Origin of the sequence: Halobacillus shinanisalinarum (genome assembly GCF_022919835.1) — a bacterium.
In the GTDB taxonomy this organism is placed as follows: Bacteria; Bacillota; Bacilli; order Bacillales; family Halobacillaceae; genus Halobacillus_A; species Halobacillus_A shinanisalinarum.
Genome location: NZ_CP095074.1, coordinates 691,492 through 749,162, shown reverse-complemented (window position 1 = coordinate 749,162; position 57,671 = coordinate 691,492). Strand labels below are relative to the sequence as shown.

Below are 57,671 nucleotides of genomic sequence, written 5' to 3'. Positions count from 1 at the left end.
TTGATTTGGACCATGCTGTCCAGGTGCGTAAGGGCGCTTGTCTAGTTCCTTACCAGTTCCGCTTAAAGAAATGCCATAACGACGTGATTTTTTCCAGGTTGATCCTGTATAACGTGCCATTGGTATTTCCTCCTTTTTTATTTTATTTTGCATAAAATAAAAACAGTGTGTGTTCCTCATAACGCTGCACATTTTGTTTTCATGCACCATCGCTCCAGCAGCAGAGAGTTACGCGATGCACCTCATCAGTCGAGGAACAAAATGAAATCAGGCGCCGGATTCACATAGGCTGCCGTTTATTTTACACAAAGGCTATTATAGTTTTTAAAAAGGCATAAGTCAAGGGGAAATATTGTTATGAGTGAAGGTTGTAACGTTCATTTAATGGAAATAGCTAACTTAAACGTGGATAGGTATAAATAGTGGACCAGCTCACTTAGCTGTCTGTCCCATTCGAGAAATATGGAAGAACCGCTCCTGAAATAAGAGGCCACTGAAAAAATGCCCTGCTTTTGGCAAGGCATTTGTTTTAATGAGGTATTTGCGTATTTAACGCGTTTTATGCACGAATTAAAGCCATATATGCGTATTTACAAATTTCCCGTTCATTTATGCCTATATCTTGAAGCTCATGGGGTGATTCATACTCTGGGTTAACTTAAAGTGGCTTCGAACCTAGGGTATCTAAAATCGGAAGCCACTTTAATTGCCCCATCGACCATATATTGAATTTCAGTAGCCTCTGAAATAAAGAGCGTTTCTTCCTATATTCTATTCCGTTTTTTGTCTTATCAAAGGAAGATTATCAAATATGCTTCTCAAGGGTTTTAACAAATAAGTTTAGGTACTCTTCGTCTTTCTCATCAAACCTACCGACCGAAGGACTGTCAATGTCAAGGACCCCATATATTTGGTCATCTTTGAAAATGGGAACGACGACTTCCGATTGGCTAGCTGAATCACAAGCAATGTGGCCAGGAAAGGCATTCACATCATGGACTCGCTGGGAAGTACCCTCGGAAACGGCTGTTCCGCAGACGCCTCTACCAGCAGGAATACGTACGCAGGCGGGAAGCCCCTGGAAAGGGCCTAAAACAAGCTCGCTTTCCCTCCATACATAAAAACCAACCCAATTGACATTATCGAGAAATTGATTTAATAGTGCAGATGCATTTGAGAGATTTGCTATTTCGTCAGGCTCCCCATCAAGCAGAGCATCGAGTTGTTTGATAAGCATGTGATATTGATCCTCTTTTGTTCCTTTATACTGTGTGGATTGAAACATAATAAAGCCTCCTTAAAAATATTGTTCGACAGGATTCCTGCCGTCATGTCGGTAATTGATGTACGATTTTTAGAGGGAATTCATCGTTTATAGGGAATTCCTCTAAGTAAGGAGGAATCCAATGATGAACCGTCAAAATGCAACAAGACAAAAGGTGTTAGATGTCGCATGCCAATTATTTTACAGTCAGGGGTTCAGCGGGACATCCGTTCGAGATATTGCCAATCGTGCAAAGGTAAACGTGTCATTGATTCATTACTATTTTAAAAGCAAGCAAGGGCTGTTTGAATCACTAGCTATTCATTATTTTGAACCATATCTTGAAATGATTGAACAAGAAGTTAATACGAATTTGGAACAAAATTTAGAATCATTAGTGAAAAGAATTTTACATTATAAGCAGGAGCATTATCAACTTTCTTGTCTGGTCAATCGAGAATTAACATTGAATACAGTATTTGCTAGAGAAATGCTGGTAACCTATTTAGCTAAAGAAAACCATTTGCTCACACAGCTTTTATTTAATAAAACGAACAAGCTTGAGATCACATATAGAGAAAAATTGTGCTTAGTCCAGCTTAAGGGGTTGCTAAATGCTCCTTTCGTTATGCCACTCGAATTTCAAGAGTCGCTACACTCTGACACGTCGATATCCCATTTTATTGATGTGTACAGTTCCCTTATGATGGATCGTAAAGCGTTAAAGGCAAAACGTGTCTTTAGCGTATAATAGAAGGATCAAGTGCATGATAGCCTTGTGTGATTGCAAAGCTGTTGTGTGCATCTGATCCGTATATAAGAGGAATCCCCTTTGCAGAAGCCTTTCTAGCAATGTTTGTTGGTGGATAGGCTTCTTTGCAATGTTCTTTGTTAATCCCTGCCCCATTATAATCTAGCGTCATCGAACCTTCTTTCGCACAGTCTAGAAAAAAGGTGGCCATCTGCTCCCATTCTGCAGGCGGTTCATAAAGCTGCTGGAACTTTTTAATTAGTGTCATGTGACCAATTCTGTCAGGCTTATAGACTCCAAGGTCAGCCGAGACAGATTGAACTAATGTATCAAAATATAACTGATATAAGTTATTTATATTGCCGCTTGCTGCTATAGCTTCTTTATACACAGATGAACTGTAATCAATGCAGTACCAATTATTCTTTATAGGTAAAAAATGAACAGATAGAATGCTGTCATCGAGAAAACGTCCGTATTGATTTAAGAAATGCTTCGTTTCTTCATCAAAACCAGAAATATAGTCAACCTCTAGTCCAACTTTAACCTCAATGTCAGATTCATAAATTTTCTTCACTTTACTTACATCATTTATATATGCCTCAAGAAGCCGGGGATTCATCCCACTATCCCTGGTCGGTACAGGATCATTAAAAGATGGAGGCAAGGGAGCATGCTCAGTAAAAGTCATTGATGTGTAGCCACTTTTAATTGCTTGTTCCACGTAAGATTCAAGGGTGTCAGAAGTCCCGTGCGGACAGTAAGGCGAATGAATATGGCCGTCAATCATATAGTTGCTCCTTCTTTCTTTGCATTAATTGTCAATATGTTAATAAATTTGAAATATTTTAGCCAAAATGATTATATCCATGGTATCATAATAGATAACTAATTTTAATAAAACGTAATGATCCGTGAACGTGTATTTTGTAAGGAGGCTGTTTATGAGGTACTTCATTGGGGGCATATTAGTACTGATTGCACTGATCATCCTCGGATTGATCTGGCGAAAGAAAGTATATGATGAAGTCGACCGTTTAGAGGGATGGAAGATGGACATCATGAATCGTAATGTAACAGAAGAATTATCCCGTGTAAAAGCATTGAATCTCTCTGGTCAAACTCAGGAGCGTTTTGAAACGTGGCGCAGTCGCTGGGACCAGATCTTAACTAGAGAACTTCCAGATCTAGAAGAAGACCTGTTTGATGCTGAAGAAGCAGCAGACCGTTATCGGATGAAACGTGTGAAAAAAGTGCTGAACAACACGGAGAAAAAGCTGCAAGATATTGAGCAGGATATAGAAGAAATGTTTAATGAGTTAGAAGTGCTGTTAGATTCGGAGAAAAGCAGTCGCTTAGAAATCGAAGCTTTGGCTCCAGATTTAAAAGATCTAAAGAAAAAGCTGATACATAACCGGCATCAATATGGTAAGGCTGTGCGATTGTTTGAATCTAGAGTTGAAGAGCTGGAAGGTGATTTGAATAAGTACGAGGAGAAAGTGGAGCAAGGGAATTACTTGGAAGCAAATGATCTTGTTCAATCGGTCCGCGATAAGCTTGTTCTTTTGTCTGAAGAAGTAGCATCCTTCCCTGAGCTTTTAAAGAAGACCCAAACGGAACTCCCTGAACAGTTATCAGAGTTACTGGCTGGTATGCAAGATATGGGCGAGGAAGGCTACCGGGTTTCGCACCTCGGCTTTATACCAGAAGTAGAGGATTATCAAGAACAACTAAATAAGAGTGTGGAAGCTCTTGAAAAGGGTGACCAGGAAGGCATTCATTCTTTAATAGAGGAAATTGATACACGAATTCAGGAAATTTATCAAACACTAGAGCAAGAAGCTCTTGCTAACACGTTTGTTGAGAAACAGCGCCCCACCTTCCAAGCATCTCTTGAAGAGTTGGATACGTTGTTACAAGAAACAAACCAGGAGTTAGACGATTTGCAAGTAACCTATCAAATGGAGTCTGAGGATCTAGAAACCCATCGTACAATAGATCAATCCATGACACTTTTAAAGAAAAAATACCTGAACTTCGAAAAGAAACGTGAGGATGGGAAGACTTCTTTTTCGGAGCTTCGAGTTGAGCTTGAGGACTTTAAAGAACAGTTGGATGAGCTTAATGCTAAGCATAAGAGTTTTAGCGAACGGGTGCAGACCCTTCGTAAAGATGAACTGGAAGCTAAAAATAAGTTAGCTGAAATGGAACAGCTGATCCTTGACACACATCGACGATTGAAACGAAGTAACTTACCTGGCATTCCTGTCTATTTTTTTGAAGAAATGCAAAAGGCCGGGGAAGATATTGATCATGTGTTTCAAAGTCTCGAATTACAGCCGTTAGACATGGCGCAAGTGAATGATAAGCTTGAAGTAGCAATCGAACATACACAAGCGGTTAACCAAGATGCTGGAATACTTATTAAGAAAGCCCATTTAGTTGAACGTCTGATCCAATATGGAAACCGCTATCGTAGTAAATATCCTTTATTAGCTGCAGAGTTGCTTGAAGCTGAAAATGACTTCAGATCTTACCGCTACGAGGAAGCTTTAGAAAAAGCTAGTTCAGCAATAAAGGAAGTTGACCCTGATGCTTTTAGCCGTATTGAGGAAGGAGAGCAAGTACCTGTTTAGGATGTGTTAACAGTGAGGAAATGGCTGATCATTATTCTAGGCTCTGTAACAGTTACTGTTTGGTCATTAGTCATAGTTGTATTTCCTCCCCAACCTGTGGATAAGCTGGAAAGCAAGAGTCATAGTCAGGCTGTCATCCCAGTTTTTACCGAGCGTGCATTAAGCGACCATCAGTTGGTGTCATTAACCGGAGGAGCAGGGAAGACAAATGGCCTGGCAGAGGATCTAGTAATCGAGACGAACATGATAACGAAAAATTGGGTTGAAGGTTTAAGTGAAGATGGAAAGATAAGCATTGACATTCTCCTTCATGCGCTTAATCTAAACTAGATTAGACACCAAAGCTAGCATCCAAGTGGATGCTAGCTTTGTTTATAAATGCAACTATTTATTTTCATGGCGTGTTATGATATTATAATGGACTGCCAACATAGAAAAGGGGTGCCACTGAATTGATTTATTTAGATAATAGTGCGACAACGAAACCTTTGCCAGAAGTCCTGGAAAGTTATATGAAGGCTGCGGAGACCTATTATGCTAACCCTTCTTCTATTCATCGCTTAGGAAGTGAAGCAGAAAGATTGCTTACAAAATCCCGGAACATGGTGGCTGCTATAACAGGGGTCAAAGCTAATGAAGTCTTGTTTACTTCTGGAGGTACGGAAGCTAACAACTTGGCTATCAAAGGAATTGCTCTTCAGCATATAAATAGAGGAAAGCACATGATTACAACACAAATCGAGCATCCATCAGTACTAGAAGCTTTCCGTAGTCTTGAGAGTCTTGGGTTTGAGGTGACGTATCTTGGAGTAGATCAAGAAGGTTATGTCGACCCTGTCGATATTGAAAATGCAATACGTGAGGATACTATCTTATTGAGCATCATGTCAGTTAATAATGAACTTGGAACGATCCAGCCCGTTCAGGAAATTGGAAAGATCGCTCAAAAATTCCCGAAGTTGTTTTTTCACGTTGATCATGTTCAAGGGCTTGGAAAAGTACCGATGAATGTTAGGCAGTCAGGCGCTGATTTGTGCTCAGTTTCTGGACATAAAATTCACGGATTAAAAGGCACAGGTGCTTTATTTGTGCGGGACAATGTTAGTTTGTTTCCGTTGCTGCATGGAGGCAGTCAAGAGAATAGAAAACGAGCTGGAACGGAGAATTTGCCAGGGATTGCGGCCTTTGCTAAGGCACTGCGGTTAATCATGGATAAAGAGCAAAATCACTTGCCTGAGTTAATAAGCCTTCAAAAATATATAAGGCACCAGCTTAGTCAAATAGATTCATTGCTCATAAATTCTCCAGTCAATAGTGCTCCACACATCATAAATGTTTCACTACCTGGATTTAAGCCAGAACTGATCATCCATACATTAGCCCAAGAAGAGATTTATATTTCTACAAAATCAGCTTGCTCATCTAAGCAACCAGATGTAAGTTCAGTTTTGAAGGCTTGTCAGTTAGATTCTTCCCGAACGACTTCATCGTTAAGAATTAGCTTGTCCTATCAAAATACAGTGCCAGAAGTTGATCAATTCATCCAAGCACTTAAAGAAGCAATTATTCATTTAGAAACATCGATGGGGAGGTAACTATGGAATTTGATCACATTTTAATTCGCTACGGTGAATTGTTTATAAAAGGGAAAAACAGAAAGTATTTTGAACGTAAACTGCAGAGTAACTTAATAAAAAAGTTGAAGGAATTCAACAATGTTCGTGTTTCTAAAAAAAGGGATCGAATGTATGTGCTTCTGAATGGTGAAGATCCCTATCAAGTAATGAATAAGTGTCAGCAAGTCTTTGGAATCCATACGTTAAGTTTTGCAATAAAAGTGGAGAAAGATGCAGATGCAATAAAGCAGGCAGCCTTAGCTGCGTTACAAGATTCACCTGAGGCGCGAACATTTAAAGTGTCAGCTAAGCGAGCCGATAAGGAATTTTCGATCCGCTCGCAAGACTTGAATCATATCATTGGCGGATATGTACTCTCAAATACTGAAGGGGTCACCGTTAACGTTCATCATCCGGATGTCGAGTTAAAAGTAGAGGTTCGAAATGACGCTGCTTATATAACTGCACAGGATTACCCGGGTGCCGGCGGGCTTCCAGTTGGAACAACTGGTAATTCGCTGCTTCTTCTTTCAGGTGGTATCGATAGCCCAGTTTCAGGATATTTGACCATGAAACGGGGCGTGGAGCTTGAAGCAATTCATTTCCATTCCCCCCATATACGAGTGAACGTGCCAAGCAAAAGGTACTGGACCTTGCGAGCGAACTTTCCGAGTATGGGAATAAAATAAAGGTCCATATTATCCCTTTTACAGCCATCCAACAGAAAATTCACAACGAGACACCTGAAGGGTACAGTATGACAATTATGCGCAGAATGATGATGAGAATTAGTGAGCAAATAGCTAAGCAACAGGAAATTTTATCTTTGACGACCGGAGAAAGCCTCGGTCAAGTGGCAAGTCAAACGATGGAAAGTATGAATGCCATTAATGAAGTAACTAATTTGCCTATTATTCGCCCTTTAGCAGCTATGGATAAACTTGAAATCATTGAAATTTCAAGGAAGATTAACACGTATGATCTTTCTGTGCTTCCGTATGAAGATTGTTGCACGATTTTTGTACCGAAAGCTCCGAAAACCAAGCCCACAAGGGAAAAAGCTAGTTATTATGAATCCACTGTCGATTTTAACCAGGATATTTCAGATGCTATTGAGCAATCATATATGATCGAAGTAAATGGTAACAAAGAAAGTAAAGATGAGTTTGAGGATTTGCTTTAATTAGGGAGGCTCACGTTGCTGCTGCATCGTGAGCTTTTTACGAGGGGTAGCCTCTTAGATATCAAGTATGCAATATAAGATTTATGTGTTCCGATATATTCTCGTAAACAGCTTTCTTACTTTTCGAGTCAAATTCTGTATTGTAAAATAAATTTAATAGGAAGGGGAAGGCAAATGAAGTTATGGTATGGTGGAAAAATATATACAATGAAAACGGATGGGGAATGGGTTGAAGCTGTCATATCTGATGGTGGAATAATCCTAGCTACAGGACAGACTCAAGATCTTTATGCTTCTTATCAGGAGTCCATCACAGAGGAAATCAATTTAAAAGGGGCCGTGATGTACCCAGGTTTTACAGATAGTCACCTTCATATCATTGGCCATGGGGAACGGCTGATGAGGCTTGATTTATCTTTTATGAAGTCAGCTGAAGAGGTGAAGCAAGCCTTAAGCCTTCATGCTGAACAGTTAGATAAAGGGGAATGGATTATTGGTGAAGGCTGGAATGAAAATCAATGGGAAGATAAACGCATCATACATAAGAATGAGTTAGACGAATTGACAAGGGACCATCCGATCATGCTTACTAGAGTATGCCGTCATGCTTTGCTAGCCAATTCCAAAGCAATGGAGCTTGCTGGTGTGAATGCACATACACCTGATCCGCAAGGTGGTGTGATTGTACGTGATGAACAACAGGAACCCATGGGCTACTTTCATGATCAGGCACAGGATTTAATTAAGCGGGCAATGCCTGAGGTCACCCCCGAATACTTAAGAAAAGCGACAGGGCTTGCCGTCAGTGATATGCATGCCCACGGATTGGTCGGAGGTCATAGTGAAGATCTTAATTATTACGGCGGCTTTAAAAAGACTTTTGATGCTTTTACAGATGTGATTAATGGCGATGATGTGAAATTTCGGGCTCACCTGCTCGTGCATAATGGCGTACTAGAGGATATGGATGGAGAAGGTTTAGGGTTTAAGAAAGGTACGGAATTTGTGGAGCTTGGCGCTGTGAAAATTTTCACCGATGGGGCCCTTGGCGGTAGAACTGCATGGCTCTCAGATGATTATGCTGACGATGAGGGAAATCGAGGCGTAGCTATCTATACAGAGGAGCAGCTGAGAAAAGTTGTCCTTAAGGCACGCAAACGAAACATGCCTATCGCTGTACATGCTATTGGGGATGCTGCAACGGAGGCGATTGCTAATGTTATTAAGGAATACCCCCTTCAAACAGGTGAAAGGGATCGAATTATTCATGCTCAAATTTTAAGTCCCGCACTGATAGATAAATTAAAGAAACTTAATGTTATTCTTGATATCCAGCCTACGTTTGTCGCTTCAGATTTTCCTTGGGTAATGGATCGCCTTGGGTATGTCCGCTTAAAGACCTCCTACTCCTGGAAGACGCTGTTAGATGCTGGGATTGTTTGTGCGGGGGGATCGGATGCTCCAATTGAGGAAATAAATCCACTGCTCGGGATACGAGCGGCAGTTGATCGCCGGGCAAGCTATGACAATCAAGTGTACCAGGCCGAAGAACGTCTCTCCGTATATGAAGCCATTTCTTTATATACAAAAGGGAGTGCTTATGCTATCGGGAGAGAGCATGAGCAAGGAATAATTGAAACAAATTTCGTGGCTGACTTTACTATTTTGGATCGTGATTTATTTGCCCTTAAGCCACACGAATTGGCAGATGCTATGGTAACGATGACGGTAGTAGATGGTGAGGTCATGTACCAACGAGTATAAGGAAAGCCAGGCTATTGCCTGGCTTTCGCATTTGAACAGATTTTTTTCATAAAAAGGTGCGCTGAACCCGTTCCCAATAGGAGTTGTTTTTTAATTTCACTGTCTTAATCACTTTATCGCTTAAATTTACAGTGATATCTTGGATGTTGCGGATGGAGAAGGCTTCATTGTCCATCCCGATAATTGGATAGTCGTTGCCGTCTTGACGAACACTCAATCTAAGTGTTCGCTCAGGGCCTAAAATAAAGGAAGAACCGAGTGTACGGTAGCGATTATTATTTAGTGAGGCAAGCTCGCTCACCTGAAAGCAAGGTAGTTTCGGATCAACAACGGCGCCTTTTGTAGATTTGTTATAGCCCGTGCTGCCCGTTGGAGTTGCAACGATTAATCCGTCACCACGGAACGTTTCAAAATAAGTATCATCGATAAATACATCGATTACGATCGATTTAATAAGAGTAGAGCGAACGCTACACTCGTTTAAACAACAATAGCTTGATTCATTATTCACCGTCGATTCAATAACCGGAAAACGGCGAACCTCGAGTTCGGCATTAAGCATGGAATCAACCATTTCATTGTAATTGTCCAAGTTAAAGTCACAGTATAATCCAGCTTCATCTTTACTCCTAATTCCAACGTACAAGCAGTCTTGTCGGAAGCCTGTTTTTCTAACTGCTTGAAGGAATGTGCCATCTCCTCCTACAGATATAATAATATTTGCATCTTTGGAATCATCTACAATGTTAAAGTCATTTTTAAGGGCGAGCTGATATAAGGGTGCAAGTTTTTCTTCCAATTTGTTATTTGGATGATAATAAAAATAGAGATTTCTGCGTTGATTGGACATTACGAAAGCCTCCTTAATGGAATTCATTATGTATTTTACCACTATAGTAGATGAATGAATAGCTAGGAAATGTAATAGAGGAGTTGAATTGAAAAGACCGGATGAATGGATGGATGATGTTGAAGTCCGTTCAATTTTTCGTTATGGTTATGAATAGAATCAAGTGCTTGGATGAGAACGCATGGACCGCGACAGCAATGCGTTCTTTTTGTATGAAATTAAGGTCGGAAATAAACAGGAGGATCATGATGAAACAAGAGCAGGTAGGAAAGTTATATGAATGGATCGATGAGACAGCTACCATTATCGAAATGGATATGAATGTTACGTATTTAGAAGCGGTTGCTGAAACGTTGGATACATTATTTAATGGGCAGCCTTTTGATGATGTGGATGATCAACTGTCTACTAAATTGACAAATCAGCTAGTGAAGATAAATAGAGGGGATTACGAGAAGGAAGAAATACGTAAAGCCGTACAACTTGCTATTTTAAAAGGAATGAAGGATGCAACACAGCAGCAACACCTGATAACACCTGATTCTGTAGCCATGTTTATGGGATATGTTGCTTCAAAGCTATTTGAAGGGGAGGGAGAGCTGAAACTGTTTGACCCTGCGGCTGGTACAGGGAACTTAATGACCTCAGTAATGAACCAGCTTGAGATGGGCCTTACAGCCTACGGTAGTGAAGTGGATCATACATTAATTCAGTTAGCTGTAGCCAATGCAAATTTACAAGAGAATCCTATTGAGTTTTTCCACCAAGACAGTCTTCGCCCATTTTTAATGGAGCCGGTTGACTTTGTTGTTGCCGATCTTCCTGTGGGATATTATCCAGATGATGTACAAGCTAAGCAATATCAGTTAAAAGCTGAAGAAGATCACTCCTACGCGCATCATTTGTTTATTGAACAAGGGATAAATTATACAAAAGCCGGAGGATATTTAATGTTTATCGTTCCAAATTTCCTCTTCGACAGTGAGCAGTCTCAGTCCCTTAACGAGTATCTAAGAGAGGAAGCGCATATAGTCGGAATGCTTCAGCTGTCAGATTCACTTTTTAAGGAGGAAAAGCACGGAAAGAGCATCTTGATCTTGCAGAAGAAGGGCGAGGGAACAAAACCTCCTAAGCAAGCACTGTTGGTAAAGCTTCCGTCCTTTAAGAATCCGGATGCAATGGCAGATATTCTTGCTCAAATGAATCAGTGGTTTAGTGAATATAAAACGATGAAATTGTAAGAATATAAGAAATATATCAAGTAAACGTTATCATGTTCCTTTCACCTTGAAAACGAGTCAGGCGGGTGGTTAAATGGTAGTGGTAGAAAGATACGAACCTATATTTTAAGGGGATGAACAACGTTGAATAATATTCTTGCAATAAATGCAGGTAGTTCTTCTTTAAAATTTCAATTAATCGAAATGCCTGCAGAAACAGTCGTAACAAAAGGTCTTATAGAGCGTATTGGCCTGGATGACGCTGTGTTTACAATAGAATTTAATGGAGATAAAGATAAGACTGTAACAAGCATACCTGATCATAGTGTAGCTGTGTCCCTGCTACTAGATAAGCTTACAGGTCACGGAATTATTCAATCTCTCGATGAGATCAACGGAGTAGGCCACCGTGTCGTACACGGTGGTGAACGATTCAGTGAATCTGTCTTGATTACAGATGATGTTATCAAGGAAATTGAAGGGGTATCTGATCTGGCGCCACTTCATAATCCCGCTAACTTGACTGGAATACGTTCTTTTAGAGAGGTATTGCCTAATGTGCCGCATGTCGCTGTATTTGACACAGCCTTCCACCAGACCATGCCGGAGCAATCTTATTTGTATAGCTTGCCATATGAGTACTATGAGGAATATGGTATTCGCAAATATGGTTTCCATGGAACGTCACATAAATATGTCACAGAACGTGCTTCTGAAATGCTTGGTCGTCCAGTCGAACAACTTCGATTGCTCTCCTGCCACCTTGGGAACGGAGCAAGTATTGCAGCGATTGAAGGTGGAAAGTCGATTGATACATCAATGGGCTTCACACCGCTCGCTGGAGTGACTATGGGTACACGTTCAGGGAATATTGACCCTGCCCTTATTCCGTTTATCATGGACAAGACGGGTAAATCAGCTAGTGAAGTGATGAATGTATTAAACAAAGAAAGTGGAATGCTTGCCCTCTCAGGTTTCTCGAGTGATTTAAGAGATATTGAGGAAAAAGCATCCGAAGGTGATGAACGTGCAGAACTAGCACTGGAAGTGTTTGCTAATCGAATTCATAAATACATTGGGTCCTATGCTTCCCGTATGCATGGCATTGATGGGATTATTTTTACTGCTGGTGTCGGTGAGAATAGTACATCGATTCGTGAACGTGTGCTAAGAGGACTCGAGTTCATGGGAGTGTATTGGGATCCTTCCCTTAACCAGGTGCGTGGCAAAGAAGCATTCGTTAACTATCCGCATTCACCTGTTAAAGTTATGGTAATTCCTACGAATGAAGAGGTAATGATTGCTCGTGATACAGTGACAAATGGATTGTAATACTAAAAGGAAGGTAGACAGCTTCGTGCATTCTACCTTCCTTTCTTTTTGTTCAAGAACAAGACTACTTCGATTTTCCTTTTTAGCTGTTTCAAGCTACAATTAGACATAACGATGGGTACGGAAGGAGTGGTGTTTTTTGACTAAAAAAAGTGTGATGAAGGGGATTGAGAGATGGCAGGAACATCATTCCAGCTATCAAGCCAATGACTTCGAAGTTCTGTATGATCACTGGATTCGTGACTCCTTTGATCAAATCAATCCTGATGTAAAACAAAAATTTTTTTCAAGGTTAGACGGATGGCTTTTTCATACACATGCTTTTCTTCAAGGGTCTGCTTTTCAAAATGATGCGCGTGAACGAATCTTGACGGTGGGTCGTATCTTTCAGTCTGAGGTGACTTATGTGGAGGACATGAGACAGTTGGATGTGAACCAACTAACCTACATAGCTGATCAGCAGGTGGCAAGAGGCCGTTTATATTCTTTTGCGCAAGGGGGGCTAACTGGAACTGGGGGATGGCTGCTGCTGGGCGTCGATTTTCCGTTGATGACAATTTTAAATTTGCGGGCTGTTCAATTAATTGGGTTAACATTTGGTCATGAAATGAACCATCCTTATGAGATGATGATCTCATTTAAAGTGTTTCATGCGGCGATGCTGCCTAAGCGTCTTCAATTGGCAGCATGGGATGATTTAATTGAGGAAATAAGAAATAATGATCATCCTTATGTGTATGAGGGGAATGACCAAATCACAGATGAAACGTGGTTAGAACAGCCTTTGAAGCAGTCCTTTAAGTCATTGTTCATTTTAATGTTTAGAAGGAAGCTGTTTCAGGGCATTCCTCTCGTAAGTGTCGCAATCGGTGCTTATTCCAATTATCAACTGACTAAACAAATGACAGAATTTGCGATGAAATTTTACCAATACAGACATTTGATGATGGAACAGGAGGGGTAGGAAATGGCTGTTGATCAGCACAAAAAGGAAGCACCTGAGACTGTTCGCTGCATGGTTATTACGGTTAGTGATACGAGAACAAAGGAAACTGATAAAAGCGGAAAGCTTATGATTGAAAAGCTAGAGGAAGCTCAACATGTAGTGGTTGAACATCGGATTGTTAAGGATGAAAGAGCGACTATAGAAACAGCGATACAGCAAGGGATTCGTGACGAAAAGATTGAGGTAGTCTTAACAAATGGGGGGACGGGAATTGCGCTGCGGGATGTGACGATTGAGACCGTGACTCCTCTATTGGAAAAGGAGATACCGGGTTTTGGTGAATTGTTTCGTATGCTGAGCTATAAAGAGGATATTGGATCTGCCGCCATTCTATCGCGAGCCACAGCAGGGGTGAGCGGAGGGACAGCAATATTCTCAACCCCGGGGTCGAGCGGTGCGGTAAAGCTGGCTATGAATAAGCTCATTTTACCTGAAATCACCCATGTGGTGGGAGAGCTTCACAAGGATTTATAGAGAATAAGTAAAGACGCTGATTGTTCAGCGTCTTTACTTATTCTTCATCTTTATCATCGTCACGTACCACGAGGACATCACAAGTTGCGTATCTAATGATGTGTTCGGAAACACTACCGATAAAGAAGCGTTCCATGACATTTAAGCCAGTAGCTCCGCAAATAATTAAGTCAGCTTGATGTTTAGGAGCAACATCTTTTGCAATTTTTATTTTTGGTGAACCGTAATCGATGTCAATCATCACATTGGTTACACCAGCTGCTTCGGCCTTCTTTTGATAATCCTCAAGCAACTCTGTTGCGTATTTTTCTGCACGTATGGCAAGGGAACGATCGTACGCTTCCACAGTTGAAAATGCTCGGGTATCAACAATATGGGATAATATTAGTTTTGACTGGTTTCGATTCGCGATATCGATGGCTTTGTTAAAAGCTACCTCTGCCGTTTCTGAACCATCAACGGCAACAACGATATCCTTGTACTCAAATGTCATTATGAACTCTCCCTTCCTTTTATTATTAATATTATAACACGATCAAGGCTGTGATAGTGATTCTTACTTTCCTTTAGCACTTTTTTAGACTATTAATAATAAAGTACAATAACAGCAAATTTTCAGCAAAAGGGTTGTATCGTTTCAAGCGTAACAGCTGAACCTTATTCCCTATTTGTAGTAAAGTAAGTTTAGGTCTTGAATTTTTGTAAATGAACAACTGAAGCATGAGAAAACATTGTATGAAATATAGTTAATCATAAACCCCACTGAAGGGAGAAGTGCATATGCGTCATGCCATCATTACAGCAGGAACAAAAGGATTAGGAAAAAAAGTGACGGAACAATTTTTACAGGCAGGTCATTCTGTTACGGTTACATATAGAAACGATAAGAAAAAGGCGGAAGAGCTAATCGAGCAATATGCATCTATAAACAACCGCATTCACTTAGTACAAGTAGATGTCACATCAAAAGCAGACCTCAAACGGCTTGTCAAGGAAACGATGGATCGTTTCGGGAGAATAGATTTTTTAATAAATAATGCAGGGCCATATGTTTTTGAGCGGAAAAAACTGGTCGATTATTCTGATGATGAATGGAATGCCATGATCAGGGGAAACCTAGATGCAGCATTTTATTTACTTAAACAGATCATTCCAATTATGAGAGTCCAATCATTTGGCCGAATTATAAACTATGGCTTTCAAGGAGCGGGATCTTCATCGGGATGGATTTATCGTTCAGCCTTTGCTGCAGCGAAAGTAGGCTTGGTTTCACTAACAAAAACGATTGCTTTTGAAGAAGCGGAATTTGGCATTACTTCAAATATGGTTTGTCCGGGGAACATTACAGGGGAAATGAAAGAGGCATCCATTGAACAAGGCAGAAAAATCAAAGATGAGAAAACCCCAATTGGGAGGCCCGGTACAGGAGAAGATATTGCTCGAACGATCGCTTTTCTCTGTGAAGAGCAATCGGATATGATTACTGGCACAATTTATGAAGTCACCGGAGGATTAGATGTTATTAACCGTTATCGCTAAAAACATAAAAAATAAGAATTTGTTGCAATGAAAGGGCTTACAGAATAGCTATTAGTTCACTTGTTTAAAATAACGATATAGTGGTTTCGACATAACGATATGATTGTTCTGATCGAATGGAAGTGGGAGGTTAAGTATTTATGAAAATTGGTATACCAAGAGAAGTGAAGAACAATGAGAACCGTGTGGCCATGACACCTGCTGGAGTCATTACCTTACAAAATGTCGGGCATGAGGTTTTTGTTGAAACAAATGCAGGGGTCGGCTCAAACTTTACAAATGAGCAGTATCAAGAAGCAGGAGCAACAATTGTATCCACAGCAAAGGAAGCATGGAGTCAGGAAATGGTGATGAAGGTAAAGGAGCCGCTTCCTGAAGAGTATGATTACTTTTATAAAGGACTTATCTTATTTACTTATTTACATCTAGCACCAGAACCGGAACTAACGAAGGCATTAATTGACCAGAACGTGGTTGCGATCGCTTATGAAACGGTACAACTTTCAAATGGGTCGCTGCCATTACTTACACCAATGAGTGAAGTGGCGGGGAGAATGGCTTCACAAATTGGAGCACAATTTTTAGAGAAATCTCACGGCGGCAAAGGGATTCTTCTCGGAGGAATTCCTGGCGTAAGGCGGGGGAGAGTAACCGTTATAGGTGGCGGTGTTGTAGGAACTAATGCTGCTAAAATTGCAATGGGCCTAGGGGCTGATGTTACGATCATCGATTTGAATCCAGAACGCCTGCGTCAACTTGATGATATTTTTGGATCGGAAATTAACACACTGATGTCGAATCCATTAAACATTCAAGAATCACTTGAGGAATCCGACTTAGTCGTCGGCGCTGTTCTTATTCCGGGAGCAAAAGCCCCTAAACTTGTTACAGAAGAAATGGTGAAGTCGATGCCAGAAGGTTCTGTTATTGTCGACGTTGCGATTGACCAGGGCGGAATTTTTGCTACGACAGATCGAATTACGACACATGATAATCCAACGTATGAAAAGTTCGGGGTATTACATTATGCTGTAGCAAACATGCCTGGTGCCGTGCCACGCACGTCAACAATTGGCTTGACTAACGTGACTGTTCCCTATGCCCTCCAGCTTGCAAACAAAGGGTGCAAGCAGGCATGCCAGGACAATGAAGCCCTGTTTAAAGGGATTAATACACTTGACGGCTATGTAACTTATCAAGCAGTAGCAGAAGCACACGGTCTTGACTATGCCAGTGCTAGTGAGCTTTTAAAAAAATAGGTTTAGTAACAGTAGGGCACATACCGTTCTACTGTTTTTTTATAGAGGATGTTCAAAATGAAAATCGGCGAATTTCTTCGTTGCTCAGTTTATCCGGTCCTCACGTATGAGGATATACGCTGTGGTCCCCAAAACTTTCGCGCATTGAACTTCTTGCGACAAGGAACGTGCCCGTGTCGACTTTGGCACAGAAGGTGATGATCTTGGTCGACGTTCTCATTCGTCAACTTTTGAACACATACTTATAGTGGAACTTCCGTGATTTTTTCCGCGCAGTTATTTGAATGATGGATAGTTATTTTTGTGTTCTTTGTAATTTCTAGGGTAAAATAGTGTTGTTGTTAAATTTGAATAAAAAAGTTTTAAAAAAGTGAAACCAACTATGGGATACTCACGTACATACAGGTACAAGGTCATAGTTGAAGAGAGGTGAGCAATTGGGATTTTTTTCGAAATTGTTTTCAAATAAAAAGACAGAAACACCTGATGTAAAAGAGCGGACAGCTCTTAACATTAAAGTGGGGGATATCATCACTTACGATCTTGTGGATTATGAAGTGGTGGGGAAAATCACCTACCGTGATGGTTCATATGAATGGTTTTCCTATCAGCTACTCGAAGGCACAAATATAAAATGGCTGTCTGCTGAGATGGATGACGAGCTAGAGCTTGGTATATATGAGACAATAAAGCTACCGGTTGATTCTTTTCTAAAGCAAATTGAATATGAAGATACCATCTATCATAAGGATGAGGAAGGTGAAGCATATGTGACGGGAGAAGGTCGGAGCAAGAATATAAACGGCCGAACGACCCGTTATGCTGAGTATATTTCTGAGGACGAAGAGACATACCTATCCTTAGAATCCTGGGGTAGTGAGATTGAAGTAAGTTACGGATATGATATCGAAGCCTATGAACTTAAAATTATTGCTGGTTCTCAATAATAAGGAGGAAAATTAAATGTTTAAACTTTTTAACCGCGTAAAAACTGTTGTCGGTGCTGAGCTCAATTCTATGTTAGATAAGGCAGAAGATCCGGTGAAATTGCTCGACCAATTCATGAGAGATATGGAAAGTGATATTCGTGACGCAGAGAGTGCTGTTGCTAAACAAATCGCTAATGAAAAAATGTTGAAGCGCAAATACGATGATGCCCAGGCGTTAAGTGATAAACGAATGAAGCAAGCTGAGAAAGCAATGGAGGCGGGGAATGAAGATTTAGCACGTCGTGCGTTAGAGGACAAAAATAATCAGCAATCACAGGCTGACCAATTCAAGGCCTCTCATGAGCGTGCGGAACAAGATGCAAATAATCTTCGTATAAAGCTTGATGAAATGAAAAAAGAATATCAGGAAATGAAGTTGAAAAAAGATTCCCTTAAAGCCAGAGCAGAATCTGCGAAAACGCGTACGAAGATGAACCGTACAATGTCTGGCATAGGAAGTGATGAGTCTCGCCAAGGGTTTGAAAGAATGGAAGAGAAAGTAATGCAGCATGAGGCGGAAGCCGAGACAAGTGAGGATCTTTCTAAGTCCAATCGTTCTTTAGATGATGAATTTGATGCGCTAGATGAAAAAGACAGCGTTGATGATGAATTAGCTGCACTTAAAAAGAAAATGAATAAAGAATAATGAGGTGGTTTGCTTATTCGTGCCTGACACCATGTCAGGCACGAGTATTTTTGATGGAAGGAGGGGTTACACCTTGAGAAACTATGTTGGAGTAATAATTGTTGTTATTATCGCAGTTGTAATAGGTTTTAACATGTTTGGCAATAATGGTGGTTCCAGAGGGATGACTGGAACATACACCGAGGATACATATGGAGAATTGCCTAGTGAACCCTCTCGCAGTGAAATTATCAATAACATTAATAACTCCGATGCTTCATCCATTGAAGAATTAATCAAGCAAGGATTCCCATTGCTTGATACGGTTAGAACAGACCGGGGCATTTCTAAAATTTATATGACACAAGAACTTACGCTGCCAAAAGTCGCTGAATTATTAGAAACGAATCGTGCACCAGAGGAAGTTAGTCAACGTAACGATGGGAAGCAGGTCCTCGTCTATCCTGATGACTTTGTTATACTACAAGAAAGCGATGCGGAGCCGGGACTGGTTTTGATTGAATTATCCAGCGATGAATTTGTGAGAAACAATTATTCACCTAGCTTCTTCCAAGGACTGTTAGCATACTCACTGTTAAACAGAATGCTTGACTCAAACGATTGGTCAAGAAGACGGGCGTCTACCTGTCAGTCAACAGGAAATTGCTACGGAGGCTATGGCATGTACGGCGGGTTCAATTCAGGTTCATCTGGTTCATTCCGCGGATCATCTAATCGCGGGGGAGGGCCTGGCGCAGGAAAATAGAGGAGGGAATTAAATGGAGCCATTTTTAGCTACGATAGGTTATTTTGCATTAGGTATAGTTGTCGTTCTTATTGGTCTAGTTTTATTTGAATGGATCACCAAACAATATAAGGACTGGGATGAAATAGGAAGTGGGAATCAAGCTGTTGCGATGTCGGTTTCAGGAAAGATTATCGGGATTTGTATTGTATTAGCGTTTGCCATTTATCACAGCTTCACATTATGGGATACCTTAATATGGGGAGCTTTTGGTGTAATATTACAAATGGTTGCTTACCTGTTATTTGAATTATTCACGAGGAAATTCTCTGTGGAAACGAAGCTGAAGGAAAATAATACAGCCGTTGGAATTGTCTCAATGGGCGTTTCTATTGGTTTAGCTTTTGTCATTGGGGCTTCCATTACATAAGCAAACTACGGGTTATTGAAAAGAATGCTTGAGCCACTATGGGTTTCTTCTACATAGTGGCTTTTTTAGAGCTAAGGAAACTATAAAAAATGACTGTGGATAAGGTTACATGAAGTTAACCACATCCAGCTCCAGCGCGCAGGATACTAAAGGCTAGTCAATCGCCTCCGTGGAGAATCACTCCACTGCGTCGCTTGTCTTGGGCCCGCAGGACGCGGTCAGTTCGACGTTGGCACATTGCCCCACAGGACGTGGGGGAGTTCGGCGTTGAAACAGGACGTTTCGGTTTTAGCCGAACTTCCTCTGTCGTGTCTACCGGGGCGCTTGAGCTTTTGTTCGAGGAAAGCCGTGAACAGTTAGGATGTACGATGTAGGGGTGAAGGCAATGAATGAACAAGCCGTTAAGAAAAGTCGACTGATTTATTGGGCATCTGGGATTGTCTCGATTTGTGGGATTATTTTCGAGGTGCTCTTTGGGGCATTAGGCTCGTACATACTTGGTGATGGTGTGAAACAGTATACGCTGACAATTAGTTTGTTTTTAACAGGTATGGGAATTGGAGCAAGTATCAGTGAAAAAGTGATGAAAAAGTTGATCTTAACATTTGTGTGGATCGAATTTATGGTCGCCTTAATCGGTGGATTCTCAAGTTTCTTGATGTTTGGTATGACGGCTTTTGCTCCAGGGGGGTCTGATGCCCTATTCTTATATTTAGTAACTTTTACAATTGGTGCCCTGACAGGGGTTGAACTACCGATTTTAATAAGAAAAGCAAATGAAATTGGTGTGAAGTTAAGCAGGAGCACGGCGAGGGTGCTGTTTTCAGATTATGCGGGCGGCTTAATTGGCGGCTTACTGTTCGCCTTTTACTTGCGTCCACAAATGGGTATGGTCAAAAGTGCTTTTTTCGTTGCCTGTATTAATTTAGCTGTAGCCGTTGTGATACTCTACTTGTTTCGTTCAGAAATTAAAAATATAGCATTACATGGGACAGCTGCAGGTGTGATTGGTGTGCTGTTAGTTGGCGGGCTTTTTTTCGGCGAAGAGATGGCGTTTTCTTTTGAACAAAAGCTTTATAAAGATCCCGTTATCTACATGGAGGAGAGTGCTTATCAACGGATTGTATTAACGAAAGAGCAAGGGGATACCCGGCTTTACTTGAATGGGTCGCTCCAATTTAGTTCTTCTGATGAACATCGTTATCATGAAACGCTTGTGCATCCCCCGATGGCACAGGCAGAAAGTCATGAGGAAGTTCTCGTTCTAGGGGTGGAGATGGTTTGGCAGCTAAAGAATTATTAGGTTATTCCGATGTAGAAGAGATTACGCTCGTTGATCTTGATCCTGCTGTTACACATTTAGCAAACACGAATTATCATTTACTTCAGTTAAACGATGGCTCACTTATGGATGATAGGGTAACCGTTTATAATAAGGATGCCTTTCAGTTTCTTGAAAACGCGGAACAGTTTTATGATGTCATTATTATTGATTTGCCAGACCCGAATAATGAGAGTTTAAATAAATTATATACAAAAGAATTTTATTCACTCGTGAGAAACCATCTAGCGCCAGGTGGGGCAGCCATGGTCCAATCGACAAGTCCTGTTTTTGCAACAGAAGTGTATTGGACAATCAGTGAGACGATAGCGTCAACAGGCCTTTCCATTGAGAATTTCCATGTTGATATTCCAAGCTTCGGAAACTGGGGATTTGTTATGGCAAGCCGTGAACCTATCGATGTAGGCAGTTTAGATATAAAACAGAAAACCGAATTTCTTACCGACGAGTTACTGAAATCTATGACCGTGTTTGGAAAAGATGAAGATAGGGAAATAGTAAATAGGGACGGTGAGACCGTCACGTTAGAACCAAATACATTAATTGATCCTAATTTAATTCAGAAGTATGAGCAAGCCTGGCAACACTATTGATGAATGGTACGGGTCAAAATATCGAAGAGGAGTGTAAGTGTGAAAGTATCTTATCATGGACATTCTGTTGTAAAAGTAGAAGCGAACGGAAAAACAATTTTGTTTGATCCCTACATTTCAGAGAACGGGAATACTGACTTAAACGCGGATGACGTGAAAGCTGATGTCATCTTACTCACGCACGGTCATAATGATCACGTTGGGGATACATTCGAAATTGCCAAACGTAACGACGCACAAATAGTAGCACCGTTCGAATTGGCTGCCTACTTGGGAAGTAAAGATCTTAATGCACATCCAATGTATATTGGTGGCAGTCATACTTTCGATTTTGGTGAGGTGAAATTCACTCAAGCCTTCCATGGTTCCTCTTATACAGAAGAGGATGGATCGATTATTTACACAGGGATGCCTACAGGAATTTTATTAACCATTGACGGAAAAACAATTTATCATGCTGGAGATACGGGACTATTCACTGACTTAAAAATGATCGGAGAACGGAATGACATTGATTTAGCTTTCCTCCCTATTGGAGATAACTTTACGATGGGGCCAGAAGATGCCCTGACTGCTGCTGAGTGGATAAAAGCAAAACAGGTGGTTCCGATTCACTACAACACATTCGACTTGATTAATCAAGATGGTGAAGATTTCGCTGCAAAAGTAAAACCTGGTAAAGGGAAAGCCTTAAAACCAGGGGAATCAATCACCTTATAAATAGCAGAAAAACCCACGAGGCTCTCGTGGGTTTTTTATGTTTAGCTTCGGCGCCCAGACCCTCGAGACATAAGCGGGTCGAAATCGCCCCGCTTATGCTAGTCGTGTCTATCAGGGCACCTCCGCTTTTCTACTGTCTAGCTGCGAGGGGCAGATCTTCGCGATATAAGCAGTTCGGCTCCGTGGGGGAAGATCATCCCACTTCGCCGCTCTGCTTATGCTTGTCGAGGCCCCACAGGACGTGGGGTCGTTCGGTGTTGGCACAGGACGTGCCGAAGTTAACCGAACATCCTCTCATACATGACCAAGACGCCTTCGCTTTCCTATTGTCTAGCTGTAAGGCGCAGACCTTCGCGACATAAGCAGTTCACTTCCGTGAAGAAAGATCACTTCACTGCAGTGCTCTGCTTATGCGTTTCAGGTCTAAACGCCCCTTTCCGCTTTTCTTATAAAATTGCGGTGGAACTGTATCACTTGTATAATAACAATTAACGATCAATATACTAGTACAGTTAGAAAGCTTGGTGAGGAAATGACTACCAAACATGAACAAATTCTGGATCATATTGATTCCTTATCTGTGGGAAGTAAAATTTCAGTCAGAGGAATCGCAAAAGTATTAAATGTAAGTGAAGGGACGGCCTATCGTGCCATTAAGGAAGCGGAGAATCAAGACCTTGTCAGCACAATTGAACGGGTAGGTACGATACGAATAGAGAAAAAGAAGAAAGAAAATATTGAAAGGTTAACTTTTGCTGAAATTATTAATATCGTTGATGGACAGGTTCTGGGGGAAGAGAAGGTCTATATAAGACACTTAACAAATTCGTAATCGGTGCGATGAAGTTGGATGCGATGATGCGCTACACTGAAGCAGGTTCACTGCTCATTGTTGGAAATCGGACAAATGCACATGAACTTGCCGTTAATGAAGGGGCTGCTGTACTTATTACAGGTGGCTTTGATACAGGAGAGTCCGTGAAACGACTTGCTGATGAAAAGAAATTGCCTGTTATTTCAACAAGTTATGATACTTTTACAGTAGCTGCTATGATTAACCGAGCTATTTATGATCAACTTATTAAAAAGGAAATCGTGTTAGTTAATGATATTTACACGCCATTTGATGAATCCAAATTTCTAACAACGAATGACTATGTTCAGAATTGGCATCAGTTGAATGAAGAAACGCTTCACAGCCGGTACCCTGTCGTTGATAAAAAGAATCGCGTCGTAGGAATGGTGACATCTAAAGATGTTATTGGCAAGGATAAGCAGATCAAAATCGATAAAGTAATGACGAAAAATCCGATGATTGTTCAGACGAATACATCGTTAGCAAATGCTGCTCACATGATGGTGTGGGAAGGGATTGAGCTTATGCCTGTGGTAGATCCATCACAGAAGCTGCAAGGAATTATCTCAAGACAGGATGTGTTAAAGGCATTACAGCAAATCCAGCGGCAGCCTCAAGTCGGGGAAACGATTGATGATCTTATAACAAGCCAACTAGAGTTAGGAGAGGCGCAAGCCGGTGAGTATGTTTTAAAGACAAAAGTAACTCCACAAATGACGAACCAGCTTGGTACGATGTCTTATGGTGTATTCACGTCACTCATAACAGAATCAACGAGTCGTCTGTTAAGCAAGCATAAAAAAGGAGATTTAGTCGTAGAAAATATCTCTGTTTTCTTCATTAAGCCGGTTCAATTAGAAAGTGAAATAGAAATTAAACCTCAGATTCTAGAAGTAGGGAGAAAATTTGCAAAGGTAGATGTGGAAGTTCATCACCAAAACTCAATTGTGGGAAAAGCCTTGTTAATGGCCCAGCTCATTGATAGGTAATTAAACAAGAAAAGCTGTCTCGAAGGTCACCTGCTGCGACCTTTGAGACAGCTTTTAGTGTGTGTTTCAAAAAGTTGACGAATGAGAACGTCGACAAAGATCGTTACCTCCTGTGACAAAGTCGACACGAGCACGCCCTATGCGCCTCAAGAAGTTCGAGGAGCGAACGTTTTGAGGACCACAGCGTATGCCTTTCCTACGTGAGGACCGGAAAAAACGAGCAACGAAGAAATTCGTCGTTTATCATTCGGTGACTTTTTGAACATCCTCTTTTATATAATTATATTTGTGGTATTCTCAAAAAATAGGTCAGGCACGATGTTTGCTATATTCATTACGGTAATGGCGGCTTGATTTGATACCAAGACGGAATTGAAATATACCTAATATAAGAAAAATGATGCCGATGAATAAAGACAAACGTGTTTCATAAAAAAGGTATTGGTTAATCCCGAAGAAAAATACAAAGGTTCCTAAGCAAATTTTCGCCTTGCTATTCATATAGGCCTGCTGTAGTGGATCACGTGATTTAACAAGCATGACTTTATAGTAAATATAAAGGAAAAAAGCGATAAGTATAATAGTTGGGAAAATAATCAAGCTGATCGACTCCTGAAGATAAGTTTTTACCCTACCCATTGTAGCTTGTTTCCTTCGATTTTGCTACCTGTTAAAGTCAATTTTGTGTTTTAATAAGGAAAGGAACAATAGGGAGAAAGGATTGAAATAATGCTAACGATAAAAATTGCAGAAGCGATCGTAGACTATGAAACCATTATCATACATCGTCACGTTCGGCCAGACCCCGATGCTTTTGGGTCACAGGCTGGCTTAGCTGAAATGATCAAGCATAGTTTTCCAGCTAAAAAAGTATTGATAACAGGGGAGGGTGAACCTTCCTTAGAATTCTTAACAAAAATGGATCAAGTTTCAGATGAAGATTATCAAGGGGCCCTTGTGATTGTTTGCGATACGGCAAACCAGGCGCGTATTGATGACCAGAGATACGGCAAAGGAGATAGGCTGATTAAAATTGATCACCATCCGGTGGTGGATGATTATGGGGATATCAGCTGGGTGAACACCGAAGCAAGCTCTACTTGTGAAATGATTTACACTCTTTTTAAGGATGCCTCTGACTTAGGGTTTGACTTTAATACACGGGCAGCGAAATTAGTTTATGCCGGAATCGTTGGGGATACAGGCCGATTTCTGTTTCCAAGTACAACACATGATACATTAACCTCGGCGGCCGAGCTTGTGGGCTATTCATTTGATCGACCCGAGCTTTATAAAAATATGTACAAGACATCAATAAATGTGGCTAAATTAAAAGGGTATGTCCTGCAAAATTTCACCGTAAATGAAGCGGGATATAGCACAGTTCGGCTGCCTAAGGAAATTCTTGAAGAATATAACGTAACAACTACAGAAACTAGTGCACTTGTCGGTTTACTTGGAGACATAGAAGGAATCTTAGCTTGGGCGTTTTTTGTGGAAGAGGAAGATGTAATTCGAGTGCGCCTTCGTTCAAGGGGACCTGTTGTTAATAAGATTGCTGCCAATCACAATGGGGGAGGCCACCCAATGGCGGCGGGGGCGTCCGCCTATTCATGGGATGAGACAGAAGACATTGCCAAAGAACTAAAGGAAGCATGCCAAGCCTTCGGTAAATAAATAAGAGCAACAGGTTTTAAAAACAGAACCTGTTGCCTCATTTATCGTTCTATGGAGATCGATAAGCGGATTCTAAGCTTATTGGCTATAATCAGTTGCTTTACGGTTAATTGATACGTAAAATCGTCAACAACAAAGGTTTTATTTTCAATGGCGGAGATCATTAACTGCGTTTGCTTTGCAGCTTCATCGATATCTCTACCGGTTACAGAAGTAAGTTGATCTTTCACCATTGATGAAAGTTCATGTTGCGTGAGCTTATCAACCTCAAGCTCTTTAGTATTTAGGAATTCTACAATGACCTCTTGTACAGTTAATCCTTCCGTTCGTTCTTCATCTTCTTCTTTTTCAGCGTTAAGTAGCCCTTCATATTTTCCTTCTATTTCATTAAGCTTATTAGAAAGTTTGATGTTTTCTTCCGTAATTTGTTCTTGTAATTCTCCATTTATAAAAATAAAAATTAAATATCCACAAATCATCCCAAAGAACATGCCGGCGAAAAATCGTCTCCATTCCTTATTTCTTAATTGAGGGGGATGTACATTACGTGACCTCCTCACCAAGCAGAAATTCGAATAAAAGAAGAGCGGCCTGCACACCTCCCATAGCTGAAACAATAATCATCACCTGTTTAAATAAATCAAATGTAGATCCGTCATATATTCCTTTTTCAAAATTGCTAATGGCATCAAATGTTCCTCCTATAGCGGCGACAATCGCCCAAATACGTAACCCTTTAGCAATTCTGAACATGGAAGTAAGCGGTGCTTCCCCTGTAAGGAAGCTGCCGATACTGCCAATTAATGTTCCGCCCACTATGACACCAAAAGCAATAAAGAAGCATTGGATCATGGATACTATAAGTCTCTCTTCCATTATGTCCCTCTTTCTTATAGAAGGTTGTCTTTCTTTATTACTCAAATTATTCTTTATAGTAGCGAAATATGCAGGATGCTTTCTTACATAGAGGATCTTACATATAATATAGATAGGAAAGAGGTGGCACAGATGTCATTTACACACTTACATGTACATAGTGGATATAGCTTAATGAACAGTACAATCCAGATCCCATCCCTTGTAAGAAAAGCTAAAGAACTTGGCTTCACTGCTCTTGCACTAACGGATGATAATGTGATGAGTGGGGCAGTTACCTTTTACAAAACTTGTGTAGAGGAGGGGATAAAACCTTTACTCGGTATGAGAGTCCATCTCGAGTATAAGGGGGAGACATTTCCTATTGTACTGCTTGCTAAAAATTCAGCAGGGTACCAGAAACTGCTCTCGATAAGCACGATGAAGCAAACCACTCAAGACCAGCTTTCCCTCTCTGATTTACCAAAACGAACAGATAACCTTGCGGCCGTAATTACCGTATCAGATACTTCCTGGGGTCAATCTATTATAAATGGAATGGTTGACCGTGTGGAAGAAGATCTTTCGGAGTGGCACACATATTTTAATGATTTAAACTTAGGTGTAAAAGATTACGGTGTTCGTGTAGAACGGCAGCTTCATCAACCATTGAAAGAATGGTCAAGTCTTAAAGGAATACCCGTGACAGCAATGAATGAAGTGCGTTATCTTGAACCCTCGGGTTCGGATGCTTACTATTGTTTGCGCGCCATTGACAATGGTGAAAAATACGCTCTTGATGCACATAGGGGAAGCCATGAATATTTAAAGGCACCAGGAGAAGTGGAAGACTATTATACGGAGTGGTGGCCTGAAGTTCTCGAAACGAACCAAAGAATCGTCCAATCCTGCGATGTGCAACTAGACTTTGATCAACAGCTTATTCCCGCCTTCCCTGTTCCGGTCGGGCGAACATCTGATGAATACTTGCGCTCTCTTTGTGAACAGGAGTTAGATTCAAAATATAGCAAGAACAAAGAGGAAGCAAAAGCAAGGTTGAATCATGAACTTGATGTTATTATGTCGATGCAATTCAGTGATTACTTTTTGATCGTATGGGATTTTATTGATTATGCAAAGAAGGCAGGGATGGAAGCAGGACCTGGACGCGGTTCAGCAGCAGGATCGATCGTCAGTTATTTGTTAGGCATCACCCAAGTCGATCCACTTCATTACAAGCTATTCTTTGAGCGGTTTTTAAATCCTGAACGAATCACTATGCCTGATATCGATATTGACTTTCCTGATGACAGGCGTGATGAAGTCATTGGTTATGTGGCCAATAAATATGGGAGCCAGCATGTTGCTCAAATTTGTACGTTCGGTACTTTTGCCTCAAGAAGTGTCTTAAGGGAATTATTTAAAACCATGAGCGTTGATCACAGTGATGCAGCCTTTATCCTCAAGTATATTAAAGGCGGATCTTCAAATACATTAAAGCAGCAGGTTCAAAAGTCGGAACCTTTGAAAGAATATGTTCGTTCTTCTCCCCATTTACAAAAAGTTTTTCAGATGGCGACCCAACTAGAAGGATTGCCGAGACATATGTCGACACATGCTGCAGGGGTTGTTATAAGTGAAGAACCACTCGTCCGTCACACAGCTCTTATGCAAGGGCAGAATAACGTGTATCTTACCCAAATGGCCATGGGTGACATAGAATCTGTCGGGTTGTTAAAAATGGATTTCCTTGGTCTTAGGAACCTTTCAATGATGAGAAGAATTGAGAAGAAAATACAAAATTATAGAAATCGGAATTTTTCAATTGAGACGATTCCTTTGGATGATGAGTCCACCTTTGAATTATTAAAACAAGGAAGGACAAATGGAGTTTTTCAGTTAGAATCTCAGGGTATGAAAGGTGTCCTACAGCGTCTAAGGCCGACTCATTTCGAAGATGTTGTTGCAGTAAACGCCCTGTATCGTCCTGGACCAATGGAATATATTCCTGTTTATATAAATAGGAAGCATGGGGTAGAGGATATTGACTATCCGCATGAGGATTTACAGCCGATTTTACAATCCACATTTGGGGTTCTCGTTTACCAGGAGCAGATCATGCAAGTGGCCCAGAAATTGGCCGGGTACTCTCTTGGAGAAGCAGACTTATTGCGTCGCGCGGTAAGTAAGAAGCAGCGTGAGTTGTTAGTTCAGCAAAGACAGCAATTTGTTACAAGTTCAATAGCTATTGGTTATCTTGAAAATGTCGCAAGCGAACTGTTTGATTGGATTGTGAAGTTCGCAAGTTACGGTTTTAATAGAAGTCATGCGGTTGCTTATAGTGTGATTTCCTATCAACTTGCCTACTTGAAGGCTCATTATCCTTCGTATTTCCTAGCTGAGCTCATTAACTCAACCATCGGTGATCGCGATAAACTCTCCACACATTTGCGAGAAGCCAAGGACTTAAGTGCTAAATTAAAGGAACCTTCGATAAACCACAGCCATTCCTATGCAAGAGACGAGCATGGATCAATAAGGCTAGGTTTTCTTTCTATAAAAGGGGTAGGCTTTCAGGCAGCCCAAGCTATTATAGAAGCTAGAAAAGAGGGATTATTTAAACATTTAAATGATTTTTGTTTGAGAGTTCCGAGTAAGGAAGTGTCCAGGTCTGTTATTGAATCACTAATCATGGCAGGCGCTTTTGATGAGTTGCAGCAAAATCGTGCCAGTTTGCTTGCAAGCATCGACCAGGCCATGGAACAAGGTGAATTGTTTAAAGAATTTCAGGATCAGCCTGGATTGTTTAGCTCAGACTTAGACATGGGAGGGAAGGAGGTTTCCATCGAGCCGCTTCCTATTTTGCAACAGCTCACTATGGAAAAGGAAGTATTAGGTACCTATTTATCCGAGCATCCGCTTGAGGTTCATCGCCCTCAGCTTATCCAAAAAAAGTTCATCACATTAAACGACGCGATCCGTCAACAACAGCCGAAATCAGTTAAAGCTGCTGTTGTCATTGAGCAAATAAAGGAGATCAGGACGAAGCGCGGGGACCCGATGTCGTTTCTTACAATTAGCGACGAAACAGCGGAAGTAGATGCTGTGCTTTTTCCAGATGTATATCGAGGTGCTAGATTATGGATCGATAGTCAAATGTTAGCGATCATTGAAGGTAAGGTTGAAGAGAGAAATGGCCGGAAACAATGGGTTATCACTACTATATCGCACTTTGATGAACAAGGGTATGAGAATAAACCAAGTCAAAGATTGTTTATCAAGACGACGATATCTGATGAAAGTAAAGCATTAGCCAGGTTAAACAAACTATCTAGCTATTTCCCAGGTAACACCGCTGTACTACTTTTTCGTTCTGATGATCGCAAAACGTATCAGCTTGGAGAATCGTATTCACTAAACGTATCTGAAGAATGCCTGCGTAAATTATATGAATTTTTCGGGACTTCCTCAGTGGCTTTAAGATAATCTGTACGGCTGGCTAAGCAAGGAAAAGCTAGCCGTTCGTTTTCCTACGAAGGACATAAGGCCGTTCATGTTGTCCCGACCTTTTTTACCAATTTTACTTCCTTAATTGTGCCTTTTAAAGGTGCTTCTGCTTTTGTTTATATTCTTTACAGCGTAAATCCATCTGTTATAATGGAGAGGTTAATAGTGGTCAGACCACCATATTCGGCTTAATTCTATCTGTTTTAAAGGAGCGTGTACTCGTGTCAAACTTACGTGATGAAGCATTGCATATTCACCGAGCTAACAAAGGTAAATTAGAAACTAACTCAAAGATCCCTATTAGGAACGCGAGGGATTTAAGTCTTGCGTATTCACCAGGGGTTGCTGAACCTTGTAAAGAAATTTATGATCATAAAGAGTCAGTATATGATTATACGATGAAAGGAAACATGGTTGCTGTTGTAAGTGATGGCTCGGCAGTACTAGGTTTAGGCAATATCGGACCAGAGGCATCCCTTCCAGTGATGGAAGGTAAAGCTGCTTTATTTAAAAGCTTTGCCGGGGTAGACGCGTTCCCTATTTGCTTAAACACAGGAGATGTAGACCAGATTGTACAAACAGTTAAACTAATGGAGCCCACTTTTGGTGGTGTAAACTTAGAAGATATTGCAGCACCTAACTGTTTTATTATTGAAGAACGGTTAAAAAAAGAAACGAATATCCCTATCTTTCATGATGACCAGCATGGAACAGCAATTGTAACTGTGGCTGGGTTGGTTAATTCGTTGAAAATTACAGGAAAATCCTTCTCTGACATTAAAGTGGTGGCTAATGGTGCGGGAGCCGCCGGCATTGCGATCATTAAGCTTCTTTATCATTTCGGAGTACGCGACATTATTATGTGTGATTCCAAAGGTGCGATTTATGAAGGCCGCCCAAATGGTATGAATGACGTAAAAGATGAAGTGGCAAAAATAACGAATAAAGATAAAGTGAGCGGCAGCTTAGAAGAAATCATGGAAGGCGCTGATGTATTTATTGGCGTTTCAGTTGGTGGATTGCTCTCAAAAGAAATGGTTTCTAAAATGAATGAAGACTCCATTATTTTTGCGATGGCAAACCCTGAGCCGGAGATTATGCCGGAGGATGCAAAAGAATCAGGTGCACGTGTAATAGGAACAGGTCGTTCTGATTTTCCAAACCAGGTGAATAATGTGTTAGCCTTTCCAGGGATTTTTCGAGGAGCACTTGACGTTCGCGCTACACGAATTAATGAAAAAATGAAGATTGCTGCAGTTGAAGCGATTGCCTCACTAGTAAGTGATGAGGAACTTAATGAGGATTATGTTATCCCTGCTCCCTTTGACCCAAGAGTAGCACCAGCAGTGGCAGCTAGTGTGGCTCGAGCTGCTATGGAATCAGGTGTTGCCAGACATCACGTTGATCCAGAAGAAGTAGCGGAAAAAACAAGACAACTTACCCTCATTGATGAAGATGGATCATGATTTCACGAGAAAAGCCTGTTAGTGTGTGTTCAAAAGTTACCGAACTTGAAGGTGTGAGGCGTTTTGTTTTGAGCAAAAGAACGTATGCTTAATGGGATACGTGAGTAGCGGAAAAACAAACTAGCCAATAGATCCCCCTTCATTTATTCAGAGACTTTTTGGACAATCTCTATAAGGCTTTTCTTCTTACATATACTTGCGTGTGAAGGAGGGTGCTTGACTCGTGTCCCGATCTTTGAATGAAAAAGTGTATGAAGGGGTTTTGGAGCAAATCAAGTTCTATATTGAGGCGAATAAGTTGACTCCGGGTGATAAACTACCTTCTGAACGAGAGTTGAGCGAACGCCTTAAGGTAGGAAGATCCTCCATTCGTGAAGCGTTACGAGCGATGGAATTGTTAGGGTTGATTGAAACCCGGCGCGGGGAAGGGACCTTTATGAGAGCATATCGCCCTTATCATATGGTAGAGTTATTATCAAAATTCTTATTAAATGAGTCGAGGACTCGAGAAGAGTTGTTAACGGCGAAGCAGATGTTGGAAAAAGAAGTACTGCTTCTATCTGTTGGACGGTTATCAAACGATCAATTGGCCTGTATGTCGGAAATATTACAGGGAGAGCATTCTTGTGATAGGCATCAGCGCCTATTTTGTTATTTGTTTGAACAATGTAATCATCCGCTCCTTTTATCGATGTGGCAGTTTATCGTAGGGTTTACACATACGGCCCACGACATCACTTATCAGGACGACTGGTATAAACAGATGGAAGCAATCGTCGGAAACGGCTCTCCTGAGCAACTATTAGCTTTATTTGACTTTGAATAATCCTTGTCGAAAACATATCGACATATTCAGCGACATTATCTTGCTGCTTTAATGTATAGTAACAATAGAAAGTGTAAAATAAGCAAGCAAGTAATAAACTTTGCGCTTTGGTGTCTAACGCAAGCAGTCTAGATACACAAGACTAGCCATCGCCTCTGCGGAGATATAGCGTGTAAATGATACCGCTCTGCTCTATCAAAGCGCTTGCGCTTTTCTTATAAAGGAGGAATCACCTTGCTTAGAGATTTTTTCAGCAAGAAGAAAAGGTATGCGTCCATTCCTAGTCAGGAAGCAAAGCAGGATGTACCTGAAGGTCTGATGCAAAAGTGTCCAAGTTGTCAAAAGATCTTTTATAGAAAAGAATTAATAAGAAACATCAATGTCTGTCCTCATTGTGATCACCATCATCAAATAAATGCTTTTGAAAGAATAGAGCATTTATTTGATGAGCAATCCTTTGAAGAATGGGACAAATATATGATTTCGAACAACCCATTGAATTTTCCAGATTATGAAGAAAAGCTAGAGAAGGATCGAAAGAAATCTGATCTGAATGAAGCTGTAGTTACTGGAAAAGCCAGTCTTAATGGTCTGAACACAGCAGTTGCTGTAATGGATTCCCGCTTTCGTATGGGAAGCATGGGTTCTGTTGTTGGTGAGAAAATCACCAATGCGATCGAACAGGCTAGGAAAGAGAAGATCCCTTTTCTTATTTTTACAGCTTCCGGCGGGGCACGTATGCAAGAAGGTGTGCTCAGCTTAATGCAAATGGGAAAAACATCAATTGCCTTACAACGTCTCCATCAACAAGGTGGGTTGTTTATTTCTGTGATGACACATCCGACAACTGGAGGGGTGTCGGCAAGTTTTGCTTCTCTAGGGGATTATAACTTTGCAGAGCCTGGGGCATTGATTGGTTTTGCTGGTCGAAGAATTATTGAACAAACGATACGGGAAAAACTACCTGATGATTTCCAAACAGCAGAATTTTTGCTCGAGCATGGTCAGTTGGATCGTGTCGTCCATCGTCATGACATGAAAGATACATTGACTACGATACTTGACCTTCATCAGACGGGAGGCGACACTGTATGAAGCATGTATTAGAATTTGAAAAGCCCGTTATCGAACTACGGGAAAAAATTGCAGAATTAAAACGGCTAACCGAAGAAAGCGAAATGGATCTGAGTGAAGAAATTGTCACGCTAGAAAATCGATTAGAAAAGCTTGAGAAAGATGTATATGATCGCATGAAACCATGGGATCGCGTACAGATGGCCAGACACCCTGAGCGGCCGACTACCCTTGATTACATTGATCATATATTTACAGGTTTTCTAGAACTCCATGGCGATCGATTGTACGGAGATGATGAAGCCATCGTCTCAGGTATCGCTAAATTAGATGATCGTCCTATAACGGTGATTGGCCACCAACGTGGAAAAGATACGAAAGAAAATATTAGACGCAACTTTGGGATGCCCCATCCAGAAGGGTATCGGAAAGCTTTACGTTTAATGAAGCAGGCTGAAAAATTTCATCGCCCGATTATTACATTTATTGATACAAAGGGTGCTTATCCTGGTCGTGCGGCAGAGGAACGTGGTCAGAGTGAAGCGATCGCCAGGAACCTATTGGAAATGTCGGGATTGACTGTTCCTATCCTTTGCGTGGTCATCGGGGAAGGGGGAAGTGGTGGAGCGTTAGGTCTTGGAATTGCTGATCGCATCTTTATGTTGGAAAACTCTACCTATTCGGTCATATCCCCTGAAGGTGCAGCCGCGTTACTATGGAAGGACTCGAATCTTGCCCAGCAAGCTGCTGAAACAATGAAGATTACTGCGCAGGATTTAAAATCCCTCCAAGTTGTCGATGAAGTGATTCCAGAAATACGCGGGGGCGCACACCGTGATATTGAGAGACAAGCTAAAGAGATAAAACAACTGTTAAGAACCTCGTTAGCAGATCTTAAGCAAAAAAAACAGGAAGATTTATTGGAAGAGCGTTTTAATAAATATAAAAAAATTGGTGATTACACATATCTTGATATATAATGGTATCGTAAAAATTGAAACGTAATAACCTGAGGGGAGTCGCACAACATCCAAGTGCGACTTTTGTCATCTTTACAGGATGGTAACGCTGTCATTCTCGTGACATACTGTATTTCCCTTAATTATCTGTGTATAAATAAGGGGAGACATTCAACTTGAATGAGGAGACAGTTTAATAATTATATTTTTGAGGTGATCAGGATGAAGAAAATTGGCGTATTGACGAGCGGAGGCGACGCCCCGGGCATGAACGCCGCTATTCGTGCAGTAGTTCGAAAGGCTATCTTCAATGGGGTTGAGGTGTATGGAATTCAACACGGATACCAAGGGCTGCTTGACGGGACGATCGAGAAAATGGAGTTAGGTTCAGTTGGAGATATCATTCAGCGTGGAGGGACGAAGCTTTATTCAGCCCGTTGTGAAGAATTTAAAACGGAAGAGGGTCAGCAAAAAGGAATTAAACAGTTGCAAAAGCACGGCATTGAAGGCCTAATTGCAATCGGTGGAGATGGGACATTTATGGGAGCTAAGAAACTTACTGAAAAAGGCTACCCTTGTATTGGTGTACCCGGAACGATCGATAATGACATTCCAGGTACCGACTTTACTATTGGATTCGACACAGCTTTAAATACAATTATCGATGCAATCGATAAGATTCGTGACACCGCTACTTCACATGAACGAACGTATGTGATTGAGGTTATGGGACGTGATGCCGGTGATCTTGCTCTTTGGGCAGGCTTAGCTGATGGTGCAGAGAGTATTCTCATACCTGAAGTCAAGGATGACTTTGGTGAAGTTATTGATCGTCTTAAGCGTGGACACGAGCGTGGTAAGAAGCATAGTATCATTATTTTGGCAGAAGGTATGGGAAGCGGGTTTGACTACGGTAAAAAAATCAAAGAGGCGACAGACTTGGAAACACGTGTTACGGTGCTAGGCCATACACAGCGCGGCGGTTCACCTTCAGCGTCTGATCGGGTGCTGGCCAGTCGATTAGGTTCCTATGCGGTGGACTTATTGATAGCTGGTAAAGCAGGACGGATGGTCGGAATTGAAAAAAATGAATTGGTGGACCATGATATTGTAGAAATACTTAATACGAAGCATTCTGTTGACCTTAACCTATATCATCTATCAAATGAGTTATCAATTTAAAACTTACGTACAGAGAAGCTTTGAGGAGGAAATAAGATGATTAGAAAAACAAAGATAGTAAGTACAATTGGACCAGCATCTGAGTCCACTGAAATGCTGACAAATCTTATTGAAGCGGGAATGAACGTCACCCGTTTAAATTTCTCACACGGTGATTTTGAAGAGCATGGTGCAAGAATTAAGAATATTCGTCAGGCTGCTGCGTCAACGGATAAAACAGTAGCAATTCTATTAGATACGAAAGGACCTGAAATTCGTACGGGCTCACTTAAAGACGGTGAGGCGTATTTAGAAAAAGGTGCTACGGTCTATGTGACTATGGAAGAGATCGAAGGCGATGCTGAACGTTTTTCTGTTACCTACCCAGGTTTAATTAACGATGTCCATCCAGGTTCAAAAATACTTCTTGATGATGGGCTTGTCGAACTTTTAGTTGAAGAGATTTTGCAAGAAAAAAGTGAAATTAAAACGACCGTGCTAAATAATGGACTGTTAAAAAACAAAAAGGGCGTTAACGTTCCGAATGTCAGCGTTAACCTCCCAGGTATTACAGAAAAGGATGCGAAGGATATTGAATTTGGAATCGAGCAGGATGTCGATTTTATTGCCGCATCTTTCGTACGTCGGGCCTCAGATGTTCTTGAAATTAGAGAACTGCTAGAAAAACATGATGCGACACATATTCAAATCATTCCAAAGATTGAAAACCAGGAAGGTGTCGATAACATCGATGAGATTCTTGAGGTTAGTGACGGAGTCATGGTTGCTCGCGGAGACCTTGGTGTAGAAATTCCTGCTGAGGATGTTCCTCTCGTGCAAAAGGAGCTGATTCGCAAATGTAATAAAGCAGGCAAGCCGGTTATTACTGCAACTCAAATGCTGGATTCCATGCAGCGTAACCCTCGTCCAACACGGGCGGAGGCCTCAGATGTTGCGAATGCGATTTTTGACGGTACAGATGCGATCATGCTTTCAGGAGAAACGGCTGCTGGTGATTATCCTGTAGAGGCAGTTCAAACCATGCATAACATTGCAGAGAAAACTGAAACAGGATTAAATTATAAAGCGATCTTAAACGAGCGCTCAAGACACAGCGATATGACCATTACTGACGCAATCAGTCAATCAGTTACACATACAGCGATTAACCTTGCAGTAAATGCAGTGGTTACACCGACGGAAAGTGGTCATACGGCACGAATGATTTCCAAGTATCGCCCTTTCGCCCCAATTGTGGCCATTACTTCAAGTGAACGCGTCAACCGCAAATTATCACTCGTATGGGGTGTATATGCTGTTATGGGACCTCACGCTTATTCTACAGATGATATGCTTGACGTAGCTGTAGATCGAGGTTTAGCATCGGGTGTTGTCTCTCGCGGTGACCGTGTTGTTATTACAGCTGGTGTTCCTGTTGGTGAGAGCGGCACAACCAATTTGATGAAGGTGCATGTAATTGGCGATGTGTTACTAAAAGGTCAGGGTATCGGACGTAAAAGTTCTTATGGACGTGTCATCATAGCCAAAGATGCAAAAGATGCCATCAATCGTGTTGAAGATGGCGATATTCTTGTCACACAAGGTACGGATCGTGATATGATGCCAGCTATTGAAAAGGCTGCTGGACTGATCACACAGGAAGGCGGACTTACATCACATGCAGCCGTTGTAGGGTTAAGCCTCGGGATTCCTGTTATTGTAGGTGTGGAAGATGCCTTAATTAAGATTAAAGATGGATCAGATATAACAATCGATAGCACACGTGGAGATATTTATGAAGGGCATGCGAGTGTTCTGTAAGAATGGTGGGTGGAGTCGTTAGAAACTCTGCCTTTTTTTTGGTATCTTTCTGAGACTGTCATATAATAAAAGAAAAGAGATGGAAAGGACGATCTTATGTTCCGCTGGTTATTTCTTTTAATTATTATTGTACCAGCATTAGAAATTGCACTTTTTATCTGGGCTGGTCAAATTATTGGACCGTGGTGGGTTATTCTATTAATAATAACAACTGGGGTAATAGGAGCTTGGTTAGCCAAGCAGCAAGGTTTAGAAACGATTCGCAAAGTTCAATCCTCGATGGGAGATGGTTATGCACCGGGAGAGACTTTATTAGATGGGGCTTGTATCTTGGTCGGAGGTACGTTATTACTTACACCAGGTTTTATTAGTGATACGGCTGGTTTCCTTTTGTTATTGCCGGTCACTAGACCACCGATCAAAGCACTCCTACGTAAAATTATAATGAAAATGATGGATCGTAACACAATTACCATTTATCGCAGGTAAGCGTAAAGACTGTCCTTTAAGTACATGGAGAACAGCCTTTTATTGACCATCTTTAATAAATTTCCAGGCTTGTATAGTAACACCAGTCGTGTGGAGTGTTTTGATAAAGGCAATAACGATTGGACTGATTATAACCGCATACATCCCCATAATTGGAAGCCTGCGAATAATCCAATTAGCAGGATAAGAGGATGAATACCAAAATGTGAAGCTAAAATTTTAGGTTCCAACAATTGCCTTGTAATAATGATGATCATATAGAGAATAGCTAATCCAATCGTCATATCAAACTGACCGTTTACAAACTGATAGATCATCCACGGTATGAAAATAATCCCTGTACCTATATAAGGTATAAAATCTACAGCCCCTGAAATTAGAGCAATTGTTAGGGCATTAGGGACCTTTAACACAACAAGCCCGACATAAATCATTACTACCGATATGCTCATCAAGATGATTTGTGCTCTAATCAGGCTGGCTACTGTTTTTCTGAAGTCTGAAAAAATAGCAGAAATATGATGTTGCAGGGATTTGTTCGTTTTTCTTGTAAGAAAGGAATGAATCTTTTCCCAGTCTTTACTTAAGAAAAAGGTAGAAAGGATTCCTACGATTAAAGTCATAGCGAATTCAGGTATTCCAGTTAATCCGCCGGTTAGGAATTGAAGTATGGTATTCATTGCTTCCATTCCGGCAGTGCTTAATTTTTCACGGATCATGTCTGCCGATTGATAAATCGACTGTTGCCAGGAAGTACCGATCATTCCAAACCAACGATCGATGTAATTCAGCGGCGGCTGGATCATTTGTATCAGCTGATCGTGAAGGGTGTTAATGATGTGAAAGTATTGCTTTGCTCCACCTGAGGTTAAGTGTTGAATATGTTTAATAACTTCTGCAACAACAATGGTAATAAGACCGACCACAAAAGTTGCAGCGGAAATAAGCAGGAGAAAGACGGAAGCAGCTCTTGGTAACTGCATTCGCTTTTCTAAAATGTGAATAAATGGTTGTAACGTCCATGATAGGATAAAGGCAAAAACGAAAGGATACAAGTAACGCCACATATTTAAAGCTAGAAAAATGCACGTAAACGAACCAGCAGTAATTAGCAAGAAGCGGATAATCTGATGTGTGTGTCGATTGTTCAAAAGCTTGTACCTCCTTTCAACAAAAAAAGAGTAAATCCAGCCCTTTATATAGCAGAGATTGCTATAAAATATCGCAAATTAAACGGTTTCAATTCACATTCTTCTCTGAATACTTTATAATTGGCCATGGGGATGAAATTCAGGTCCATTTATAGGTCGATGATCAAGTGTTTATCTTACCGATGAAGAAAGAATGGAGCATATTTTAAAAAGGAGAGATCGTATGGCATCAACAAAAGGTTTAGAGGGAATTACAGCTACAGAATCAACTATCAGTTCGATTATCGATGACAAGCTAACCTATGTTGGATATGATATCGATGACTTAGCAAATAACTCTAGTTTTGAAGAAGTGGTTTACTTACTATGGAACCAAAAGCTTCCAACTCTAGATGAGTTAAATCAGTTTAAATCCGAACTTATTTCAAATATGGACATACCAAAAGAGGTAGTGGATCACTTAAAATCGTATGATCTTTCGACTGTACATCCAATGGCAGCTTTAAGAACAGCTGTCTCTATGTTAGGACTATTTGACTCGGAATCAGATGTAATGGAAGAAGAAGCCAATAAGCGTAAAGCGTTGCGTCTTCAAGCTAAAATTCCTACAGTTGTTACTGCATTCGCCCGTATCCGTAAAGGGCAAGAGCCTGTAGGACCTAAAAAAGAACTTAGTTTTGCTGCGAACTTCTTATATATGATGAACGGGAAAAACCCTGAAGATATTGAAGTCGAAGCATTCAATAAAGCGCTGGTTCTTCATGCAGACCATGAGCTTAATGCCTCCACATTTACAGCACGTGTCTGTGTAGCTACACTGTCAGACGTTTATTCTGGAGTAACGGCTGCAATTGGTGCGCTAAAAGGCCCGCTTCATGGTGGAGCGAATGAGCGCGTCATGGAGATGCTTACAGAGATTGGATCTGTAGAGCAAGCTATTCCTGCCATTGAAAAGAGACTCGAAAATAAAGAGAAGATCATGGGTATGGGACACCGTGTATATCGTAATGGAGATCCACGTGCAAAACACTTGCGCGAGATGTCTCGTGAGCTGACAGAACTTACAGGACATTCTAAGTATTATGATATGTCTATTAAAATTGAAGATTACATTAAAGAGAACAAAGGACTTCCAGCGAACGTAGATTTCTACTCAGCTTCCGTTTATCACAGTCTTGGAATCGATCATGATGTCTTTACTCCAATCTTTGCAGTAAGCCGTGTATCAGGCTGGCTTGCCCACATTTTAGAGCAATACGGGGATAATCGTTTGATCCGTCCAAGAGCAGAATACGTAGGCCCTAAAGGTCAAACCTATAAACCAATTGAAGAGCGCTAATAAAGTCAACTTTGGCCATATGTGAGGGCGTTTGGTTAAGGAAAGGAATGAACTTCCTTACATTCATTTGAACCGAACTTATTTATTTGGGGTGTCGGTTTTGCTGAGTGTGGGCTTTTTCCTCTGCCCTTTTTATTCGTATTATTTTAACGTATGATAGTAGAGGATGCTTTATCCCAGATACTAAATTTAGGAGGACTTATTTTGACACAATCACAAAAAATTTCAGTAGAACAGAATGGTAACTTAAATGTCCCTGACAGACCGATTATTCCTTATATTGAAGGGGACGGTATTGGACCAGACATTTGGGCAGCAGCAAGCCGTGTAATCGAAGCTGCTGTTGATAAAGCCTATAATGGCGAAAAGTCAGTTGAATGGAAAGAAGTACTGGCTGGGCAAAAAGCCTATGACCAAACAGGAGAATGGCTCCCTGCAGCTACACTTGATACGATTCGCGACTATAAAATTGCGATTAAAGGACCATTAACTACACCAATTGGCGGTGGAATCCGTTCATTAAACGTTGCGCTAAGACAGGAACTGGACTTATTTACTTGCTTGCGTCCTGTTCGCTACTTTGAAGGTGTACCGTCACCTGTTAAACGTCCTGAAGACACAGATATGGCTATCTTCCGTGAGAATACAGAGGATATCTATGCAGGTATTGAATGGCAAGAAGGTACCCCTGAAGTGAAGAAAGTGATTGACTTTTTGCAAAACGAAATGGGTGTACATAATATTCGTTTTCCTGAAACATCAGGTATTGGTATTAAGCCGGTTTCAGAAGAAGGTACAAAACGTCTTGTACGTGCCGCGATTGATTATGCATTTAATGAAGGGCGTAGAAATGTAACCCTCGTTCATAAAGGCAACATCATGAAATTCACAGAAGGATCATTTAAAAATTGGGGCTATGAAGTAGCTGAAGAAGAATACGGTGATAAAGTATTTACATGGGCTGAGTATGACCGCATTGTAGAAAAAGAAGGTAAAGATGCGGCTAATGCAGCACAGGATAAAGCAGAAGCAGAGGGTAAACTGATCGTTAAAGATGCGATTGCAGATATCTTTTTACAGCAAATTTTAACTCGTCCTAAAGAATTTGATGTCGTTGCGACGATGAACTTAAATGGGGATTATATTTCCGATGCCCTCGCTGCACAAGTTGGTGGAATCGGTATTGCGCCGGGAGCTAACATTAACTTTGAAACGGGACATGCTATTTTCGAAGCAACACACGGAACAGCTCCTAAGTATGCCGGGATGGATAAAGTAAACCCATCTTCTGTCATTCTTTCAGGTGTCCTCATGCTTGACCACCTAGGTTGGAGGGAAGCCGGAGAACTCATTTCTAAAGCTATGGACAAAACAATCGGAAGTAAAGTTGTGACTTATGACTTTGCCCGAATGATGGACGGGGCAACAGAAGTGAAATGCTCTGAGTTCGGTGATGCTTTAATCAAAAACATGGACTAAGGAAGGGGCTTATTATGGCGATTCGTAGAAAAAAAATTTCAGTAATTGGCGGTGGCTTCACAGGAGCTACTACTGCACTGATGGCTGCTCAAAAAGAATTAGGCGATGTCGTACTAGTTGATATTCCTGACATGGAGGATCCTACTAAAGGTAAAGCGCTTGATATGCTTGAAGCAAGTCCTGTTCAAGGATTTGATGCTAACATTAAGGGCACGTCTAATTATGAGGATACAAAGGATTCTGATCTAGTTATCATCACAGCAGGAATTGCACGTAAGCCTGGGATGAGCCGTGATGATCTTGTCAACACAAACTCAAAAATTATGAAAAGTGTAACGAAAGAGATTGTGAAGTATTCACCGGATTGCTATATTATCGTGTTAACAAATCCTGTTGACGCGATGACGTATTCAGTGTTCCAAGAAGCGGGTCTTCCTAAAAACCGTGTGATCGGTCAGTCAGGTGTATTAGATACATCACGTTTCCGTACCTTTGTTGCAGAAGAGTTGAATGTATCCATTAAAGACGTCACTGGATTTGTATTAGGTGGGCACGGAGATGACATGGTGCCACTCGTACGTTACTCTTTTGCTGGCGGTATTCCACTAGAGAAACTAATCTCTAAAGATCGTCTTGATCAAATTGTCGAACGTACACGAAAAGGCGGTGGAGAAATCGTAGGATTACTTGGGAATGGAAGTGCTTACTATGCACCAGCAGCTTCCTTAATACAAATGGCTGAAGCTATTCTTAAGGATCAAAGAAGAATTCTACCTGCCATTGCCTACCTTGAAGGTGAGTATGGTTACGATGGAGTCTACCTTGGTGTACCAACGATCCTTGGAGGAAACGGAATTGAAGAGATTATTGAACTTGAATTGACAGAAGATGAGAAAAAGCAATTGGATCAATCTGCTGACTCTGTTAAAAATGTTCTCAATGTATTAAACTAAAAGAAGAAGGGTTCGGGGGAGACCTCGAATCCTTTTTTACAGGAATATAAGAAAACGCTTTCAAAAGAGGTGAAGGTATGCTTGGTAAAAAAAGAAAACTAGGCAGAAAAATTCATGATCTAAAGGTCGGTGATACGTTCACAGCTTCCTCAACCATTGAAGATCGTGAACTCTTGATGTATCTCGGATTAACAGATGATGCAAATCCGTTATATATTCAACATGATTATGCATCAGAAACACCATTTAAACGCCCAATCGTTCCAACAGTGATGGTATTTGGAATGATTTCTTCAATGGTGTCGATGCATTTACCTGGTCCAGGAAGTCATATTACTAAACAAGATTTATCCTATCCAAAACCGGTGTACCATTACAGTGAAGTCCGTCTAAGGCTTGAAATTCAGTCGATTAACAAGGAAGAACATGATGTAAGAATAGGAGTGGCCGGGTACGATGAAGAAGGAGATGAGGTTGTTAAAGGTACGATAGCTGTACAGCCTCCTTATGCATCGAAGTCTATGAATGCAAGCTCGTTAGAAAACTTTTATTAAACAGAATCATCTAAGACCAGCCTTGAGTTGGTCTTTTTCTTATGCACGCATGGAAAATATCTGCCAACTCGAGAAATACATTCATAATTTCCTTCATTATCTCGTCCTTAAGATTGCAGGTTGGCCGACTACCTCTAATTTGTCTACCGCTGCTCATGCTTGTTGTTGTAAATGTAAATTTTAAGTAAAAGTTGTAAAGATGCATGTTCAAGATGTAAACTTCATTGTATGATGAAGTTGAACGTATCCTGCAGGTTAGGGGTGAATGGAATGAAGCAAAGAATACTAATCGTCGATGATGAAGAATCAATTGTAACACTGCTCAAATACAATATAGACCAAGCGGGGTATGAGACTGATATCGCATACACAGGTACAGATGCACTGGGTAAAGCATCTTCAACAGCATACGACATGATTGTCCTCGACGTTATGCTCCCTGAAATGGATGGGATGGAAGTATGTAAACAACTCCGCCAGAAACAGGTGGAAACACCGATCTTAATGCTTACAGCTAAAGATGATGAATTTGATAAAGTTTTGGGACTTGAGTTAGGGGCAGATGACTATTTGACAAAACCTTTTAGCCCGCGGGAGGTTGTTGCTCGAATTAAAGCGATCTTAAGAAGAATGATCCGTGAACCGGCCGAACAGGAGGCACCTTTCATTCAAATTGCTAATTTAATGATTTATCCAGAACAATACGAGGCGACCATTAAAGGCGAAGCATTAACTTTTACTCCAAAAGAATTTGAGCTGCTGCACTATTTGAGCCAAAACATTGGCCGTGTGTTATCAAGAGATCAATTATTAAGTGCTGTATGGAACTATGATTTTGTTGGTGATACAAGAATTGTTGACGTGCATGTCAGTCATCTTAGGGAAAAAATCGAGCCCGATACGAAGAAGCCTGTGTACATTAAAACGATTCGAGGGTTAGGCTATAAGATGGAGGAGCCAAAGTAAATGAAAATCAATAAAAGACCGCTCCTGACCTATACGGTAATTGTCATTATCGTTATGGTGGGATTAGGTATTTTATTAGCACAGTTAACGAAAAGCTATTTTATTAATATCTTTGAAGAGCGGATTGCCGTTGAAAGCAACTATTTTGCTAGTTACCTCGAAGAATTCTTAGAAAATGATGAGCTTAGCCAGGATTCCTTAATCGAATTTAGTGAGCAGCTAAACACAGGTATGATATTCATTTCAGCTGAAGATGAAGTCGTTATAGATACTGTGAAAACATTGCCAATGATCAGCAATGCCGAAAAACAAGCAATCATTGATAAAGTTCAATTACACCAATTACCTATGCGTGAAGGGCAACTAGAGGAAACCATCTTTTATTACCCGCTCCCTATAAGTGTAGGGGGGGATAACGGAACACTCCTAGTTGTTTCACCTGTTCAATCCTTAGCTGATATTACAAAAAACATCTGGCTTCTTATTGGATTTACGTTAATACTTGGCCTTCTTGCTATCTTTTTCATTGGATTTAATGTGTTTTCTAAATTCATCCGACCAATTCGGTCCGCTTCAAAAACAGCTAATGAACTCGCTGAAGGGAATTACAATGCTCGTACTTATGAAGGTCACTTTGGTGAAGCGGGACAGTTAAGCCGTTCAATTAATGTTCTTGCCAGGAACCTCCAAGAAATGACGAGTACAAAAGGAATGCAGGAAAATCAGTTAGAGGCTGTTATTAACAATATGGGCAGTGGTCTGATTCTAATTGATGAAAAGGGCTATATTCTCCTTGTAAATAAGGCATTCCTAGAAAGTTTTGGGGGGATTCAAAAGGAATATATAGGGTTCCTTTATCATGATGCGATTCCTTATACGGCAATTCATGAAACAGTCCAGACGATTTATATGTTTGAGGAAACAGTAAGTGAAAAATTTGTCTTACCTGTACAGATCGACCGCAAGCATTTAGAGGTAACAGGAGCCCCCATTTTTAGCGAAAATAAAAAATGGAAGGGTATTGTTCTCGTTTTTCATGACATTACAGATATGAAAAAGCTTGAGCAGATGCGCAAAGACTTTGTGGCCAATGTATCCCACGAATTGAAAACGCCAATTACATCGATCCGGGGATTTTCTGAAACCTTGCTTGATGGGGCAATGAAAGATGAAGCAATGCTTGATCAATTCCTCGGAATTATTTTAAAAGAAAGTGGACGTTTGCAATCGTTAATTGAAGATTTATTGGAGTTATCCAAGGTAGAAAAAGAAGATTTTAAGCTGCTTGTTGAACAGGTTGAGCTACATAAGCTGTTATCTGAATTACTTCCGATTGTTGAACAACAGGCAGAGAGAAAATCGATTCGGGTAGAAGCCTTGCTGGAGCGTAGGGTTGTGGTCCAGGGCGATGCAAGTCGGTTAAAGCAAGTCTTTATGAACTTACTTGCCAACGCAGTAAACTATACTGGAGAAGAAGGCCTTGTCCAGGTAACCCTTCAAGATCATGGAGAAACAGTAGTGATTTCAATCAAAGATAATGGAGTGGGCATCCCGGAAGAAGAAATATCACGCATTTTTGAGAGGTTTTACAGGGTTGATAAGGCAAGAAGCCGTAATTCCGGCGGGACAGGCCTTGGACTAGCCATAGTCAAGCATATAATTGAAGCTCACCATGGCTCTATCCGAGTCAATAGTGAGGTGAATGAAGGAACAACTTTTGAAGTTACCATACCAAAAGAGTTTACAAACAATTAATACTATTTTAAACATTCCTTTAAATAGTTTTGGTAAGATTACCAATGAACCCTTTCATCCAAGGTGTTTTCTCTCATTGGGCAGAAGCCGCTTGTGCTTCTGCTCTTTTTTTGGATTTTTAATGAAGTGAGTAGTCTTCTTAAGTTGAAGCATTCGAAACCGTTCTCTAACTTTAATACGATGGACAGATCCCATTCGTTGACAAAAGCGTCTTTTTTCTTCTTCGTAATAAACATGGTAGAATGAAGCAAAGACGTTTATACCTTGAGGAGTTGAGCGAATGGCGGAGAAAGTCGTATTAATAGATGGAAATAGTATAGCTTATCGGGCATTTTTTGCACTGCCACTACTGAACAGTGATAAAGGTGTTTATACGAATGCGGTATATGGGTTTACGACAATGCTTTTAAAAATACTGGAAGAGGACAAGCCGGATCGTATGTTAGTTGCGTTTGATGCAGGGAAAACCACTTTTCGTCATGAAACGTATTCTGAATATAAAGGAGGAAGGCAGAAAACTCCTTCTGAATTATCTGAGCAGTTTCCGGTCATTAAAGAGTTGTTAGATGCCTTTACGATCCCCTATTATCAACTTGATCAGTATGAAGCGGATGACATTATTGGTACATTAGCCACTGTAGCAGGAGAACAGAAATTAGACGTAAAGGTTATATCAGGAGATAAGGATTTACTGCAGCTAGTCTCTGAAAATATAAAGGTAAGCTTGACTAAGAAAGGGATCACCAATGTTGATATATATGACCCTTCATTTATGCAGGAAAAAATGGGCGTTCGTCCCGATCAAATAATTGATTTGAAAGCATTAATGGGAGATAGCTCAGACAATATTCCAGGTGTGCCTGGTGTTGGAGAGAAAACAGCTGTAAAATTACTAACACAGTTTGATAAGCTTGAAAGCGTTTATGAGAATTTAGATGATGTAAGTGGAAAAAAACTTAAAGAAAAACTTGAAACGAATAAAGAGGATGCATTTATGAGCAAGCAGCTCGTCACAATTGATCGGAAAGCACCTATTAAGATTGGCTTAGAGGATATTCATTATGACGGATATGAAAGCAAGAAAGTGAGTGCATTGTTTCGTGATCTTGGCTTCCAATCGCTTATGGAGCGGGTGGCCGCACCTGGAGAAACACAAGAGCAGGCGGCCGAGGGTGAGGATTGGCCGGAAATTGAAGTGTCTGTCATCACAGATGTCACCGATGATATGTTGACTGGTCAAGAAGCTCTAATTGTCGAAATGTTATATGACAATTACCATCACGCCCCCGTAGATGGAATTACTATCGCTAACGACAATGATTATTATTTTATAACAATGGAAGACGCAGAACAGTCGAATGGTTTCAAGCAATGGATGGAGGACGAGGAAAAAGAAAAGTGGGTATTTGATGCGAAACAAACCGTCGTCGCATTAAAACGCCACGGGATCAATGCAAGGGGGATTAGCTTTGACCTGCTGCTCGCTTCCTATTTACTTAATCCTTCCGAGAATAACCATGACATTCCATCGATCAGCCATCGAATGAACGAGAAGGCTGTTCAGTACGATGAGGAAGTTTACGGAAAAGGCGCTAAATTGAAGCTGCCGGAATCGGAAGCTATTTTTCATGAACATTTGGCTCGGAAAGCCTCCATGCTATATAAAATAAAAGATCAAATGGAAGCGCAGTTAAAACAGAATGAACAAATGGATCTTTATAAAAATCTTGAGATGCCTTTAGCTTTAATTCTAGGGGAGATGGAGCACCAAGGTGTAAGGGTGGATATAGAGCGTCTTAAACAGATGGGCAGTGAGCTTGAAGAACGACTTAACTCGATTAGGGAAGCGATCTATGAGTTGGCAGGCGAGACGTTTAACTTAAATTCTCCTAAGCAGCTGGGTCCGATTCTGTTTGAAAAACTGGAGCTGCCTGTCATCAAAAAAACGAAAACAGGCTATTCTACTTCTGCGGATATCCTTGAGCAGCTTGAAGATCAACATGAGATCATTCCAAAAATTTTGCTTTATCGGCAATTGAGTAAGCTGCAATCAACCTATATAGAAGGCTTGCTTAAAGTAGTGGATGAATCCTCTAAGATGATTCATACCCGTTTCAATCAGGCACTTGCTCAAACGGGTCGCTTGAGCTCAATCGAACCTAACCTGCAAAATATACCCATTCGTCTCGAGGAAGGAAGAAAAATAAGGCAGGCTTTTGTTCCATCAGAAGAGGGCTGGGTGATGTTCAGCAGTGATTATTCTCAAATAGAACTGCGAGTGTTAGCTCATATCGCTCAAGATGAGAAATTAGTGAAGGCATATAAAGAAGGGAAAGACATCCATACCCAAACAGCCAGCGAGGTTTTTGATGTACCTGAAAACGAAGTCACAAGCCAAATGAGGCGTCACGCTAAGGCGGTTAACTTTGGTATTGTTTATGGGATTAGTGATTATGGTTTATCACAAAGTTTGGGCATTACACGTAAGGAAGCAAAACTCTTTATCGATAAGTATTTAAATAGTTACCCAGGTGTTAAAGAGTACATGGATGAGTCTGTTCGTGAAGCGAAACGTCTAGGGTATGTAACAACGCTTATGCAGCGACGCAGGTATTTGCCGGATATTACAAGCCGAAACTTCAATAAAAGAAGTTTTGCAGAGCGGACAGCGATGAACACACCTATCCAAGGAAGTGCAGCAGATATTATTAAAAAAGCTATGATCGATTTAAATCACCGTCTTGATGAAGATGGCTTCCAAGCTCGTATGCTCCTGCAAGTTCACGATGAATTAATTCTTGAGGCACCAGAAGAAGAGATAGAAAAATTAAAGAGTGTTGTAGCAGAGGTTATGGAGAATACGGTCAAATTAGAGGTTCCACTAGAAGTTGACTATTCTTATGGACCTACGTGGTATGACGCGAAGTAAGTGAGGGGAACAACATGCCGGAACTTCCTGAAGTGGAAACGGTGAGACAAACATTAAAACAACTCGTCTTAAATAAACAAATTCAAGATGTTTCAATTTTTTGGGGAAATATTATTAAGCGTCCCCAAGACCCGAATGATTTTAAGCAGTGGATACAGTCACAGACGATTCGTGATATCGAAAGAAAAGGGAAATTTCTAATCTTTCAAATGGATGATATTGCCATGGTTTCTCATTTGCGAATGGAAGGGAAATTCGGTGTGTATGATTCTTCGGTTGAAAAGCCGAAACATACACACGTTATTTTTCATTTTACGGATGGTACAGAACTCCGTTATGATGATGTTCGTAAATTCGGAACGATGCATTTATTTGAAATAGGGACGGAATGGGAGCACAAACCACTTAATCAATTAGGTCCCGATCCTTTTGATCCAGCTTTTACCGTTGATTATTTTTATGAAAAACTTAAGAAAACATCAAGAAACATAAAGGCGGTACTGCTTGATCAGGGCGTTGTAGGAGGCTTAGGAAACATTTATGTGGATGAAGCTCTTTATAGAAGTGCGATTCATCCAGAGCGAATCGCTAACCAGCTTTCACTGGAGGAAGCGAGGCGGGTCAGGCAGGCGAGTATTGATACGATCCAAGAAGCGGTGGGCCAGGGTGGAACAACGATTCGGTCCTATTTAAACAGTCAGGGAGAGATGGGGATGTTCCAGCAAAAACTGCGTGTTTATGGAAAGCAGGACACGGAGTGTCTAGATTGCGGTTCACTGATTGTAAAGCTGAAAGTGAGCGGTCGTGGTACCCATATTTGTCCAACTTGCCAGAAGTAACAGGATAAGCGGGAAGCCCATATACTATTTCACATTCGATGGATATGAGGTGAAACGTAATGGGGACCGTTTTATTTACTTTCCTCTTCGGTCTTGCGGTTAGCGTAGATAGTTTTGGGATCGGCTGCATGATTGGATTGAAAAAAATCGGTATTTCTCAAAAAGGAATTTTTCTTATTGCATTGCTATCAGGCGGCTGCTTTCTTTTGTCTGCATCGTTTGGGCAATGGGTGATGCCATTTATTGATCAAACTCACGCTGAAAGATTAGGTGCATTAGCACTGATAGGAATCGGCCTGTTCTTTATTTTTCAATATGTGAAAAGCCCCAACGAACCTGTAGAGGATGAAAAAATTTGGGTGCAGCCTACCCGCGTCTTGCAATCACCTGAAACAGCCGATGTTGATCGATCAGGGCAGATTAAAGGCATGGAAGTGCTTATCCTCGGTCTAGCTCTTTCGCTAGATACTCTTGCAGCGGGTTTTAGCAGTTCGTTTATAGGAGTCGACCCATTTCAAGTGACCGGCTTGATTGTCATTATGACGAGCATTATGCTTTGTGTGGGGATCAAGAGCGGCGCCAAATTGAGCAAGAAAGTGAACAACATTTCCGTACTTCCAGGAATGTTGCTCATCATTATTGGTCTAATTAAGCTTGTGTAAGGAGGAGAACTATGACTGTTGTTATCGGGTTAACTGGAAGCATAGCTAGTGGTAAAAGTACGGTTTCTCAAATGTTCCACGATTTAAAGATTCCTGTCGTTGATGCAGATATCATTTCAAGGGAGGTAGTCAATATTGGCGAACCCGCCTATGAAAAGATCGTCCACTCCTTTGGTGAAAAGGTATTATATGATGACAAAACAATCAACCGCAAGCAGTTGGGTGAAATTGTATTCAATAGCAGAGAGAAACGACAACAACTGAATCAAATTGTTCATCCTGAAGTAAGAAAAGAAATGCTGCGACAAAGGGATGCCTACAAAGCCGATGCAACTGCAGCTGTTGTGTTAGATATTCCTTTGCTGTTTGAAAGTAAGTTGACAGATTATGCAGATCGTACGCTTGTTGTTTATGTAGATGAAGAGATTCAATTGACACGTTTGATGGAACGTGATCAATCAGGGATTGATGAGGCAAAGCAAAGAATTTCCTCTCAGATTCCCGTTAGGAAAAAAGCTGAGATGGCTGATGCTGTCATTGATAATACAGGCACGATTGAACAAAGCTACACCCAATTAAAAAGCATACTTAAGAAGTGGAATATCATAAACTAACCTGACAGGAGTCTCCTCTGTTTAGGTTAGTTTTTAAGTTTGTATTTAAAAAGATATTAAACCTTTAGATCAGCAACTTCATAAAAGCCTATTTTTAAAATAAAATTGTGGAGATTTCTGCAAAACCGCTTTCAATGTGTTATACTATTTTTGAAAAAATGATTTATAAGTATATCATATATAGGGGGCTTGCCTTATGGGGAAAACACGAATTGCAATTAATGGTCTAGGTAGAATAGGTCGTATGGTCTTTCGAAAGGCTGTATTAGACGAAACAGTGGAACTTGTTGCTGTCAACGCAAGTTATCCTGCTGAAACCATTGCACATATGGTGAAATATGATAGTGTCCACGGACGTTTTGATGGAAAGATTGAAGCGATAGATGACGGAATTATCGTTAATGGGAAAAAGATTGTTCATTGTTCTACAAGAGATCCTTTGGAGTTGCCATGGGATGAGCTGGACGTAGATATTGTAATTGAAGCAACCGGCAAATTTAAAACTCAAGACGAAGCATCATTACACATCCAATCTGGAGCGAAAAAGGTCATTATTACAGCTCCTGGGAAGGAAATTGATGCAACGATTGTAATGGGCGTCAATGAGGAGGCATATGACCCTACTCAGCACAATGTGATTTCTAACGCCTCATGCACTACTAATTGTTTAGCCCCTGTCGTTAAAGTACTAGAGGATCAATTTGGAATAGAAAATGGTCTTATGACTACGGTCCATGCATTTACAAATGACCAAAAGAACTTAGATAATCCACATAAAGACTTACGACGAGCTCGTGGATGTACTCAATCGATTATTCCTACTTCCACAGGTGCTGCAAAAGCGCTGGGAGAAGTGATCCCATCGATGCAAGGGAAATTAAATGGTATGGCGTTAAGGGTGCCGACCCCGAATGTTTCCCTCGTCGATTTAGTTGTCGATCTGAAAACCGATGTAACCGAAGAACAGATAAATCGTGCGTTTTCTAAAATCGCTGGGGAGCAAATGAAGGGGATTTTAGAATATAGTGATGAACCACTCGTATCGGTCGATTACACGACTTGTGATGCTTCTGCAATCGTAGATGGGTTATCCACCCAAGTTATTGAAGGGCGTAAAGTAAAAGTGCTAGCCTGGTACGACAATGAATGGGGATATTCTTGCCGTGTTGTTGATTTGGCTAAATATGTAGGTAATTTATTAAATCAAGAAAAAAAAGTGAAGGCATCTTAAATAGTGGAAATTCCTTTCCCTAGTATCTATAATAAGAATCACCCCGTGCAGAATAAAAAATGTTTCTTGCAATAATTCAGGAAACCATATATACTTTTTTTGAACTTCTGAATATTTTTGACTGCATGTCTACTCAAAGGGTTAGGACCTCTCAGGACTAACTTTCCCCCGTGGTAGAGCATGTTTGTCATTTAGAAGTGAAGTTGCTACACATCAAAAGGGGGATCCTTTAAATGGATACAATGGGAAGACATGTAATTGCTGAATTATGGGATTGTAATGAAGATAAATTAAATGATATGACATATATCGAACAAACATTTGTGGATGCTGCACTTAAAGCAGGTGCCGAAGTAAGAGAAGTTGCTTTTCATAAATTTGCTCCACATGGGGTTAGCGGGGTTGTCATCATTTCTGAATCGCATCTAACGATTCACAGCTTTCCGGAACATGGGTATGCGAGCATAGATGTATATACTTGTGGGGATCGAATCGACCCAAATGTGGCGGCCGAATTTATAGTTGAATCACTTGAAGCTGGTCGGAATGAAGCAGTAGAAGTACCAAGGGGAATGGGCCCTGTAGAAGTACAGCAGTCACGTGCCCTATAGCTTATAAAAGTCGTACAGTTTATATCTGTGCGGCTTTTTTTTGTTATTTATTTACCAGAACTTATCAAAGGTTTATGTGGCCCCAGGGGATTCTACCCAAAAGTCGAGTGATTCTCCCCAAAGCCAACGCGATTCGGCTCGAAACCAGATTATTCTGACCAAAATCAAAAAATCTCCCTTAAATTACCATTATTCTTGCCAAACTCGAAAAGATTCTCCCTTAACACCTTATCACCGAACTGAACGTGCGTTTACTTAGCCGAGGGCATCTAAACGCTCGCTTACACTTTTCTTTATCCAGTTCCGAGGAGCAGACCTTCGCGACACAAGCAGTTCACCTACGTGAAGAAAAACCACTTCACTTCGGTGCTCTAGCTTGTACGTGTCAGGTCTAAACGCTCCTCTCCACTTTTCATTGTCCAGTTCCAGCTCGCAGATCCCCGAGGTTCTAAGCAATCACACGTAAAGGCTGAAAGAACACAGCCTTTACGTGCGCTTACTTAGCCCAAGGGATCTAAACGCTCACTTCCACTTTTCTTTTTACTAAAACGTGTTAAAATATAATCAGATCATGTCGAATTTGTTTGAAGGGGTTAGGTATGTGAAGGCTTTTATATCCAAGTATTTTAGTAATCATTCAGAAACGAGTGAGGAGTCTTACGATAAGGCACTTGAAACACGCTATTATAAAGCTAAGAGAGATGAGGTATTTCGGGCTGTGGAGGAACTTTTTCCCTCTCCTTCTGAAAAAGTTGCCGTTTCAAAGGAACGTGGAGAGATTACGGTAAAATATAAAGGGAGGAAGAAAGCTTTTATTGTAGCGACAGTGATTATGGTTAGACCTTTTCAAACGTCCGTTGATTTTTCCGTGACTACTGATTCTGGTGGACCCATCGATTTCGGTTTTAGTCACAGGCTAGTTATTCAGCTTTATGCCCAGTTGGATAGTCAGTTTCCTTCAGTTAATTCGTCGGAAAGATGAAGATGAAACGAAGAAAATGTGGAGTTGATTGTATTGAAATGTCCAAATTGCCACTATAAAAGTACGAAAGTTCTGGATTCTAGGCCTATCGAGGAAGGAGATTCGATCAGGCGGAGAAGGGAATGTGAGCAGTGTGATTTTCGCTTCACTACCTTTGAGAGAATTGAGGAGGTACCCTTGATTGTCGTTAAAAAAGAAGGAACTAGAGAAGAGTTCAGTCGTGAGAAACTAATGCGGGGTCTTATTCGTGCCTGTGAGAAACGTCCGGTTGCTGTTGAGGAATTAGAAGCGGTTACACTTGATATAGAAAAAGAACTTCGCAACAGGGGAGTATCAGAAGTTCAAAGTAAAGATATTGGTGAAATGATTATGGGCAGGCTCTCTAACATTGATGAAGTAGCTTATGTTCGTTTTGCTTCCGTTTATCGTCAATTTAAAGACATCAATGTATTTATAGACGAACTCAAGGAATTAATTAAACATGATGATAAAGGATGAGCCACGCGAGGCTCATTTTCTTTTTCGAATGAAGGGGATGATATATTATGGATCGATATATAGGGAAATTACTACCTGTTGATGGGTTTACGATCATTCGTACAGGGGCTCCTCCTCGATCAGATCAATGGACGTTAAGCCATTTATATCAACCTTTAATAGGAAAACTAGCTATATCCTTGTATCAATTTTTAGTGAGTGAATATGAAACGTATAATCGAGGCAGTGTTCAATCACACCACGCCTTAATGTCCTATTTATCAACCCCTCTTGACCAAATTTATAAAGCGCGACAAAGACTAGAGGCTCTAGGACTTCTACGCACGTATCTATCAAAAAGAGATGACACAACCGTATACTTATATGAAATCAGGCCTCCTTTTTCTCCTGAAGAGTTTTTTAATGATGATATGCTCTCCCTTCTATTACAGCACGAAATGGGGGAAGATAGATTTAAGTCTTTACGAGAACGGTTTTCCCTGCCAGCGGTTTCTTTAGAGGAGTATGAGGAAGTAACAGAAACGTTCGATCGAGTGTTTCACGATGTCTATCCCTCCTCTGCATTACTTGATGAACAAAAGCATAAAGCGCAAAGTAGGGAAGGGGCTTTCCCCCGCGGCCCTGCAATTTTGAATAGCCGTGTTGATTTTAATTGGCTTCATCATGCTTTAAAACAACGTATGTATCCAAGTGAAAAGATACTGACAGGTGACCACCGTCGGATTATATCACAGCTTGTGTCCTTATATAATTTAACATCAAGTGAAATCGAACGGGCCATTATATGGGCAATTAATGAGGAAAATGAACTCATCACCGATGAACTTAAATCAGCTTGTCACGATTTTATGAAAGACCTTCCATCTTCATCTTCAAATAATGCTAGCATCGATGAACGTGATAAAGCCGCTCCTTCACAAGATGAGCCTGCGAACAAAGAAGATCAGTTTATACAATTATTAGAGCAAATTTCACCAAGGGAGCTTTTGGAAGACTTATCCAGTGGGAATCAAGCCTCTGAACAAGAAGTGAAGATGGTTCGGGATGTAATGACAGAACAAGGACTTCAACCTGGTGTGATGAATGTGCTTGTACATTATGTTCTTTTAAAAACAGACATGAAATTGTCCAAGCCTTATTTAGAAAAAATCGCCAGTCATTGGGCACGGAAAAATGTTTCAACAGTAAGACAAGCGATGAACTTGGCGAAGGCTGAACATCAAAAGTATCAGCAGTGGGGCAAACAGAAGAATTCATATAGGAAGAAAAATCAGGAAGTCATACCTGAATGGTTTAAAAAGCGTGAAGAAAAGAAGGAAACACAACCTGCTTCTTCACCTATAAACAAGAGTGACATGGCCGAGAGAATACGTCGGCTTTCAAATAAGGAAAACTGAACATAAGGTGTGGTGAAGTCCATGGAGCCCATTCAAAAGTCATTACGAAAATGGATGCGAAATCATAAACAATTTCAGCAACGGTTGAATCAAATGAAACAAGAAGTTCTCCAATCACCTGAGATTAGGAACCTGGTCAGGGAACATCCTTCATTGACGAACGAGGTAGTGGAGAAGCAGCTGATTAAGTTGTATGAATATCAGTCACAATCTAAAAATTGTGAAAAGTGTCCTTCCCGTGAAGCGTGCATCAATATTTTGCCAGGCCACGTGCCCCAAGCAGAAGTGGTGGGGACAGAGGTGAAGCTTGTTTATAATAAATGCCGCAGAGAGAGGAAGAAGGAACAACACCGTAAACAGCGTTCCTTAATTAGCAGTCTTCATATGCCTAAGGAAATTTTAGAAGCCCAAATTGATCGTTTAGATTTTAATGATGATGACAGGGCACAGGCTGTTCAGAACACAGTTCAATATCTTGAAGGAATTGACGAGCAGCTTCCAAGTAAAGGCCTATACTTTCACGGTCCTTTCGGGGTTGGGAAGACGTACTTCCTTGGTGTAATTGCTAACGAATTAAGTGAAAAGAATATTGCTTCTATGATCATTTATATGCCTGAGTTTGTTCGGGAAATAAAAGCATCGATCAAAAATGATTCTATGAACGACAAGATTGAAGCGTTTAAGAGAACGCCTGTGCTTATGCTTGATGATATAGGCGCCGAATCTCAATCCGCCTGGTTTAGGGACGAAGTACTTGGGTCGATTTTGCAATATCGGATGATGGAACGACTTCCTGTATTTTTTACCTCAAATTATACGCTTAATGAACTTGAAAAAGTGTTAATGACCAGTAATAGAGGGGATACTGATCAAGTGAAGGCACAACGGATTACTGAACGGATCCATCAATTAAGTGACATGGTACCTGTTTACGGTCAGAATAGGAGGGGGTCCTAACTAAGACAATTAGGCATGTTTACTCTCATCACATCATATGTATAAGACGTAATATGTTTATTACCTACTAAGTGGGGACGTTTTTTGTGATGAGGGGGAAGTGTGTTGGTATGTATACAATTTTCCAGTCGAAAGTTAGCTTTTTACTTTCACCAGGTGATAACAGAACTTCAAATAGATTACTCCTGCCCCTGGTATGTTAAGGAGATCGCTCATAACAAGCTGTTGATTGAAACAGAGCTTCCTATGAGGGATGTTTATAGCGATTTCGTCCGTAGTGTGACGAGAGTAATAACTTACCAAAAGTTAACTCCATGGACCGAAGGCGTGCTAAAACATGTGTTTCACTATAAAGAGGGGCAGGAGATTAAGCGAATACTAGAATTGTCCAGTGAGCTTAGATTAAATCCTCCTGAAGGTATTGTATTTCCAATGATGGAATATGAGATCGACCAGTGTGTAAAGGACAAGCTTATGGACCGTTTTTATGTAGACTTTGACTGGCTAAGCGCTGTTTGTTTGGAAGAGGTATATGATCAACTGTTGGATTTTACTGGTAAAGTATTAGATGAGTATAAACTGGAAGAAGCTCATCAGTTGATGGTTGATTCATGGCGAAGAGGACTCAATACCAGAGATACTGGGGTACAGATCCTTCATGTGATCAATGATTACGACCTTCACTATTATCATGCAGAAGGAAATGAGGTCAGTCGGGAAGAGCTTCTCGTTTACT

At 40.8% G+C, this 57,671-nt stretch carries 51 protein-coding genes and 3 pseudogenes (2 of these 54 only partly in view); 45 read left to right on the top strand and 9 right to left on the bottom strand.

The window, feature by feature from the left end; all coding sequences use genetic code 11:
* Together rpsD and MUO14_RS04040 are read right to left on the bottom strand one after the other, a co-directional pair.
* Positions 1-120, bottom strand: the beginning of a protein-coding gene (gene rpsD, locus MUO14_RS04045; RefSeq protein ID WP_244753756.1) for a 30S ribosomal protein S4. Its footprint begins 483 nt before the window's first position; only the first 120 of its 603 coding nucleotides appear in the window; the start codon lies at positions 118-120; its stop codon lies beyond the left edge, outside the window.
* A gap of 685 nt (positions 121-805) precedes the next feature.
* The gene (locus tag MUO14_RS04040) at positions 806-1,285 is read right to left on the bottom strand and encodes a GAF domain-containing protein (protein ID WP_244753754.1); all 480 of its coding nucleotides are present in this window, start codon (positions 1,283-1,285) and stop codon (positions 806-808) included.
* Positions 1,286-1,406: 121 nt separating this feature from the next.
* Here MUO14_RS04040 and refZ point away from each other — a divergent pair, with 121 nt between their 5' ends.
* Complete coding sequence (gene refZ, locus MUO14_RS04035; protein WP_244753753.1) at positions 1,407-2,015, top strand: forespore capture DNA-binding protein RefZ; 609 nt, start codon at positions 1,407-1,409, stop codon at positions 2,013-2,015.
* Here refZ and hisJ read toward each other — a convergent pair.
* Positions 2,005-2,805: a histidinol-phosphatase HisJ gene (hisJ, locus tag MUO14_RS04030; protein WP_244753752.1), complete on the bottom strand. Its 801-nt coding sequence runs from the start codon at positions 2,803-2,805 to the stop codon at positions 2,005-2,007. The genes refZ and hisJ overlap by 11 nt on opposite strands.
* A gap of 154 nt (positions 2,806-2,959) precedes the next feature.
* On the opposite strand from hisJ, the gene ezrA reads away from it, so the two are divergent.
* The 5 genes and pseudogenes from ezrA to MUO14_RS04005 all read left to right on the top strand — a co-directional run bounded on the left by ezrA (position 2,960) and on the right by MUO14_RS04005 (position 9,214).
* On the top strand, positions 2,960-4,651 hold the full coding sequence (gene ezrA, locus MUO14_RS04025) for a septation ring formation regulator EzrA (protein WP_244753751.1): 1,692 nt from the start codon (positions 2,960-2,962) through the stop codon (positions 4,649-4,651).
* A 12-nt stretch (positions 4,652-4,663) separates the two neighbouring features.
* Complete coding sequence (locus tag MUO14_RS04020; RefSeq protein ID WP_244753750.1) at positions 4,664-4,981, top strand: hypothetical protein; 318 nt, start codon at positions 4,664-4,666, stop codon at positions 4,979-4,981.
* 122 nt (positions 4,982-5,103) lie between these two features.
* Positions 5,104-6,246, top strand: coding sequence for a cysteine desulfurase family protein (locus MUO14_RS04015; RefSeq protein WP_244753749.1), 1,143 nt, complete (start codon positions 5,104-5,106; stop codon positions 6,244-6,246).
* Between the two features lie 2 nt (positions 6,247-6,248).
* Positions 6,249-7,450 (top strand): annotated as a pseudogene (gene thiI, locus MUO14_RS04010) (tRNA uracil 4-sulfurtransferase ThiI).
* Positions 7,451-7,624: 174 nt separating this feature from the next.
* A complete protein-coding gene (locus MUO14_RS04005; RefSeq protein WP_244753748.1) occupies positions 7,625-9,214 on the top strand; it encodes an amidohydrolase in 1,590 nt (529 codons plus the stop codon).
* 46 nt (positions 9,215-9,260) lie between these two features.
* Here MUO14_RS04005 and MUO14_RS04000 read toward each other — a convergent pair whose 3' ends face one another.
* Complete coding sequence (locus MUO14_RS04000) at positions 9,261-10,064, bottom strand: NAD kinase (RefSeq protein WP_244753747.1); 804 nt, start codon at positions 10,062-10,064, stop codon at positions 9,261-9,263.
* 248 nt (positions 10,065-10,312) lie between these two features.
* Between MUO14_RS04000 and MUO14_RS03995 the strand changes: the two genes are divergently transcribed.
* The 4 genes from MUO14_RS03995 to MUO14_RS03980 all read left to right on the top strand — a co-directional run bounded on the left by MUO14_RS03995 (position 10,313) and on the right by MUO14_RS03980 (position 14,096).
* Positions 10,313-11,305, top strand: coding sequence for a class I SAM-dependent methyltransferase (locus MUO14_RS03995; RefSeq protein WP_244753746.1), 993 nt, complete (start codon positions 10,313-10,315; stop codon positions 11,303-11,305).
* Positions 11,306-11,428: 123 nt separating this feature from the next.
* Positions 11,429-12,616: an acetate kinase gene (locus tag MUO14_RS03990; RefSeq protein WP_244753745.1), complete on the top strand. Its 1,188-nt coding sequence runs from the start codon at positions 11,429-11,431 to the stop codon at positions 12,614-12,616.
* 139 nt (positions 12,617-12,755) lie between these two features.
* Positions 12,756-13,580: an EcsC family protein gene (locus tag MUO14_RS03985; RefSeq protein WP_244753744.1), complete on the top strand. Its 825-nt coding sequence runs from the start codon at positions 12,756-12,758 to the stop codon at positions 13,578-13,580.
* 3 nt (positions 13,581-13,583) lie between these two features.
* Complete coding sequence (locus tag MUO14_RS03980; protein WP_244753743.1) at positions 13,584-14,096, top strand: MogA/MoaB family molybdenum cofactor biosynthesis protein; 513 nt, start codon at positions 13,584-13,586, stop codon at positions 14,094-14,096.
* Positions 14,097-14,133: 37 nt separating this feature from the next.
* Here the strand turns inward: MUO14_RS03980 and MUO14_RS03975 are convergent, their stop codons facing one another.
* Positions 14,134-14,589 (bottom strand): universal stress protein, encoded by a 456-nt coding sequence (locus tag MUO14_RS03975; RefSeq protein WP_244753742.1) that lies wholly within the window; start codon positions 14,587-14,589, stop codon positions 14,134-14,136.
* Positions 14,590-14,876: 287 nt separating this feature from the next.
* On the opposite strand from MUO14_RS03975, the gene MUO14_RS03970 reads away from it, so the two are divergent.
* The 9 genes and pseudogenes from MUO14_RS03970 to MUO14_RS03930 all read left to right on the top strand — a co-directional run bounded on the left by MUO14_RS03970 (position 14,877) and on the right by MUO14_RS03930 (position 24,183).
* Positions 14,877-15,635, top strand: a complete 759-nt coding sequence (locus tag MUO14_RS03970) for an SDR family oxidoreductase (RefSeq protein WP_244753741.1) — start codon at positions 14,877-14,879, stop codon at positions 15,633-15,635.
* 140 nt (positions 15,636-15,775) lie between these two features.
* A complete protein-coding gene (ald, locus tag MUO14_RS03965) occupies positions 15,776-16,894 on the top strand; it encodes an alanine dehydrogenase (RefSeq protein WP_244753740.1) in 1,119 nt (372 codons plus the stop codon).
* Between the two features lie 437 nt (positions 16,895-17,331).
* Entirely contained in the window at positions 17,332-17,841 is a 510-nt protein-coding gene (locus tag MUO14_RS03960) for a DUF4178 domain-containing protein (protein WP_244753739.1), read from the top strand.
* A 16-nt stretch (positions 17,842-17,857) separates the two neighbouring features.
* Positions 17,858-18,529 (top strand): PspA/IM30 family protein, encoded by a 672-nt coding sequence (locus MUO14_RS03955; RefSeq protein WP_244753738.1) that lies wholly within the window; start codon positions 17,858-17,860, stop codon positions 18,527-18,529.
* A gap of 73 nt (positions 18,530-18,602) precedes the next feature.
* Complete coding sequence (locus MUO14_RS03950) at positions 18,603-19,274, top strand: DUF4247 domain-containing protein (protein ID WP_244753737.1); 672 nt, start codon at positions 18,603-18,605, stop codon at positions 19,272-19,274.
* A gap of 13 nt (positions 19,275-19,287) precedes the next feature.
* Entirely contained in the window at positions 19,288-19,683 is a 396-nt protein-coding gene (locus MUO14_RS03945) for a DUF350 domain-containing protein (protein WP_244753736.1), read from the top strand.
* Positions 19,684-20,068: 385 nt separating this feature from the next.
* A pseudogene (locus MUO14_RS03940) lies at positions 20,069-21,618 on the top strand (polyamine aminopropyltransferase).
* A gap of 39 nt (positions 21,619-21,657) precedes the next feature.
* Positions 21,658-22,338, top strand: a complete 681-nt coding sequence (locus tag MUO14_RS03935; protein ID WP_244753735.1) for a metal-dependent hydrolase — start codon at positions 21,658-21,660, stop codon at positions 22,336-22,338.
* A gap of 532 nt (positions 22,339-22,870) precedes the next feature.
* A pseudogene (locus MUO14_RS03930) lies at positions 22,871-24,183 on the top strand (DRTGG domain-containing protein).
* Positions 24,184-24,492: 309 nt separating this feature from the next.
* On the opposite strand, the gene MUO14_RS03925 reads toward MUO14_RS03930, so the two are convergent.
* Positions 24,493-24,822, bottom strand: a complete 330-nt coding sequence (locus tag MUO14_RS03925; RefSeq protein ID WP_318036014.1) for a YtpI family protein — start codon at positions 24,820-24,822, stop codon at positions 24,493-24,495.
* A gap of 90 nt (positions 24,823-24,912) precedes the next feature.
* Between MUO14_RS03925 and MUO14_RS03920 the strand changes: the two genes are divergently transcribed.
* Complete coding sequence (locus MUO14_RS03920; protein WP_244753734.1) at positions 24,913-25,860, top strand: DHH family phosphoesterase; 948 nt, start codon at positions 24,913-24,915, stop codon at positions 25,858-25,860.
* Between the two features lie 41 nt (positions 25,861-25,901).
* On the opposite strand, the gene ytrI is transcribed toward MUO14_RS03920, so the two are convergent.
* Positions 25,902-26,420, bottom strand: coding sequence for a sporulation membrane protein YtrI (gene ytrI, locus MUO14_RS03915; protein WP_396265803.1), 519 nt, complete (start codon positions 26,418-26,420; stop codon positions 25,902-25,904).
* Entirely contained in the window at positions 26,404-26,736 is a 333-nt protein-coding gene (locus tag MUO14_RS03910) for a sporulation membrane protein YtrH (RefSeq protein ID WP_244753732.1), read from the bottom strand. Before MUO14_RS03910 ends, ytrI begins: the two co-directional genes overlap by 17 nt.
* 132 nt (positions 26,737-26,868) lie before the next feature.
* Between MUO14_RS03910 and dnaE the strand changes: the two genes are divergently transcribed.
* The 8 genes from dnaE (at position 26,869) to MUO14_RS03870 (ending at position 38,018) form a co-directional block, all read left to right on the top strand.
* A complete protein-coding gene (gene dnaE / locus MUO14_RS03905; protein WP_244753731.1) occupies positions 26,869-30,201 on the top strand; it encodes a DNA polymerase III subunit alpha in 3,333 nt (1,110 codons plus the stop codon).
* 242 nt (positions 30,202-30,443) lie between these two features.
* Entirely contained in the window at positions 30,444-31,688 is a 1,245-nt protein-coding gene (locus MUO14_RS03900) for an NADP-dependent malic enzyme (protein WP_244753730.1), read from the top strand.
* A gap of 223 nt (positions 31,689-31,911) precedes the next feature.
* On the top strand, positions 31,912-32,514 hold the full coding sequence (locus MUO14_RS03895; RefSeq protein WP_244753729.1) for a FadR/GntR family transcriptional regulator: 603 nt from the start codon (positions 31,912-31,914) through the stop codon (positions 32,512-32,514).
* 234 nt (positions 32,515-32,748) lie between these two features.
* Entirely contained in the window at positions 32,749-33,609 is an 861-nt protein-coding gene (gene accD / locus MUO14_RS03890) for an acetyl-CoA carboxylase, carboxyltransferase subunit beta (protein WP_244753728.1), read from the top strand.
* A complete protein-coding gene (gene accA, locus MUO14_RS03885; RefSeq protein ID WP_244753727.1) occupies positions 33,606-34,568 on the top strand; it encodes an acetyl-CoA carboxylase carboxyl transferase subunit alpha in 963 nt (320 codons plus the stop codon). The genes accD and accA overlap by 4 nt, the downstream gene beginning before the upstream one ends.
* A 201-nt stretch (positions 34,569-34,769) precedes the next feature.
* Positions 34,770-35,729 carry a 6-phosphofructokinase gene (pfkA, locus tag MUO14_RS03880; protein WP_244753726.1) on the top strand — a complete coding sequence of 320 codons (960 nt, stop codon included), beginning with the start codon at positions 34,770-34,772 and terminating at the stop codon, positions 35,727-35,729.
* A 39-nt stretch (positions 35,730-35,768) separates the two neighbouring features.
* Complete coding sequence (gene pyk / locus MUO14_RS03875) at positions 35,769-37,529, top strand: pyruvate kinase (RefSeq protein WP_244755466.1); 1,761 nt, start codon at positions 35,769-35,771, stop codon at positions 37,527-37,529.
* A 96-nt stretch (positions 37,530-37,625) separates the two neighbouring features.
* On the top strand, positions 37,626-38,018 hold the full coding sequence (locus MUO14_RS03870; protein ID WP_244753725.1) for an FxsA family protein: 393 nt from the start codon (positions 37,626-37,628) through the stop codon (positions 38,016-38,018).
* Positions 38,019-38,146: 128 nt separating this feature from the next.
* Here the strand turns inward: MUO14_RS03870 and ytvI are convergent, their stop codons facing one another.
* Positions 38,147-39,169: a sporulation integral membrane protein YtvI gene (ytvI, locus tag MUO14_RS03865; protein WP_244753724.1), complete on the bottom strand. Its 1,023-nt coding sequence runs from the start codon at positions 39,167-39,169 to the stop codon at positions 38,147-38,149.
* A 223-nt stretch (positions 39,170-39,392) separates the two neighbouring features.
* Here ytvI and citZ point away from each other — a divergent pair, with 223 nt between their 5' ends.
* The 17 genes from citZ to ytxC all read left to right on the top strand — a co-directional run.
* Positions 39,393-40,508: a citrate synthase gene (gene citZ, locus MUO14_RS03860; protein ID WP_244753723.1), complete on the top strand. Its 1,116-nt coding sequence runs from the start codon at positions 39,393-39,395 to the stop codon at positions 40,506-40,508.
* A gap of 204 nt (positions 40,509-40,712) precedes the next feature.
* On the top strand, positions 40,713-41,987 hold the full coding sequence (gene icd, locus MUO14_RS03855) for an NADP-dependent isocitrate dehydrogenase (RefSeq protein WP_244753722.1): 1,275 nt from the start codon (positions 40,713-40,715) through the stop codon (positions 41,985-41,987).
* 14 nt (positions 41,988-42,001) lie between these two features.
* Positions 42,002-42,940 (top strand): malate dehydrogenase, encoded by a 939-nt coding sequence (gene mdh, locus MUO14_RS03850; protein WP_244753721.1) that lies wholly within the window; start codon positions 42,002-42,004, stop codon positions 42,938-42,940.
* 77 nt (positions 42,941-43,017) lie between these two features.
* Complete coding sequence (locus tag MUO14_RS03845; RefSeq protein WP_244753720.1) at positions 43,018-43,494, top strand: MaoC family dehydratase; 477 nt, start codon at positions 43,018-43,020, stop codon at positions 43,492-43,494.
* 270 nt (positions 43,495-43,764) lie between these two features.
* On the top strand, positions 43,765-44,460 hold the full coding sequence (locus MUO14_RS03840) for a response regulator transcription factor (RefSeq protein ID WP_244753719.1): 696 nt from the start codon (positions 43,765-43,767) through the stop codon (positions 44,458-44,460).
* A complete protein-coding gene (pnpS, locus tag MUO14_RS03835) occupies positions 44,461-46,215 on the top strand; it encodes a two-component system histidine kinase PnpS (RefSeq protein ID WP_244753718.1) in 1,755 nt (584 codons plus the stop codon).
* A 280-nt stretch (positions 46,216-46,495) separates the two neighbouring features.
* On the top strand, positions 46,496-49,144 hold the full coding sequence (gene polA, locus MUO14_RS03830; protein WP_244753717.1) for a DNA polymerase I: 2,649 nt from the start codon (positions 46,496-46,498) through the stop codon (positions 49,142-49,144).
* Between the two features lie 14 nt (positions 49,145-49,158).
* Complete coding sequence (mutM, locus tag MUO14_RS03825) at positions 49,159-49,983, top strand: DNA-formamidopyrimidine glycosylase (protein ID WP_244753716.1); 825 nt, start codon at positions 49,159-49,161, stop codon at positions 49,981-49,983.
* A gap of 59 nt (positions 49,984-50,042) precedes the next feature.
* Positions 50,043-50,645 carry a manganese efflux pump gene (locus MUO14_RS03820; RefSeq protein WP_244753715.1) on the top strand — a complete coding sequence of 201 codons (603 nt, stop codon included), beginning with the start codon at positions 50,043-50,045 and terminating at the stop codon, positions 50,643-50,645.
* A gap of 11 nt (positions 50,646-50,656) precedes the next feature.
* Complete coding sequence (gene coaE / locus MUO14_RS03815; protein ID WP_244753714.1) at positions 50,657-51,259, top strand: dephospho-CoA kinase; 603 nt, start codon at positions 50,657-50,659, stop codon at positions 51,257-51,259.
* Between the two features lie 196 nt (positions 51,260-51,455).
* Positions 51,456-52,490 carry a glyceraldehyde-3-phosphate dehydrogenase gene (locus MUO14_RS03810; RefSeq protein WP_244753713.1) on the top strand — a complete coding sequence of 345 codons (1,035 nt, stop codon included), beginning with the start codon at positions 51,456-51,458 and terminating at the stop codon, positions 52,488-52,490.
* 233 nt (positions 52,491-52,723) lie between these two features.
* Positions 52,724-53,101, top strand: coding sequence for an adenosylmethionine decarboxylase (gene speD, locus MUO14_RS03805; RefSeq protein ID WP_244753712.1), 378 nt, complete (start codon positions 52,724-52,726; stop codon positions 53,099-53,101).
* A 601-nt stretch (positions 53,102-53,702) separates the two neighbouring features.
* A complete protein-coding gene (locus MUO14_RS03800; RefSeq protein WP_244753711.1) occupies positions 53,703-54,083 on the top strand; it encodes a cytosolic protein in 381 nt (126 codons plus the stop codon).
* 33 nt (positions 54,084-54,116) lie between these two features.
* A complete protein-coding gene (gene nrdR, locus MUO14_RS03795) occupies positions 54,117-54,581 on the top strand; it encodes a transcriptional regulator NrdR (protein WP_244753710.1) in 465 nt (154 codons plus the stop codon).
* Positions 54,582-54,628: 47 nt separating this feature from the next.
* Positions 54,629-55,978 carry a replication initiation and membrane attachment family protein gene (locus MUO14_RS03790; RefSeq protein ID WP_244753709.1) on the top strand — a complete coding sequence of 450 codons (1,350 nt, stop codon included), beginning with the start codon at positions 54,629-54,631 and terminating at the stop codon, positions 55,976-55,978.
* A gap of 21 nt (positions 55,979-55,999) precedes the next feature.
* Entirely contained in the window at positions 56,000-56,935 is a 936-nt protein-coding gene (gene dnaI, locus MUO14_RS03785) for a primosomal protein DnaI (RefSeq protein WP_244753708.1), read from the top strand.
* Between the two features lie 105 nt (positions 56,936-57,040).
* On the top strand, positions 57,041-57,671 hold the 5' portion of the coding sequence (gene ytxC / locus MUO14_RS03780) for a putative sporulation protein YtxC (protein ID WP_244753707.1). 191 nt of this gene lie beyond the right edge of the window; only the first 631 of its 822 coding nucleotides appear in the window; it begins with the start codon at positions 57,041-57,043; its stop codon lies off the right edge, out of view.

Excerpts from the sequence above, each read along its gene's own strand:
- MUO14_RS03975 (WP_244753742.1), bottom strand. The coding sequence starts at position 14,589 with ATGACATTTGAGTACAAGGATATCGTTGTTGCCGTTGATGGTTCAGAA.
- MUO14_RS03790 (WP_244753709.1), top strand. The coding sequence starts at position 54,629 with ATGGATCGATATATAGGGAAATTACTACCTGTTGATGGGTTTACGATC.
- MUO14_RS03945 (WP_244753736.1), top strand. The coding sequence starts at position 19,288 with ATGGAGCCATTTTTAGCTACGATAGGTTATTTTGCATTAGGTATAGTT.
- MUO14_RS04005 (WP_244753748.1), top strand. The coding sequence starts at position 7,625 with ATGAAGTTATGGTATGGTGGAAAAATATATACAATGAAAACGGATGGG.
- mdh (WP_244753721.1), top strand. The coding sequence starts at position 42,002 with ATGGCGATTCGTAGAAAAAAAATTTCAGTAATTGGCGGTGGCTTCACA.
- dnaI (WP_244753708.1), top strand. The coding sequence starts at position 56,000 with ATGGAGCCCATTCAAAAGTCATTACGAAAATGGATGCGAAATCATAAA.
- MUO14_RS04040 (WP_244753754.1), bottom strand. The coding sequence starts at position 1,285 with ATGTTTCAATCCACACAGTATAAAGGAACAAAAGAGGATCAATATCAC.
- MUO14_RS03920 (WP_244753734.1), top strand. The coding sequence starts at position 24,913 with ATGCTAACGATAAAAATTGCAGAAGCGATCGTAGACTATGAAACCATT.
- MUO14_RS03820 (WP_244753715.1), top strand. The coding sequence starts at position 50,043 with ATGGGGACCGTTTTATTTACTTTCCTCTTCGGTCTTGCGGTTAGCGTA.
- hisJ (WP_244753752.1), bottom strand. The coding sequence starts at position 2,805 with ATGATTGACGGCCATATTCATTCGCCTTACTGTCCGCACGGGACTTCT.
- MUO14_RS03970 (WP_244753741.1), top strand. The coding sequence starts at position 14,877 with ATGCGTCATGCCATCATTACAGCAGGAACAAAAGGATTAGGAAAAAAA.
- refZ (WP_244753753.1), top strand. The coding sequence starts at position 1,407 with ATGATGAACCGTCAAAATGCAACAAGACAAAAGGTGTTAGATGTCGCA.
- ezrA (WP_244753751.1), top strand. The coding sequence starts at position 2,960 with ATGAGGTACTTCATTGGGGGCATATTAGTACTGATTGCACTGATCATC.
- accA (WP_244753727.1), top strand. The coding sequence starts at position 33,606 with ATGAAGCATGTATTAGAATTTGAAAAGCCCGTTATCGAACTACGGGAA.
- MUO14_RS03995 (WP_244753746.1), top strand. The coding sequence starts at position 10,313 with ATGAAACAAGAGCAGGTAGGAAAGTTATATGAATGGATCGATGAGACA.
- pnpS (WP_244753718.1), top strand. The coding sequence starts at position 44,461 with ATGAAAATCAATAAAAGACCGCTCCTGACCTATACGGTAATTGTCATT.
- coaE (WP_244753714.1), top strand. The coding sequence starts at position 50,657 with ATGACTGTTGTTATCGGGTTAACTGGAAGCATAGCTAGTGGTAAAAGT.
- mutM (WP_244753716.1), top strand. The coding sequence starts at position 49,159 with ATGCCGGAACTTCCTGAAGTGGAAACGGTGAGACAAACATTAAAACAA.
- MUO14_RS03845 (WP_244753720.1), top strand. The coding sequence starts at position 43,018 with ATGCTTGGTAAAAAAAGAAAACTAGGCAGAAAAATTCATGATCTAAAG.
- MUO14_RS03840 (WP_244753719.1), top strand. The coding sequence starts at position 43,765 with ATGAAGCAAAGAATACTAATCGTCGATGATGAAGAATCAATTGTAACA.
- pfkA (WP_244753726.1), top strand. The coding sequence starts at position 34,770 with ATGAAGAAAATTGGCGTATTGACGAGCGGAGGCGACGCCCCGGGCATG.
- polA (WP_244753717.1), top strand. The coding sequence starts at position 46,496 with ATGGCGGAGAAAGTCGTATTAATAGATGGAAATAGTATAGCTTATCGG.
- dnaE (WP_244753731.1), top strand. The coding sequence starts at position 26,869 with ATGTCATTTACACACTTACATGTACATAGTGGATATAGCTTAATGAAC.
- MUO14_RS03980 (WP_244753743.1), top strand. The coding sequence starts at position 13,584 with ATGGCTGTTGATCAGCACAAAAAGGAAGCACCTGAGACTGTTCGCTGC.
- MUO14_RS03870 (WP_244753725.1), top strand. The coding sequence starts at position 37,626 with ATGTTCCGCTGGTTATTTCTTTTAATTATTATTGTACCAGCATTAGAA.
- MUO14_RS04000 (WP_244753747.1), bottom strand. The coding sequence starts at position 10,064 with ATGTCCAATCAACGCAGAAATCTCTATTTTTATTATCATCCAAATAAC.
- speD (WP_244753712.1), top strand. The coding sequence starts at position 52,724 with ATGGATACAATGGGAAGACATGTAATTGCTGAATTATGGGATTGTAAT.
- MUO14_RS03810 (WP_244753713.1), top strand. The coding sequence starts at position 51,456 with ATGGGGAAAACACGAATTGCAATTAATGGTCTAGGTAGAATAGGTCGT.
- citZ (WP_244753723.1), top strand. The coding sequence starts at position 39,393 with ATGGCATCAACAAAAGGTTTAGAGGGAATTACAGCTACAGAATCAACT.
- MUO14_RS03955 (WP_244753738.1), top strand. The coding sequence starts at position 17,858 with ATGTTTAAACTTTTTAACCGCGTAAAAACTGTTGTCGGTGCTGAGCTC.
- MUO14_RS03925 (WP_318036014.1), bottom strand. The coding sequence starts at position 24,822 with ATGGGTAGGGTAAAAACTTATCTTCAGGAGTCGATCAGCTTGATTATT.
- MUO14_RS03910 (WP_244753732.1), bottom strand. The coding sequence starts at position 26,736 with ATGGAAGAGAGACTTATAGTATCCATGATCCAATGCTTCTTTATTGCT.
- ald (WP_244753740.1), top strand. The coding sequence starts at position 15,776 with ATGAAAATTGGTATACCAAGAGAAGTGAAGAACAATGAGAACCGTGTG.